Source organism: Brachybacterium sp. ACRRE (assembly GCF_022346485.1).
GTDB lineage: Bacteria > Actinomycetota > Actinomycetes > Actinomycetales > Dermabacteraceae > Brachybacterium > Brachybacterium halotolerans.
This window is the reverse complement of record NZ_JAKRMO010000032.1, coordinates 1-46,414: the sequence shown is the minus strand read 5'-3', so window position 1 is coordinate 46,414 and position 46,414 is coordinate 1. Positions and strand designations below refer to the sequence as shown.

Below are 46,414 nucleotides of genomic sequence, written 5' to 3'. Positions count from 1 at the left end.
GGGTGGGTGGGGAGGAACGGAGGCTGGTCATGGGCGCTCACAGAGCGATGTCCAGGACGGCGAGGCCGGGGAAGATGGCGAAGACGATCACCAGCGGCAGCACGAAGAACACCACGGGGACCATCATCAGGATCTCGCGGCGGCCGGCAAGCTCCATGAGGTCGCGCTTGGAGGCCTCCCGGGCGTCCTGCGCCTGCGCCCGCAGCACCTCCGCGAGCGGAGTGCCGCGCTCGATGGCGATCGAGACGCCCTCCCCGAAGCGCGCGAGCGCCTCGAGGGGTGTGCGGTTGCCGAGCTGGACGAGGGCCTGGGAGACGCTCGAGCCGGCGCGGATCTCCGCCACGGTGCGCCCGAACTCCTCGGGCAGGGCGCCTCGGCTGGAGCGCGCGACCCTCTCCATCGCCGCGACGGGGCTCTCCCCGGCGGCGACGGCGAGCGCGAGCAGGTCCGCGACGGTGGGGAACTCGCGGGCCATGCGGGCTGCGCGACGGGCGACGGTGCGCTGCAGGAGGTGGTCGCGGCCCACGATCCCGATCACGCCCCCGAGCAGGACGATGAGAAGTCCCAGTAGCGGACTCGCACCGCGCGCGCCGACGGCGACGAAGGCGAGGACGAGCCCGACGACGAGCCCGGCGATGCCCCAGAGCACCTGTTCGACGCGGAACGCCTCGATGCCGCTGGTGCGGCCGGCCATGCGCAGCCTCTTCTCGAGCTGCTCGGATCCGCCCGTGAGGCGCTCGAGCAGGCCCAGCATGCGCTGTGCGACGGGGCCGAGGAGGGTGCGCACGAAGGTGCGGGCCCCGGAGGCGGAGGCACCGTGCTCGAGCAGCGCGCTGCCGCGGTCGCGGCGCAGGTAGGGATCGATGCGGGCGGCGAGGTCGCGCCGGCGCAGCCACGGGTTGCCGACCACCACGAGGGCGAGGCCGAGGCCCGCGACCAGCCCGATCCCCGCCCCGATCAGCACGGGTGCCGCCCCGCTCATCGCAGCACCCTCTCGTCCTGCGGGAGGCGCGCGATGAGCAGCATGACGCGGTAGGCGATCACGGAGACGACGCCCGCGCAGACGATGACGACGAGCCCGGCGGTCGAGTCGTAGGCCTGCGCGGCCTGCGGCCGGGTGGACATGAGCGCGAGCACGATCCAGGGGGCGGCCAGCGCGAGCCGGGAGGCGTTCACGGTCCAGGACTGGCGGGCCTCGAGCTCGGCGCGGGTGCGGGCGTCCTCCCGCAGGAAGGCGGAGAGGGTGCGCAGCAGCACGCCGAGGTCGGTGCCGCCCACGTCGCGGGTGACGCGCAGGGCCTCGACGATGCGATCGGCGACCGGATCCGCGAGGCGATCCTTGAGGCGATCGAGGCTGCTCGCGAAGTCGCCGCTGACCTGGTAGTCCCTCCCGAACTCCTCGAAGGGAGGGCGCAGCTCCTCCGGCCCTCGCCTTCCCACCTGGGCGAGCGCCTCGGGCAGGGACATGCCGGCGCGGATCGCGGAGTTCATGTGGTCCACGACCTCGGGCCAGAGCTCGCGCAGCTGGGTGCGGCGCCGGCGTGCGAGGGCGCGCAGCAGGATCGGAGGCAGCACGCTGACCACGGCGCCGATCGCCGCGGCCGGGACCGTCGCACCGGAGATCGACCAGACGAGGATCATGACGGCGAGACCGAGGCCCAGGCACATGACGGGGACGGCGCCCGCGGGCACGGAGCCGAGCCCCACTGCGATGAGGTCGTCGCGCACCCGATCCAGCCATCGCGAGACCGGTCCGTGCCGGGGCTCGTGCGCGGGGGACTCCCAGAAGGCGAGCCACACGAGCAGCAGCCCGATCCCCGCGACGAGGCCGATGAACGCGCCGTCGATCATGCGCGCTCCCTCGTCCCGAGCAGGCGCCCGAGGTCCAGGCCCGCGCGCTCGAAGCGCTCGGCGTGCGGCGGGTAGCCCTCGCCGCGCTCGAGCCGGCCGTCGCCGCTGCGATGGAAGATGTCGGCGATCTCGACGACGCCCTCCTCCGTGCGACCGGGCAGGGCGGCGATCTCGCGCACCTGCCGCTGGCCACCGGGGAGGATGTCGAGATGGACGACGAGGTCGATGCAGCTGGCGACGGTGGGCACGACGAAGCGGCTGGAGACGTTCTCGCCGGCGAGCAGCGGCAGCGTGCACAGCTTGGTGACGGCGTCGCGCGCGGAGTTCGCGTGGATGCTCGCCAGCCCCGGCAGCCCGCTGTTCAGCGCGATGAGCATGTCGAGGCTCTCCGCCTCGCGGACCTCCCCGACGACGATGCGGCTGGGCCGCATGCGCAGAGCCTCCTTCACGAGGCGGCGCAGCGTGACCTCTCCGGTGCCCTCGAGGTTCGGCTGTCGGGTCTGCATGCCGACGACGTCGCGCAGGCGCAGGTCGAGTTCGAAGACCTCCTCGATGGTGACCACGCGCTCGCGAGGACCGATCGCGGCGGCCAGACAGTTGAGCATGGTGGTCTTGCCGGCCCCTGTCGCCCCCGAGACGATCACGTTGAGCCCGGCGGCGACGGCGCCGTCGAGGAAGTCCGCGGCCTGCGAGGTCAGGGAGCCGAGCGCCACCAGGTCGCGCATGTCGTGCGCGCGGGCGACGAACTTCCGGATGTTCACCGACCAGTGCCTGCGGGAGATCGGGGGGATGAGCACGTGCAGCCGGCTGCCGTCGGGCATGAGGGCGTCCACGAACGGAGAGCTGAGGTCCAGGCGCCGGCCGGAGCTCACGAGCATGCGCTCGACGATCCCGCGGACCTCGTCGTCCGTGAGGACCACGGGCGTGAGCTCGCTGCGTCCGGAGCGCGCGCAGAAGATCTCGCTGGGCGAGTTCACCCAGATCTCCTCGACCTCGGGGTCGTCGAGGAACTCCTGGAGCGGGCCGAAGCCGCCGATCCTCGCGGCGACCTCCGCGACCACGGTCTCCGCATCGCGGACGACGGGGACGGCGCCGCCGGCCGAGCGCTGGTCGTAGTCGGTGACGACCTCACGGATAAGGGGTTCGAGCTGATCGGCGCGGGCGTCGAGACCCCGCCGCCTGATCAGCTCCCTGGCCTCGGCCTCGATGATGGCCGCCGCTTCCATCCGGTCCCCTTCATTGCTCCGTGTGCACGTGCCCCGCCGGCGCGGCACGGGTCCGTGATGCGCCTCTCAACGCTCGATACTGTACGGGGTCTGGGAATTCCCGGCGCGCCGATGTGGACAACTCCCGGGCGACGGCGCGCACGGACGGCCGCTGTGGACAGCCCCCACGACGCGCAGGCGTATGTGCGGGGAGTCGTCCTTCCCCGGTCTCGGCGGACCCTCCGCTTCTCTCGTCCGCGCCGGATGATCATCGTGATCGCGCCGGTCGCGACGGCTTCCCGTGGCACGATGGGCGCGTCCCTTCCCCCTGATTCCCGCGGAGGCAACGATGGCCGAGAACCCCAGCGGCACCGCCGACGACGAGAAGGTGCGTCTCAAGCGCCCCGCGATCATGTACATGATCAAGCGCGTCCTCAGCGAGTTCGGTCGCGATGGCGGCACCGACCAGGCCGCGAAGCTCACCTACTTCATGGTGCTCTCGATCGCACCGATGCTCCTGGCCGTGTTCTCCCTGGCCGCGCTCGTCCTCTCGAGCATCAAGGATCAGATCGCCAAGCTCGTCACCGACGCCGTGATGAACTCCGGCCTCGGACAGCAGCTCGGGGATTCGAAGACGCTCGAGGAGCTGGTGAACACCACACTCCAGAGCCTCATGGGCAAGGCATCCGGCGGCATCATCGCCCTGGTCATCGGCATCGCCGTGGCCCTCTGGTCCGCCTCGGCCTACGTCAAGGCGTTCTCCCGGGTCGCCAACCGCATCTACGAGATCCCCGAGGGCCGCAACCCCGTGCGCTTCACCCTCGGCATGCTCGCGGTCACCGCGGGCCTGGTCGTCGGTCTGCTGATCATCGGCATCTCCTTCATGCTCAACGCCACCATCGCCGAGAGCCTCCTGCGGCCGATCGCCGAGCCCCTGCACATGACCGGCTTCGTCGAGTTCCTCGTGACTTCCTTCCTGCCGATCTGGGCATGGCTCAAGTGGCCTGTCATCGTGGTCCTGATGTTCGTGCTGGTCTCGGTGCTCTACTGGGCGGCCCCGAACATCGCCAAGCCCTTCCGCCTGATCTCCCCCGGCGGCGTCTTCGCGATCATCGGCATCGCGGTGGCAGCGGTGGTCCTCTCGATCTACATGAGCACCTTCGCGAGCTACTCGAGCTACGGCGCGATCGGCGGCGTGATGGCGATCCTGTTCGCCCTGTGGGTGATGAACATCGTGATCATCCTGGGCGCCGAGGTCGACGCCGAGTACGAGCGCGCGAAGGAGCTGCAGGCGGGCCTGCCCGCGGAGAACGGCTTCGAGGTGCCGATGCGCGGGGAGAAGGGCGCGGAGAAGAAGGAGGCGAAGTACGAGAAGGTCGTCGACCAGGGGCGCGACCTGCGCCTGCAGAACCTCCACCGCGACCAGGACTCCTACACCGGCGAGAATGCCCGCATCGTCCCGCGGAACCCCACGGGCGCGATCCCTGCCCAGGGCGACGAGGACGCCGAGGATGCCGAGGACCCGACCGCCGCGGGAGACGGCGGCGAGGACCGAGAGGAACTCTCCGGCTCCTCCGATGCGGCCGACGGCGCGGACCGCTGACCCCGTCCCCGCTCCGCCCGCGGGCGGATCCTCTGCGGCGGGCTTCCGCCCGCGGTCGGACGCCCCGTCGGCCCCGGGAACCTAGGCTCTGGCCATGACCATCTCCCCGCCTCCCGAGGGCCGGACCGCCCCCGAGCCGGTGGACCCGCCGCCGAGCCGTCTCGACGCGCCCTTCCACTGGCTCGCGACGCACCCCCAGATCGTCGACGGCGTGCTCTTCGGCGGCATCGCCCTGCTGCTCGTGCTGGGATCGCTGCCGCTGGTGCCGTCGATGTCCGTGGACGGCTGGCTGATCTGGTCGATCCCGATGTTCATCGCCGGGGCGTTCCTGCGCACCCGCACGGGCTGGGCGACCCTGGCGATCGCCCTCCTCGCCATCGTGCACTTCCTGCTCGGGATGATCCTCGTCCTGGGCGACGTGATGATCTTCTACGCCCTGTACTGCGCGACCGTGCACGGGCGCGGGCGGGTGCCGACGCTCGCCCTCATCGGCGGCTTCATCGGCGCACTCCTGCAGTCCGTGGCGCTCGCGTTCGTGCTCGGGAACGGGGAGGTCTGGTACCTGCAGGTCATCGCGAGCATCGTCGTGTTCATGTTCGGATGCGCGCTCGTGCTCGCCACCTGGGCCACCGGCCGCTACCAGAGGGTGCGCGTGGACCAGCTGCGCATGGCCCGCGAGGCCGCCGCGCAGGCCGTGCGCGAGCGCGAGCAGCGCACCCGCCTCGCCGTGGCCGACGAGCGCGCCCGCATCGCCCGCGAGATGCACGACGTGGTCGCCCACTCGCTCTCGGTCATCATCGCCCAGGCCGACGGCGGCCGCTTCGTCGCCTCCCAGGACCCCACCAAGGCGACCGACGTGCTCGAGACGATCGGCAGCACCGGTCGGCGCGCCCTGGCCGACATGCGCAGCCTGCTCGGCGTGCTCCGCAGCGACGAGGCCCAGGACCTCGGCCCCCAGCCCGGCCTCGCCTCGCTCGACGAGCTCGTGGCGCAGGTGCGCGCCGCGGGCCTGCCGGTCGAGCTCGCCCAGGAGGGCGACATCACCGACCTGCCGGGCCCGATGGGGCTCACCCTGTACCGGGTGGCGCAGGAGGCCCTCACCAACGTCATGAAGCACGCGGGCTCCGGGGCCTCCGCCCGGGTCTCCCTGCGTCGCGACGACTCCCTGCTCGCCCTGGACGTCGAGGATGACGGGCAGGGTGTGGACCCGCAGTCCGACGGCCTCGGGCACGGCCACACCGGCATGCGCGAGCGTGTCAACATGTTCCGCGGCACCCTGCACACCGGTCCCCTGCCTGCGGGCGGGTACCGGGTCAGCGTGCGCATCCCCCTGAACGGAAGGACCCGATGATGTCACCGGAGCACACCCCCGAGCAGTCGCCGGACCCGGCCGTCGAGCCGTCGGCCGATCGCCCCCTGCGCATCGCCCTGGTGGACGACCAGCCGCTCGTGCGCGCCGGCTTCGCGATGGTCATCGACTCCCAGCCCGACCTCGAGATCGCCCTGCAGAGCGCCGACGGCGCCGAGGCGGTCGAGCAGCTGCGGTCGCACCGGGTGGACGTCGTGCTCATGGACGTGCGCATGCCCCGGCTGGACGGCATCGAGGCGACCCGGCAGATCCTCGAGGAGGCCCCCGAGGGCAGGGCGCCGAAGATCGTGGTGCTCACGACCTTCGACATCGACGACTACGTGATGGCGGCGATCCGGGCGGGCGCGAGCGGCTTCCTGCTCAAGGACGCCCAGCCCGAGGAGCTGCTGGCCGCGATCCGCACCGTGCACCGCGGGGACGCCGTGATCGCGCCGTCCGCCACGCGCCGGCTGATGGCGCAGATGGTGAGCACCCCTCCGCCCGAGGAGCGCGACGACTCGGTCCTCGAGGCCCTCACCGAGCGCGAGCGGGAGGTGCTCGCCCTGATGGCGCGCGGCTTCTCCAACCAGGAGATCGGCGCCGAGCTCTTCGTCGCCGAGGCCACCGTGAAGACCCACGTGGGCCGCGTGCTCGCCAAGCTCCGCGCCCGCGACCGCGTGCAGGCCGTCATCATCGCCTTCGAGAGCGGGCTGGTCACGCCCGGCTCCTGATCCAGGGACGCCCTCCGGCCCCGCGTCATACCCAGGGCGGAGAGTCCCGCCCGACCCCGGTGGGGCGGCGTGCGGGACAGGGACGACCGGACGCTGACGACACACCGTCCCCTGCACGGAGAGCATCGTGGTGTCCCGTCGCAGCCGGGATGCCGCCGCGAGGGAACCGCCCTCGCCCCGATCCACGGAGGACCTCCATGCACTCCCCCGCTCCCCACCACCGGGCCGCCGACACGGACCCCGCCTCGGCCGTCCCCTCGCCCGCTCCTGCCGCGCACGCAGCGACCGCGACCGAGCCCGAGCCGTCGACGCCCGACGCCGTCCTGCGTGCGCGCGGTCTGCGCAAGTCCTACGGGAAGGGCGAGAGCGTCGTGCGGGCGCTGGACGGCGTCGACGTGGACATCGCCCGCGGCGGGTTCACCGCGATCATGGGCCCTTCCGGCTCCGGGAAGTCGACGCTCCTCCACGTGCTCGCGGGCCTCGACGCCGTCGACGCGGGCTCGATCGAGATCGACGGCACCGAGATCACCGGCCTCGGCGACGACGCCCTGACCCGTCTGCGCCGCGACCGCATCGGCTTCGTCTTCCAGTCCTTCAACCTGCTGCCCATGCTCACGGCGGAGCAGAACATCCTGCTTCCCCTGGACCTCGCGGGCCGCCGCGCGGACCGCGCCTGGCTCGACACCATCACCGGCGCCTTCGGCATCGGCGACCGCCTGGACCACCTGCCCTCCCAGCTCTCGGGCGGGCAGATCCAGCGCGTGGCGATCGCACGGGCGCTGGTCACCTCCCCCGCCGTCGTCTTCGCCGACGAGCCCACGGGCAACCTCGACTCGACGACCACCGAGGAGGTGCTGGACTTCCTGCGCGTGAGCGTCGACGAGTTCGGGCAGAGCGTCGTCATGGTCACCCACGAGCGCGACGCCGCCGAGCGCGCCGACCGCATCATCACCCTGGCCGACGGCCGGATCAGCGCCGACGAGGTGCTGCGATGAGCCGCCGCATCCGCCTCACTCCGCCCCGCAGGCACCTCGCGGCGCTCATCACCGTCGCCCTCGCCAGCGGCTTCGTCGCGATCATGCTCATCGCGGCGAACCTCATGACCACCTCCCTCTCCGCAGGGGTCGAGCAGCGCTACGAGGGGGCCGACGTCGTCATCGGCGACGAGGACCAGGACGCGGCTCCCGCCGACGGCTCCTCGTCGGATGCCGACTCCGCGACGACGGCTCCCGAGGTCCCGCACGCCCGCGCCGTCTGGCCCCTGTCCGAGGGGTACATGCAGCTGGACGCCGGCTCGGGACGCACGGCCTTCCTGCAGCAGCAGAGCGATCCCCCGCACGAGGTCGAGCCGCTCGAGCTGACCGCCGGCCACGACGCGAACTCCGCGCACGAGGTGGTCCTCGACCAGGCGGCCGCCGAGCAGCTCGGCGTCGGCGTCGGCCAGAAGGTCGAGATCCCCGCGGAATCGCGCGCGGACGGCAAGCCGGGCGACCTCGAGCTGACCGTCTCCGGCATCAGCGCGAGCGGCACCGCCACGGCGCTCGGCGCCACCCCCGTCGTCCACGTGAACTCCCACAACCAGGACACGCTCATCGCTCCGGGCACCACCAGCACGTGGCTCGCGGCGCTGGAGCCGGGCACCGATCCCGATCAGGTCGTCTCCGCCCTGGAGGACGACTCCCTCTCCGCGCTCACCGCCCAGCAGGCGATCGACGACGGCGTCTCGGACGTCATGCAGGGCTTCGACGCCCTGGCGATGGTCTTCGTCGTGTTCGTCGTGATCGCCCTGGTCACGAGCGCGGTCGTGGTGGCGAACACCTTCGCCGTGACGCTCGCCCAGCGCACCCGCGCCCTCGCGCTCCTGCGCACCCTCGGCGCGACCCGTCGCCAGGTCGCCCGCACCGTGCTGCGCGAGAGCGCCCTGGTGGGCCTGGTGGGTGCGGTGATCGGCGCGCTCGGCGCGCACGTGCTGGCCCAGGCGCTGCTGGCGGCCGCCGCCGGGCTGGGCCTGCTCGACGGACTGCTGCTCGTCCCGATCTCGGCGCTGTCGCTGATCGTGCCCGTCGTCGTCGGGGTCGCCCTCACGGTGCTCGCGGGCTTCGGGCCGGTGCGCGCGGCCGTGCGCGTCGCGCCGTTGCAGGCGCTGCGTCCTGCTCCCCCGGCCCTGCACCGGCGCCTCGGGGCCCGCGGTGTCCTAAGCCTCGCGGCGGTCGCCCTGGGGCTGCTGGCACTGGTCGGCGCGGTCGCGGTGTCCTTCACGGGCAGCGTGGGCCTCGGCGTCGCGGTCGGGCTCCTCGGCGGGGTCGTGAGCTTCGCCGGACTGCTCGTGGGCCTCGTGGTGCTCACGCGGCCGCTGACCCGGTTCGCCGGCGCGCTCGCGGCGAGGATCGGCGGGCTTCCGGCGCGGATCGCGGGTGCGAACACCTCGCGCAACCCACGGCGCAGCGCGGCCACGGTCGCGGCCCTGCTCATCGGCACCACGCTGATGACGATGATGGCCGTGGGCGCCCGCACCACCGAGTCCACGCTCACCACGGAGCTCGACAGCCGCAAGCCCATCGACTCCGTCGTCACCGCCGAGAAGCTCCCCAAGGACGCCCTCACCGAGGTGTCCGAGGTGCCCGGCGTGGCCCACGCCTCCGCGACCGAGCACGGGGACGTCGAGGTCGGGGCCGACGAGCCGATGACCCTGTACGCGGCGACCCCCGCGCAGATGCGCGAGGACTCCCACCGCCCCGACCTCGCCGACTCCCTCGAGGACGGCACCGTGCTGCTGGGCGAGGAGCGCGCGGAGCGCTTCGGCGTCCACGACGGCCAGGTGCTGCAGGTCGACGGGGCCGACGGCGCCTCGCACGAGCTGCGCGTGAAGGTGGACTCCAACCTGCAGATGTCGATCGTCACCCCGAGCACCCTCACGGCGCTCGTCGGGAAGGACGCCCAGCCCGCCCTGTTCGCGGCCTTCGCCGAGAAGGGATCCGCCGCGCGCGAGGGCCAGGACGCCATGGGCATCGTCACCGGCATCCAGGACACCCTCGCGCAGCACGGCGCCCCGGACGCGCAGGTCGACGCCGCCGGCGTCGAGCGCGAGAGCTACGGGCAGATCCTCACGGTGCTGCTGGGCATCACCGTCGCGCTGCTCGCCGTCGCCGTGCTCGTCGCCCTCGTCGGCGTCGCGAACACGCTGAGCCTCGGGGTGATCGAGCGCACCGGGGAGAACGCCCTCCTGCGGGCCCTGGGCACCACGCGCGGCCAGATGCGCGCGATGCTCGCCTGGGAGGGACTGCTGCTGGCCCTCGTGGGAGCGGCGGTCGGGATCGTGCTCGGCTCGGTCTACGGGGTCCTGGGGATCGCGACGATCCTGGGCGGGCAGTTCCCGCTGCAGGTCACGATCCCGTGGGGGCAGATCGCACTGGTCCTCTGCCTCGCGCTCGCGGCGGGGCTGCTGGCCTCGGTGCTGCCGGGCCGTCGGGCGGCGCGCACGGCCCCGGCGCAGGCCCTCGCCTCGGCCGACGAGTAGTCGGGACCGTCCCGGTGGACTCCGGCCCTCGCGGCGTCAGCCGCGGGGGCCGCGTCCGTTCTTCGCATCCTCGTCGTCGAACGGGAGCGGGGTCGCGCGCACGAGCATCAGCAGCACCACGAAGGTCGCGATCGCCAGCAGCATGCCGATCCCGCCCACGACCACGATGGCGGCACGCAGCATGCTCGCCGCGACGAGCGCCTGGAACAGCTGCCAGGTGACGCCGAAGCCGAGCCCGAAGCGGCCACGGCGCGAGAGCGAGAGCGCGGCGAGGCCGACCGCGATCGCGAAGAGCAGGATGAACACGGCCAGGCCGATCGCGAGGGACGCGCCGACGTCCTGCGAGCCGACCCGCGTGATCATGAAGCCGCCGAGGAGGAGCAGGCACAGCGCCTCGGCGCCCAGCAGCACGGTCCCCAGGCGCCGCGCGCCCGGTCGGTCCTCCGTCGTGGCGGGACGCGGAGCATTCCCGCGGGGCGAGGGGGACGAGGATCCGGAGGAGGCCATGTGCTGCACCCTACCGACGCGCGCCGCACCGGGAGCGCCCCGTAGCAGTCCCCGGGCGCTCACGGCGCTGTGGGAAGTGCCACCCAGGTCGTGCCCGTGCGCTCTTGTCCCCCACCGCGAGGCCTCCGACAATGGAGGGAACCCAGGATCGGCCGCTTCGGCATCGGTCCGCCCGTAGATCCGTATCGCCTTGCCGAAGGCGACCACCTGCCGCGCCGTGGCTCCCGAGCCGCTGCGGGGTGACCGGAAAGTGAGTAGCAGATGGATTGGCGCCACCGCGCGGAATGCCTGACCCAGGACCCCGAGCTGTTCTTCCCGATCGGGAACACGGGTCCCGCGATCACCCAGATCCAGGAGGCCAAGGCGGTGTGCCAGCGCTGCGACGTGATGACCTCCTGCCTGAAGTTCGCCCTCGAGTCCGGCCAGGACTCGGGCGTGTGGGGAGGCCTCTCCGAGGACGAGCGCCGATCCCTCAAGCGCCGCAACGCGCGCGCTCGCCGCGCCGGCTGACCCGGCCACCGCAGCTTCCACGACGGGCGATCCCTCCGGGGGTCGCCCGTCGTCGCATGTCAGGACTCCGCGAGGACCGTCGGACGCGGGCGGCCGACGGACACCGCCTCAGGCGTTCGCGGCATCCACGCTGACGGGGTCGAGGTAGACGTCGATCGTCGCCCGGGTGCCGCCCTCGGGACGGTTCTCCCAGTCCAGCGTCCCCCCGAGCTCGCCCTGCACGAGGGTCTGGGCGATGTTCGTGCCGAGCCCGGTGGGCTGGGCGGACTTCATGCCCGCGCCGTCGTCCTCGATGTGGATCACGAGGTGGCTGCCGGTGCGCTCCGCGCGGATGGTGAGCGTGCCGCCGGTCTCCGAGAGCCCGTGCTCCACGGCGTTGGTCGCGAGCTCGGTGACCACGAGCGCGAGCGGGGTCGCCTCCTCCGGCCGCACGGAGCCGACCTTGCCGACGCGCTGGGTGCGCACCTCGACCTGGTGCGGGTCCGTGACGTCGGCCCCCTCGCGGTGCACGGTCGCGCTCGCGGCGTCGACGGCGAGGCGCAGGCAGCGCTCGATGACCTCGTCGAAGAAGACGGCCTCCTCGCTGCCCTGCAGCATCGACTCGTGGACGAGCGCGATGGTGGCGACCCGGCGCTGCGCCTCGGCGAGCGCGTCGCGGGCCTCGTCGCTCTTCATCCGCCGCGACTGCAGGCGCAGCAGGGCGGCCACGGTCTGGAGGTTGTTCTTCACCCGGTGGTGCACCTCCCGGATGGTCGCCTCCTTGGTGATCAGCTCGCGCTCGCGGCGGCGCAGCTCGCTGACGTCGCGCACCAGGATGATCGCGCCGTCGCGCTTGCCGCCTGCGGTCAGCGGGATCGCTCGCAGCGAGAGCGTCCCGCCGCGGGCCTGCATGTCCGAGCGCCAGGCCGCGCGCCCCATGAGCACGAGCGGCAGCGACTCGTCGACGGGCGCGCGCGTCTGCAGCAGCTCCGTGGTGAGCTCGGCGAGCGTGCTGCCGGTCATGTCACCGGCGACGCCGAAGCGATGGAAGGCCGACAGCGCGTTCGGCGACCCCCAGATCATCACGCCCTGCGCATCGAGCTCGACGATGCCGTCGCCCACGCGCGGCGCACCGCGGCGCGGGGGGATCGGGGCTCCGGCGATCGGGTAGGCGCCCTCCCCCATCATCCGCAGCAGCCGCTCGCCCAGCTCGTGCTGGCGGGTCTCGTTGCGGCTGGGCTCGCCGGCGGGCACAGGGGCCTCGATGGTGAGCACGCCGATGGTCTGCCCCTCGTGGCGGACGGGGGCGAGCTGGCGCAGCGCCTCCTGGCCCTCCCGCATCACCACAGCGGGCTCGAAGTACGGCTCCTCGCCGTCCAGGACCGCGCGCACCAGCGGCTTCTCCTCGGGGTCGGCCTCGATCCCCACGGGGTCCTCGTAGTAGACGGTGGCGCCGGTCGACGGCCGGCAGTGCGCGACCGCGAGCGCGCCGGCCGGCGTGCGGACCCACAGAACGAGGTCCGCGCGCAGCAGGTCCGACAGCAGGGCCCAGTCCCCCACCAGGAGCTGCAGCCACTCGGAGGTCTTCTCATCCATGTCCGGCACGTCGGAGAGGTACTTGGCGAGACTCGGCATACGGCCAGGATAGGTCCTGTGCAGGGGTGCTCCGCGCGGGTGCCCGGCTCCGGACTCCCGCACGGGCCGCCCCGGCGGGGACGAGGCGGGGAAGAGACGTGGACGAGGCGGGGACGAGGCGGTCAGCGGGCCGGCCCAGCTGGCATAGTGGGAGCATGCGCCTGAGCGAGAACCTGAACCTGCCGATGCCGCCCGAGGCGGCCGCGGCGATGTACGCCGATCCCGCCTACACCCGGATCCGCGGCCGCACCCTGCACGCGGAGTCCGCGACCTCGGAGGTGGAGGGGGATCCTGCCGGCGCCTTCACCGTCACCACGCATCTCGAGCTGGCCACCGAGGGCATCCCGGACATCGCCCGCTCGCTCGTGGGCAGGAGCGTGAAGATCCTCGAGGTGCAGTCCTGGCAGGCCCCTGCCGAGGGCGGTGCGCGCCTGGGCACCATCGAGCTGACCGTGCAGGGCGCCCCCGCCTCGATGCACGGGAATCTCAAGCTGCGGCCCGCCGGGGAGAACTCCGCCGTGAGCATCGACGGGGACTTCACGGCGAAGGTCCCGCTGCTGGGCGGCCGGCTCGAGAAGGCCGCGCTGCCGTACGTGACGAAGGTGCTGCGGGCCGAGGAGCGCTCGGCCGAGGACTACCGCAGCGGCGCCTCCGCGTAGTCGAGCGCAGCGGGCAGCTCGCTCGCATCGAACCAGAGCAGCGCGGGGTCGGTGTCGTCGACCTCGGCCGCCGCGGCGTCGAGCTCAGTGGCGTGAGCGCTCGCGATCACGAGGGCGCCCTCGCGGGCGAGGCGCAGCCCGAACGCTCCGCCGACCTCGCTCGCGTCGGCCAGGGAGGCGTCCGGCACGTCGCCGGCGAGGACCAGCGCCCGCATCCGCGGGTCGACCTGTCCCAGCGCGCTGAACACGGCGTCCTGGAGCGCGTCGTACTCGAGCTCCTCGACGTCCTCCTCCGCGCGCTCGGCGCGGGCGGCATCGGAGACGCCCCAGACGAGGCGCCCCGTCTCGAGCGCGATCCGCGCGGCGCCGGAGCGCAGGGCGTCATGATCGGCGGGTCCGACGGGCGCGAAGATCCTCATGGCTCTCATCCTGCCACGCCGGCGCCCGCGCGCTCCGGGTCCGCGCCGCCCGCGTCGGCGGCCTCCGCGACGGCTCCGCTCCCCTCTCGCTCGTCGGCGGCATGCTCCGCGCGCACCCGGGCGGCGAGGTCGCGCAGTCCCCTGCGCAGGGGACTGCGCGGCGCCGCCTCCGCGAGCAGCGCGCCGTCCCAGGCGGCGCGGCGGCAGGTGGTCGCCTCCTCCGGCAGGATCGTCACGGAGGCCACGTCCATGCGCGAGCGCAGCAGCTCCTCGACCCTCTCCCCGCGTGCGGGCGGCCCCGCGCGGTTGATGACCACGTGCAGCGGCCCGGCGCCGATCTCGTCGAGCCGCTCGCGCTCCCTCACCAGGCGCGTGATCGAGACCGGGTCGGAGGAGACCACGGCGAGCAGCACGTCGGCGCGGCGCACGGCGCTGAGCGACGCCGCGCAGCGCTGCGGGGCCGCGGTGTCGTAGCTGAGGTCCTCGTCCTCCTCGAGAGGGGCCCCGACGTCCACGACCACGGCGCCGCCGCGGTCCGCGAGTGCCTCCCAGACGTCCTCGAGGGAGCTGCGGTGGACCTCCGCCCAGCGGGCGGGCACGCCGATTCCGCTGAGCAGGTGGAGACGCCCGCGCACCGCGGGGACGAGCGCATCGAGGGTCTCGTCGTCGAGCGTGCCCCGGGCGGCGGCGCGGCAGGCCGCCACGAGACCCGGGGACTCGTCGAGGACGCCGAGCATCTGGCTGAGGGAAGGTCCGTGAGTGTCGGCGTCCACGAGCACGGTCGGCTCGCCGGCGTCGGCGAGCTCGGCCGCGAGGTTCACGGCGACGGTCGAGCGGCCCGGCGCGCCTCCCGGCCCCCAGGTCACGATCAGCGGCGCCCGCTGCGGCGGCAGGTCCTCGAGACCATCGGCGGTGTCCTGCACCCACGCGTCGCCGGCGGACTCCTCCTCCGACTCGGGCCGCAGGGCGCGCTCGCATGCCTCGAGCAGCTCCTCGACGTCGGCCGAGGCGTCCACGACGATCCGCAGGCCGAGCGAGGTGCGGGCCGCCGCACCCTCCTCGCTGCGCAGGCCGACGACGCCCGCCCCGCCCCGCAGCATCTCGGCGGCGGCCTCGCGGTCCAGACCCCGCACGGCGAGATCTATGACGACGACGTCGCCGATGCCGGCGGCCACGACGGCCGCCGTCTCGGCGAGATCGGCGCAGCGCCGCACGATCCGCGCCCTCCCGGAGGACCCCCGGGCCACGTCGTGGACGATCCTCACCTCATCGCGCCCGGAGGCGCACAGCACGATGTCGATCATGAGCCGGCCTGCTGGTCGCCGGGCACGCCGATGACGTCCATCCTGTCGCCGGATCCCAGGGCCTCGAGCACCTCGGGGAGATCGTCGGCCGGGACGAGCACCTCGACGCTCATGGACCGCATGCCCAGGGTGCTGCCCTCGAACACGCGACGCACGGTGGCGCCGTCCACGAGCTTCTCCGCGAGGGCATCGCTGTCCTGCTCGTCGGCCGCTGTGCGCCAGAGCTCGACGGGACGGCCCGGGCTCACGGAGTCCGCGACCGCGCTGTCGACGGGGATGACGACGGGGCGCAGGTCGCCCCCGCCTCCCTGGCCGATCGCGGAGACGGGCAGCAGCTCCCCGGAGTGCACGGACTGCAGGGCCGTGGACCCCTCGGGGATGTCCCCGGGCGAGGAAGCGTAGCGCGCGGACTGGTCGCCGAGGCGGACCTCGGCCGTGGTGAAGGCGTCGGGGCCGATCTCATCGCCGACCACCACCTCGTCGCGCGCGACGAGCACCGTCGTGGTCGCCGAGGCGCGCGAGGCGAGCAGGGCGCCCAGCAGCACGCTGAGGACGACCAGCAGGATGCCGACGAGGAGGCGCGGATCCTTCCAGCGAGGTCGGCGCAGGCGCATGAGAGAAGGGGCAGGGGGCACGAGAGCTACCTCCGGGGAGCGGGCGGGGCCGGCGGACTCAGGGGATCCGGCCCTCGAGCGAGAGGCTACGGCACTGCTCGTCCACGCGCCGCCCGCCGATCGATCCTGTGGACGACGAGGCACCGAGCGGAGCACTGTCCGGCGTCCGCGACCACTCGTCCACAATGCTCAGGATCCGAGAGCGCACGGGTGCGACAATGAGGCCCTTCCCCTTCCGAGGAGACCCATGACCACGCGTTTCATCCCGCTCTCCGACGTCGCCGAGCAGCTCTCGATCTCCGCGTCCCAGGCCTATGCCCTGGTGCGCTCCGGCGAGCTGCGCGCGATCAAGGTGGGCGGTCGCGGGCAGTGGCGCGTCGAGCTCTCGGAGCTCGAGGCGTACATCGAGCGCTCCTATGCCGCCACGGAGACCTTCCTCGAGCAGGAGCGCACGGAAGCGCCGCAGACCTCGTCGGCCCCGCACCGCAGCGAGCGCTGACCTGATCAGTCCGGCCGCTGCGCGGTGAGCGAGAGGATCCCCGAGAGCAGGATCGTCACCCCGCGCGCCCCGGAGGCCGGGCGCTGCTCGCCCGAGGGCAGCAGACGGAGATCCAGGGCGTCCTGACCCACGCCCGAGATCCGGCCCTGCATCTCCCCCGCCGCCGTGCGCACGTGCACGAGCGCACGGTCCCGTGCGAGTGCCCGCAGCGCCGTGCCGAGCCCCGGGGGGCGAAGTCGCGTGCTGCCTGGTTCGCGCACACGATCAGGCAGGTCCTCGAGCAGCACGATCGCGCCGAGCACCGCCCACGTGGAGCGCGCGTCGGCCCGGGACCGCAGCCGCACCCAGTCGGCGCCGACCTCGACGATCTCTCCCCCGACGACCGCACCGTCGCGCAGGTGCGCCCGGATGTCATGCCCCACCGCGCCGCGCAGGCGATCGAGGACGAGCACCTGCGCGCGCTCGGCGCGCGTGAGCTCCTCGGTGACCGCGCGCCGCTCCTCGCTCTCGAGGTGGTCCATGCGCGATTCGAGGTCCTCGAACATCCGCTCCAGGCTCATCCGCCCACTCTAAGCGCTGCCACGAGCACGTTTGCGCTTCACATCACATCGCGATAGATTCCCGCACATCGCTTCATACGACAGCAAACTGCATCAAATGACATGGATGAACGCGTACTCACGACATCGGCGGTCTGCCGGTGCGCATGGCGAGGGGACAAGATGAGCACGACGGACCGACCGAGCACGCACGTGACGCCCAGGGCGACCGGTCGGCGCGCCGCGCTGGCCTTGCCGCTGATCGCCATCGCCTCGCTCGCCGCCGGCGCGGTCCTCCTGAGGGCGGCCGCCGCCCTGCAGGTCGAGGCGCGCTCGAGCTACGGCACCGACGCGCTCATGGCGCTCGTGCTGCTCGCGGTCGCGGCCCTCGGCGTCCTGCTGTGCGCGTACCTCGCCCTCGTGCACGCCCTCGCTGCCGTGGTGGTGCTGCGAGGGGCCGATGCCGCGGGCTCGAGAGCGCTGCTGCGGGCGCTGCGCGTGCTCGCGCCGAGCCTCGCCTCCCGCGCGCTGGCGACGCTCGCCGTGACCACGGCGGCCGCCGGTCTCCTGGCGGGGCCCGCGCAGGCCCAGGGCACGCCGGTCGGGGTCACGAGCGCGGCGGGGTCGACGGCCTCTCTCACCTCGGCGCCCGCCGAGGCTCCGCTGATGCGCCTTCCCGGCTCGCAGGATCCACCGCCCGAGCACACGGATCACACCCCCTCCGCCCAGCTGCCCGCCGAGCCCGACGCACCGTCGCCCGAGGAGCCCACGGATCAGCCGGACGCCGGCGGCGAGGAGCTCCCGGGCCTCGGCTGGGGCGATCAGGAGGCCCCCGCGGACGGCCAGGACACCCCCGCCGGGTCCGGCGCCACCGGTGCCGATGACAGCAACGCCGATGACAGCAGCTCCGATGACAGCGGGCGGCCGGACACCCTCACGGTGGTCGTGAAGGACGGCGATTCGCTCTGGTCGATCAGCGATGACCTCATGGGCGTCGGCCCGGACTCCCCCGAGGAGATCTCAGCGGCCTGGCCCGAGCTCTTCGCCGCGAACGCCGACGTCATCGGCCCCGACCCCGACCACATCGAGCCCGGACAGGTGCTCACCGTCCCCGATGCCCTCCCCACCTCCCAGGAGAACTCATGACCACGACGGACGGCCTCGTGCCCACCGATCAGCAGCTCGTCGCGGGCGTGGATCCGCGCGACCCCGAGGACGGCCTCCGGCTCGTGGAGAGCGTGGCCCGCTGCGCGGTCGAGATCGTGCGCGACTCCCGGCCGGTGAGCACGCTCTCCCGGCTGGTCACCCCGGAGGTCTCGGCCTATCTGGCGCGGCGCGCGGCGCTCACCCGCAGGATCCGCGGCCTCACCGGCCGCACTCCGCGCGTGCGCCTGGCGATCTCCGGGACCCGCACCTGCGTGGTCACCTCCGGGGTCGTCGAGGCGAGCACCGTGGTGCGCGACGCCGACCGCGCACGATTCCTCGCCATGCGCTGGGAGCTGCGGCACACCGGGTGGAGGGTCACCGTTCTGGAGGTCGGCTGACCCTCCCCCGGGGCGTCAGGAGCGCTTGGCGCGCCGCCCGCGCGAGGGACCGCTGGTGTTCCCGCCGGACGCCGTGGGCGAATCGGAGCCGCGCGCGCTCGAGGAGCCCTGCGCGCTCTTCGAGTCCTGCTTGCGCTGCTGACGCTCGCGACGTCGGCGCTCGGCCCTCGAGAGCGAGGAGACGTCCTGGGCGCCGGAGCCCTCGGCCGAGGAGTAGCGCAGCTCGCGTGCGCTCGGCCCCTCGTCCAGTCCCTTCGCCCGCAGCGTCACGGAAGGGGCCGCGTCCGCCGCGTCGTCCGCCGGCTCGCCGTCTGCCGTCCCGTCCTCGGCCGTCCCGTCCTCGCCCGAAGCGTCCTCGGACGCCTCCGACGCGGGGGTCCCGGCGAGGGCGCCGACCGCGCCGGCGGCCTTGGTCACCAGGTCGGAGACGGACTGCGGCACGACGGGAGCGGGCTGGACCTGCACCTCGAGGTTGAAGATGTACCCGACCGCGTCCTCCTTGATGCCCGCGATCATGTCGCTGAACATCAGGTGGCCCTCGCGCTCGTACTCGATGAGCGGGTCGCGCTGGGCCATGGCGCGCAGGCCGATGCCCTCCTTGAGGTAGTCCATCTCGTAGAGGTGCTCGCGCCAGCGACGGTCCATGACCGACATCAGCACGCGGCGCTGCAGCTGGTCCATCGCGTCCTCGCCGAGCTCGGCCCGACGGTTCTCGTAGGCCAGGTGCGCGTCGGAGAGGATCTCCTCGCGCAGGGTCGCGGCGTCGAGGTTCTCCTTGCCGCCGTGCTCCTCGACGAGCTCCTCCGCGGAGATCGAGACGGGGTAGGTGGGTCGCAGGGTGCCCCAGAGCTCCTCGAGGTCGACGTCCTCGGGGGTGACGCCGCGCGTGGCCGCGTCGACCGCACCGCCGATGACCTCGTCGATGTAGCGCCCGACGTGCTCCCCGAGGTCCTCGCCCTCGAGGATGCGGGTGCGCTCCTCGTAGATCTTCTTGCGCTGCTTGGTGAGGACGTCGTCGTACTTCAGGACGTTCTTGCGGATCTCCGCGTTGCGCGACTCGATGGACTGCTGGGCGCGCTGGATCGCGGAGGAGACCATGCGGCCGGTCAGCGGGACCGACTCGTCGACGCCGCCGCGGGCCAGCAGGGTCTCGGCCGCGCCCGCGTTGAACAGGCGCATGAGGTCGTCCTGCAGCGAGAGGTAGAAGCGGGACTCGCCCGGATCGCCCTGGCGGCCGGAGCGGCCGCGCAGCTGGTTGTCGATGCGCCGGGACTCGTGGCGCTCGGTGCCCAGCACGTAGAGGCCGCCGGCCTCGACGACCTCGTCGTGCTGCGCGGAGACCTGGGACTCGGCCTCCGCGATCGCGTCGTCCCACGCCTCCTCGTAGGCCTCGGAGTCCTCCTCCGGGTCCAGGCCGCGCTCCTTGAGCGCGCGGTGGGCCATGAACTCCACGTTGCCGCCGAGCATGATGTCGGTGCCGCGGCCGGCCATGTTGGTGGCGACCGTGACGGCGCCCTTCGCGCCGGCCATGGCGACGATCGCGGCCTCCTGCGCGTGGTTCTTCGCGTTGAGGACCTCGTGGTCCACGCCCTGGGCCTTGAGCAGCTTCGCGAGGTACTCGGACTTCTCGACGCTCGTGGTGCCCACGAGCACGGGCTGACCCTGGTGGTGGCGGGAGACGATGTCCTCGACGACCGCGTCGAACTTGGCCTTCTCGGTGCGGAACACCTTGTCGACCTGATCCTTGCGGATCATGTCCTTGTGGGTCGGGATCGGCACCACGCCCAGCTTGTAGGTGTTCATGAACTCGGCGGCCTCGGTCTCGGCCGTGCCGGTCATGCCCGACAGCTTCTCGTAGAGCTTGAAGTAGTTCTGCAGGGTGATCGTGGCGAGCGTCTGGTTCTCGGCCTTGATCGCCACGCCCTCCTTGGCCTCGATGGCCTGGTGCATGCCCTCGTTGTAGCGGCGACCGGCGAGGATGCGGCCGGTGTGCTCGTCGACGATGAGCACCTCGCCGTTGAGGACCACGTAGTCCTTGTCCTTCTTGAACAGCTCCTTGGCCTTGATGGCGTTGTTCAGGAAGCCGATCAGGGGGGTGTTCAGGGACTCGTAGAGGTTGTCGATCCCCAGGTGGTCCTCGACCTTGTCGATGCCGGTCTCGAGCACGCCCACGGTGCGCTTCTTCTCGTCGACCTCGTAGTCGCGGTCGCGGCGCAGCAGCTGGACGACCTTCGCGAACTCCGCGTACCACTTGTTGGCGTCGCCGGAGGCGGGGCCCGAGATGATGAGCGGCGTGCGGGCCTCGTCGATGAGGATCGAGTCGACCTCGTCGACGATCGCGAAGAAGTGGCCGCGCTGGACGCGCTCGTCGGCGCTCAGCGCCATGTTGTCGCGCAGGTAGTCGAAGCCGAACTCGTTGTTCGTGCCGTAGGTGATGTCCGCGGCGTACTGCTCGCGGCGCTCCTCGGGCTTCTGCCCGGAGACGATGCAGCCCGTGCTCAGCCCCAGGGCGCGGAACACGCGTCCCATGATGTCGCTCTGGTAGGAGGCGAGGTAGTCGTTGACCGTGACCACGTGCACGCCCTTGCCCGCGAGGGCGTTGAGGTAGGCGGGGAGGGTCGCGACAAGGGTCTTGCCCTCACCGGTCTTCATCTCGGCGATGCGACCGCGGTGCAGCGCCGCGCCGCCCATCACCTGCACCTCGTAGGGGCGCTGGCCCAGGGTGCGGCTCGCGGCCTCGCGCACGGCGGCGAAGGCCTCGACCTGGATGTCGTCGAGGGTCTCGCCGTCCTCGAGGCGCTCGCGGAAGCGCACGGACTCCTCGCGCAGCTCCTCGTCGCTGTAGTCCTCGTAGATCGCGGCCGCGTCGTCGACGCGACGGGAGATGGTGGTGAGCCTGCGCAGCTCGCGGCCTTCGCCGGCGCGCAGGATCGTGTCGAAGAGGTTGACCACTCGTGCTCCTCGGGGTGGACCGTGACCGGCCCGGTTCGTCTCGTCCGCCCGGGAGGGCGGATGGTGTTCCGGCCCGCGGGGCGGGTCGGCAGTGCGCGGACGCCGACGGCCCCGGAGGGCGCGGCGCCGCCCCATCCTACGTGCCCTCTCCTGCGAGCGCCGTGCCACAGGGCACACGGCGGGGCGGGGATCCGAGGACGTCTACGACAGCATCTCCGCGAGCGCGGGGGCGAGGTCGCCGACGCCGAGCACCTCGATGCTCGTCAGGCCCTGCCAGCGCGCGGCGCGGCCCAGCTCCTCGGCGAGCGCGGGAGCGACCTCGTCGGCGCCCGGCACGCTCTCGCGGGCGCTCATCGTGGGCAGCGGCTCGAGGTGCGCCTCGCAGACCTCGAGGACCCCGCGCCGGCGGTCGCTGCGCAGGTCCACGCGGGCGACGATCCGATCGTCGAGCAGGAAAGGAAGGGCGTAGTACCCGTGGGTGCGCTGGGCGCGCGGCGTGTAGATCCCGATCCGGTACTCGACGTCGAAGAGGTCGCGCAGGCGGGGACGGTGGAAGGCGACGGGGTCGAAGGGGCTCACGAGGGCGGCCGCGGTGACGGGGGCAGGCCGCGGCGCCTCGTGGTGCAGCAGCAGCTGGAGGTCCTGGGATCCGCGGCGCACGGTGACCTCCCGCAGGGTCCCGGTCGCGACCATGTCCCGGATGTGCGGGGCGACCTCGGCGGCGCGCAGCCGGAAGTAGTCGGCGATATCGGCCGGGGAGGCGATCCCAAGCGCCTTCGCGGCGCGGCGCGTGAGCTCTCCCTGCGCCGCCGACGGGTCCGGGTCGCTGCCCGCGCCCTCCGCGCCCGTCACATCCTTCCGGCCCTCCGGGTCGGAGGACGAGGCGTGGTCCGGCAGCGGCGCGCCCGCGTCGGCCGCATAGAGCCGCTCGAACTGGGCGCTGCGCCCGACGCAGTCCACGTGACCGGCGCGGAAGAGGTACTCGACGAGCCACTGCGTGTCCGAACGGCGCCATCCCCAGCCCTCGGCGGGCTTCTCGTCGTCGCCGACGAGGCGGGCGACGGCGGCGGCGCTGATCGGCCCGTGCTCGGCGATGACGTCGAGCACGCGGCGCATCGCCCCGGCGTCCGACCCGGCGGCGCGGCGCACGGCGCCCCAGTCCCTGCGCGCGGCGCGCTCGCGGCGGAAGCCCAGCAGGGAGTGGACCTCGGCGGTCGTGAAGGCGGCCTCGTGCGCGAGGGCCTCCTGGACGAGACGCCCGCGGCCTGGCCGGCTCGCACGGTCCAGGACGTCCACGTCCCAGCAGCCGCGCCGGGTGAACACGGGCATGTGGTGGGCCCGGGCGAACACGCTCACCGAGTCGATCTGCAGCAGGTGGGTGCGTTCGAGGGTCCGCTCGAGGCTGCGCCGGCTCGCGGAGCGCGCGGGCAGGTCGTCGGCGCGGCGGCCGCCGATGCCCTGCGCGCGCAGGGCGATGCGGCGGGCGGATCTCCAGCTCAGTCGCTCGGGCATGGATCCGATCCTAGGAGCAGGGTGGGACAGAACGGCGCTGCACGCGGCTCCGCCCGCCGCGGGGAGCGCGACGGGCGGAGCATGCGGGGGTCGATGGTCGGTGGCGCACTGCGCGGCGCGCAGGGCGCTGGTCTCTCAGGCGCTGCGGGCGGCGAGCTCGTCCTCGGGGTCGATGTCGAGGGCGACCTCCTCCACGCGCTCGAGCTCGATGACGCCGTAACTCCATCCCTTGCGGCGGTAGACCACCTTGGGGTTCCCGGTCGCCTCGTCGATGAAGAGGTAGAAGTCGTGGCCCACGAGCTCCATGCGGTTCAGGGCATCGTCGATGCTCATGGGGGCGGCCTTGTGCTTCTTCTCGCGGATCACGACGGGGCTCTCGTCGGCCGCCTCGCTGGTCTCGTCCTCGTCCGCGGCCGCGGGGGCCTCGTCGGCCGACGCCGCGGCCACCGAGTCCTCGGGGAGCAGCGGGATCTCCCCGGTGTGCCCCATGGTCCGCACGCTCTCGGCGCCGTGCCCGCGGGAACGGCCGCGGCGATGGTCCTTGCGGCGGTCGCGGGCGCGCCGCAGGCGCTCGAACAGCTTGCCGTAGGCGACGTCGAGCGCGCCGTAGAGGTCATCGGCCCGGGCTTCCGAGCGGATCACGGCGCCGTCGTCATGCACGGTGATCTCCACGCGGGCTGCCTGATCGGCCTGGCGCGGGTTGCTCTCCTCGGAGAGCTCCACGTCCACCCGCATGACCGCGGGTGCGAGCTGGGTGACCTTCTCGAGCTTCTCCGACAGATGGCGGTGGAAGCGCTCCGGGACGTCCATGTGGCGTCCGACGACGTTGATCTCCATGAGGTCCTCCTCATTCGAACGAACGCGGCCGATGATCAGCCCGGCCGCATTGGCTGGTCCGACTGCCACCTCCTCGTGCGAGGGATCCACTCGTCCGCTGCGAGCGTGACGTACAGCATGGCACGGAATCCTGGGTGACGTCAGGGGAACGTCCGAGTGGCGGGCAGACGCGCAGAGGCCACCACGACCGCCCCGACGACCCCGATGCCCAGCCGCCCGAGCGCCTCGGCGCTCGCCCGCAGAGTCGCGCCCGTGGTCACCACGTCGTCCACGAGGATCACCGGTGCGCCCTCGCGCCGCGTGCGCGACAGCGCCCCGCCGCGCACGGCGAGGTGGCGCCGACGGCGCTGACGCGCCGTGCGTCCCTCCTGCCCCTCGCCGAGCCTGCCGCGCAGCGCCTCCCACGGCAGGCCCGTGCGGCGCGAGATCGCGGAGGCCAGCTGGGCGGTGTGGTCCTCCCCGCGCCGCACGCGGGATCCGAGCCTGCTGGGCACCGGCACGAGCACGGGCGCGGCAACGGGATCGGGATCGGGACTATGGCCGAACTCCCCCGCCGCCGCCTCCGCGAGCGCCCGGGCCGCCGGGGCGAGGCCCCGTGCGAGGAGCGGGACCAGGTGGGCCCTGCCGCCGTTCTTCCACGCCAGCACCAGGTCCTGGAGGGGCCCCGCGTACTCTCCGAGCGCCATCACCGGCAGCAGCGCGCGATGGTCCACGCCCGCGGGGGCGCCGTCCTCCCCCGCGCGGACCCGGACGTCCTGCACGATCTGCAGCGCATCGCAGACCGCCTCCACCCGGCGGGCCTCGGCGGCGAGCAGCGCGGCGCAGTCCTCGCACAGCAGGCGCCCCTCGCTGCCGCAGGGGCACTCGAGCGGCACGAGCAGGCCGCAGGTCTCGCGCACGATCGCGCCGAGCAGCGCCGCGGCGCGGGTGGGGTCCGTCATCCGTCCAGCACAGCACCCGTGTCGTCGCCCTGCCGGAACCGGGCTCAGACTGTGGACGAAAGGCCTCTGGGGAGGACCGGCAACCGGCACCCGGCAGCGCGCCCGCCGCCCGACGTCAGGAGAAGCGTCAGTAGAAGGAGGGGTCGCGCGCGTCCATGTCGACGTCGCCCCAGGAGGATCCCTCGACGCGCAGCAGCCGGCCGTCGCTCGTGGTCGCCCACACGGCGACGGTCACCCCGGTGCCCGCCACCCAGTCGACCGTGGCCGGCGGCGCGGGCAGGCGATCTCCGTCCTCCTGCAGGCCCATGATCTGGGCCCGTGGCGCCGCGCTCTCCGTGTCCTCGCCCAGCAGCAGCACGGTGGACTCGTCGTACCAGGTGGCCATGCGCAGGGAGGAGAGGGCGGTGGGCAGCTGCACGGGCTCGGCGAGGGCGCGGGGGACGCCGTGCTCGTCGCGCACCACGGCGCTCAGGTCCAGGCGCGGGGTGCCGTCGTCGCTCGAGAGCACGAGCACGCGGGTGGCGTCGGCCGCGATGTCGAAGGAGAGCAGCCGGCGGCCGTCCAGCCAGCTCGCGTCGACCTTCGCGTCCTCCTGCGTGCTGCGGCTGGACAGGGCGAGCAGCGCGCCCGAGGCCGTGCGCGTCGGCGACCACACGAAGCCCGCGTCGTCGATCCGCGGGGGCAGCAGGTCCGCGCCGACGGCCACCTCCCGACGGGGGATGCTGCCGTCGCTCGAGCACAGGACCACCGCGGAGCGGTCCTTGCGCAGGGCGGCCGCGAGCGGGGAGGCCTGGGACATCGCCGGGGCGTGCACGGTCTCCTTCGCCAGGGCGGGGATCATCTGCTCCGCCTTCGCCCCGGCGCCGACGTCCGCGAGGGAGACGACGCCCTGCGCTCCGGCGGCGATCGGCCGGTGTCCGGGCAGCGCCCGCGAGGGCCCGTCGGCGGGAGGCTCGAGGTCCTTCCCCTCGCGCAGCAGCTTCACGTCCGAGAGCGCAGGCACCGAGCGCAGCGTCGCCTGGATCTGGGCGATCGCGAGATCGCGCGCGTCCGCGCCGAGAGAGGTGATGGTCCCGGGCAGCTCGAGCTGGAGGACGCCGTCGCCGCCCGCGCTCACGGGCGCCGAGCCCAGGTGCGCGCTCTCGGGGATCGCGGTGCGCACGGCCTTGGTGAAGGGCGCGGTGGGACCGGACTCGAGCGCGCTGAGGGCCGAGGCGGTGACGTCGCGCGCGAAGAACCAGCGCGGATCGGGCACCAGGTGGATCTGCCGGGGGTCGAGGAAGTAGAGGCGCACGGCGCGGAACAGCAGGGAGAACGCGGAGTCGGAGAGGAAGATGCCGGCGGGCGGATCGCTGATCCGCCACTGCCCGTCCTCCTTCACCACGCCGAGCTCGACCTCGCGCGCGCTCGCGCCGCCGTAGAGGGTGCGCACGCCCGCGCGGTCGACGTGCCCCACGGCCTGCACGCTCAGCCGCACGCTCGAGCGGTCCACGACGGTGATCGCGAGCTCGGTGCCCGCCGAGTACAGGGTGACCCCCGCCGCGGGGTCCCAGCTCGCGCGGGCCGCGGAGGTGAGGTACTGGCGGGCGACGCCGAAGTCGTCCTCGGGGCCGACGCCCGCGAGCACGAAGCCCGAGACGATCTGCTCGGGGCTCGCGCCATCGGCCGGTGGCTGCGGCTGCACGTAGGGGACGTCGGAGGCCGCGGCCCCGGAGAGGCTCTCGCGGTGCACGTCGCCCGAGGTGGGGATGCGCGCGCACGCGCCGAGCGCGAGCGCCGTCCCCAGCAGTCCCGCGCCGCGCAGCAGTCCGCGTCGACCGATCTCACGCATCGTCGTCCGCCTCCGTGTCCTCACCGAGGGACGGCAGCGCGTCGGCCCGCACGGGGATCTCTCCGGTGACCGTGCCGACGCTCGCCTGGCCGCGGTCGAGCCCGGTGAACGAGCGCTCGAGGGCGAGCGGCGAGCGCGCGATCTGGGTGCCCGGCCGGCGCGGGAGGGTCAGGCGGAACACGGCGCCCTGGCCCTTGCGTCCCCAGGCCTGCAGCCAGCCTCCGTGGAGGTGGGCGTCCTCGAGGGAGATCGCCAGGCCCAGCCCGGTCCCGCCCAGGGTGCGGGCGCGCGAGGGGTCGGCGCGCCAGAAGCGCGCGAAGACCCGCTCGGCCTCCTCGGGGGTGAGACCGACGCCGAAGTCCTGGACGATGACGGCGACCGCCTGGTCGTCGGCCCCCGTGCGCACGACGACGGGCCGGCCGGCCCCGTGCTCGATGGCGTTGGTGAGCAGGTTGCGCAGCACGCGGTCGATGCGCCGGGAGTCGACGACCGCCTCGGTCGACAGCGAGGTCAGCTGGACGTCCAGCAGGGAGCCGCGCGAGCCCGCGAGGGGGCGCGCGTCCTCGGCGGCGCGCATGACGAGATTCCCGAGATCGTGGCGCCGAGCGTCGAGCACGGCGGCTCCGGCGTCGAATCGGGAGATCTCCAGGAGGTCCGCGAGCAGCGTGTCGAAGCGCCGCACCTGTGCGGAGAGCAGCTCGGTGGTGCGGGCGACCTCGGGCGTGAAGTCCTCGCGGTGCTCGTCGAGCACCGAGGTCGCCATGCGGATCGTCGTCAGCGGGGTGCGCAGCTCGTGGGAGACGTCGGAGACGAAGCGCTGCTGGACGCGGGAGAGCTCGGTGAGGTCTTCGATCTTCTGCTCGAGGTTGCTGGCCATGGCGTTGAAGGAGCGCCCCACCTTCGCGATCTCGTCGGACCCCGTGGCCTCGACGCGGCTGCCCAGGTCGCCGGCGGCGATCTTCTCCGCGGCGCTCGCGGCGCGCTGCAGGGGCGCGGTGACCAGGCGCGCGACGACGATCGCGATGCCCATGACCAGGGCGAGCATGACGGCGCCGCCGCCCATCAGGGCCCGCTGCACGAACTGCAGGGTCTGCTGCTCCTGGCCCAGTGAGTACAGCAGGAACAGGTCGTAGGTGCCGCTGCCGGGCACCACGACGCGGGTGCCCACGAGCAGCTGCGGCTCGGTCGCACCGGAGTCGTCGGGGCGCCCGACGCTGCGCCACACCAGCGCGTCCGAGCTCTCGGCGACCGATGTGCGCATGTCCGCGTCGACGAGGTCGAGCATCGCCCGGTCCGAGGCGATCGTGGAGGTCGCGCTCGTCGTGTCGACGGGCACCAGGGCCGCATCGCGTCGGGCCCCGCTGTCGGTGCTGCGCAGACCCTGGATGAAGCTCGCGGCCGCGTCCTGCGACTGGGTCGAGGTGGCGCCCGCGGTGCCGTTCAGGGTGTCCAGCAGGTCCTGGCGGATCGCCGTGGACTCCTCGAGCACCTGCACGCGGCGCTGCTCGTAGAGCCCGTCGGAGATCACGGAGGAGAGGTACGTGCCGACGCTCATCACCGAGATCGCCGCAAGCAGGATCGTCAGCGCCACCACGCGCACCGCGAGGCTCCAGCGCCGCGGATCCAGCCACAGGCGCGGGTGGGCGTAGCGGCTCAGCAGGAGGCGCAGCCGCTGCCACCCGGAAGGCTCCGTCGGCCCGCGCTCCTCGCCGCGCCCGCCCGCTCCGGTCCGATCCGCGGCGTCCATGGCCGTGATGCGCGCGCCCCGGGCGTCCAGGACGCTCAGGACGCGCCGCCCGCGCGGTAGCCCACGCCGCGCACGGTGACGACGATGCGCGGATGCTCGGGATCGATCTCGATCTTCGAGCGCAGGCGCTGCACGTGCACGTTGACCAGGCGGGTGTCGGCGCTGTGGCGGTACCCCCAGACCTCCTTGAGCAGGGTCTCCCGCGTGAAGACCTGCCAGGGCCGGCGGGCGAGCTGCACGAGGAGCTCGAACTCGAGCGGGGTCAGCGGGATCTTCTCGCCGTCGCGGCGCACCTCGTGCCCGTCGACGTCGATGGCCAGGTCGCCGACGCTCAGCTGCTCGGTGCTGGGCGCCTCGCTGCGCCGCACCCGCGCCTTGATGCGGGCGACGAGCTCATCGGGCTCGAAGGGCTTGGTGAGGTAGTCGTCGGCGCCCGCCTCGAGGCCCTCCACCACGTCGGCCGTGTCCGAGCGGGCGGTGAGCATGAGGATGGGGACCCCGGAGTGGCGGCGCAGGCGACGGCACACCTCGATGCCGTCCATGCCCGGGAGCATCAGGTCCAACAGGACGAGGTCGGGGTGGAGGCGGTCGAAGGCGTCCAGCGCGGAGGCGCCGTCGGCCGTGGTGACCACGTCGAAGCCCTTGCCCCGCAGCACGATGCCCACCATCTCCGCGATCGCATGATCGTCATCGACCACCAGGATGCGTGAGGACGTCGTCATGGGCTCATTGTGCCATTCGTCCCGTCGTCCGACGTGGACCGACGTCGTCGCAGGTCTCGACCATCGTCGTACCCGCCGCAGGCGCGCGGCACCGTACGGTGGGGCGGACGCCCGGCGGCCGACGCCCCGGCCGGGCAGCGCGACCACGGACCATCGAGGACGACGAGAGGTGAGCGACGTGACCGGACCGAGCGGACCCTGGAGCGCTCCCGGAGCAGGTGCTCCGACGCACCCCTCCCCCGCCTCCCCCGCGCCCGGCCCGTCGGACGCGCAGAGTCGTCCCGGCCCCGTGCAGCGCGAGCTCGTCCAGGCCGCGGGTCTGTTCCCGCTGCGTCCGCTGGGGGTCGGCGAGATCTTCTCCGCGGCCGTCGGCATCTACCGACGCCGCCCGAAGCTCGTGTTCGGCGTCAGCGCCATCGTGCTGGGCATCGCCTTCGTGCTCAACTCGGTGGCGGCGGGCATCGGCGTCGCCCCGACGGCCGTGCAGCTCCAGTCCGTCTCCCAGGACCCGACGGGGTCCTCGGGCGCGACCGAGCCGCTCGGCACCTCGCTCGCGGACATGTTCGCGACCATCGGCTCCTCCATGGTCTCGGGCGTGATCACCCTGATCGCCATGCAGCTGGTGCTCGTGGTCCTCACCCGGGTCACCCTCGCGGAGGCCGTCGGCTCCCGCGCGGACGACGCCTCCCTGCGCAGCTCGCTGCGCACGCACGGGCCGCGGGCCGTGCTCACGGCGATCCTCGTCTCCCTCATGGGCTTCGCGGCCTTCGCGGTGGTCTCCCTGATCGGCGGCCTGCCGCTGCTCCTCGTCCGCGAGGCGCACTGGTGGACGATCCTGCCGCTGCCGCTGTTCCTCGTCCTGGGGCTGCTGGCCTCGCTGTGGGTGTGGGCGCGCACGATGTTCTCGACCCCCGCGCTGGTCCTCGAGGACACGAGCGTGCTGGGCGCCGTGCGCCGCTCCTTCGCGCTCACCCGGGGCCGGCGACTGTGGCGCGCGCTCGGCATCGGCGTGCTGCTGACGGGCTCGTACACCCTCGTGCAGCAGGTGATCGGCGGAGTCTTCGGGACCGTCGGGATGATCATCTACGGGATCATCCTGCTGTCCACCCAGATGGCCGCGATCGTGCCGGGCATGATCATCCTGATGGTGATCTCGATGCTCGGCACGTACGCGGCCTCCGTGGTCGCCGTGCCGTTCTGGGCCTCGGGCCTCACCGCCCTGTACGCCGACCTGCGGATGCGCCACGAGTCCTGGGACATCGCGCTGCGGCGTGCGCAGCAGGACGCGGACGGCAGGTGAGCGAGCGTGGATCCCGATGAGGCGCGCCGCAAGGTCCTCGAGGAGCTCGCGCGCGGCGAGTACCACCGCGACCAGGGCTTCCTCCCCCGGCTCCTGGGGATGCTCGAGGACTGGCTGGACTCCCTGACCGGCGGCGCGGGCGGCGCCTCCACGGTGCTCATCGTCGTGCTCGCGGTCCTCGTCCTGCTCGTGGCGCTCTCGCTCCTCGCGGTGCTGCGCCGCAGCGGGCGCATGCGGCGCGACACCGCCCTCAGCGTCTCCTCGCGCCTGGACGCGGATCCCGTGCTCAGCGGGCAGGAGCTGCGCCGACGGGCCCGCGCCGCGGCCGACGAGCACCGCCCCGGCGATGCGGCGGTCCTGGGCATGCGCGCGCTCGTGCGCGACCTCCAGGAGCGCACCCTTCTCGACCTCGCCGAGGGCATGACCGCGCACGAGGCGGCCGACGAGGCCTCCCGGGCCTTCCCCGACGTGCGCACGCGCCTGCTGCGCGCCGCCCAGGTCTTCGACACCGCCGCCTACTCCCGTCATCAGGTCGACGCCAAGAGCGCCGAGGACGTGGTGCGCCTGGCCGAGTACCTCGCCGAGGCCGCCCCGCAGCTGCGGGAGACGGAGCCCGCATGACGGCCCCGACCACCTCCGCCGCCGCACCGGCCGCACCCGCCGCTCCCGAGCGGACCGGGCCGCGCGCCTCGACGCGCGTGCTCACGGTCGCGCTCGCCCTCGTGGTGCTCGCGGCGGTGCTCGCCGTCGCCCTGCGCGGCACCTTCCGCGACGGCCCCCTCGAACCCGCCGCGCCCACGCCCCAGGGCTCGAAGGCCGTGGCCCGCGTCCTCGAGCGCGAGGGCACGGACCTCGAGGTCCGCCGGTACACGACCGACGCCGCGCAGGCCCTCGCCGAGGGCCGCACGGTGCTGGTCACCGACCCCTCGGCGCTCGACGCCGCCCAGCTCGACCGCCTGGCCGAGGCGCGCGCGAGCGGCCACGGGCACCTGGTGCTCGTGCGCCCGAGCTTCTTCGTCCTCGCGCACCTGGCCCCGGACATCCGTCCCGCCGGGTCGCTGAAGGAGACCACGAGCCTGGGGGCCGACGACTCCTGCGCGGCGGCGTCCCTGCACGCCCGCGAGATCCGCGTGGGTCCCGCGGAGGACGTCGCGAAGAGCGCGACCCTCTACCGCGCGGGGGACGGCTTCGATGCGTGCTTCCGCCATGGCGACGGCGCGGCCGTGGTCACCGGGGAGGGCGTCACGGTGCTGGGCTCGGCGACGCTGCTGACCAACGCGGGAGTGGGGGACCTCGACAACGCGGCGGTCGCCCTGAACGCCCTCGGCGGGGACGACGGCGCCTCCGCCCTCACCTGGTACGTCCCCTCGCCCACGGACCCCCTCGCCGAGGAGCACCCCTCGCTCCTGGACCGGCTGCCGGACTTCGCGCTGCCGCTGGCGCTGTGGGCGTGCGCGATCATCCTCGCCGTCCTCCTCGCCCTCTCGCGACGGCTGGGCCCGGTGGTCGTCGAGCCCCTGCCCGTGAGCGTGCGCGCCCGCGAGCTGACCGTGGGCCGGGCCCACCTGCTGCATCGGGCCGATGCGCGCGACGCCGCGGCCCGCTCGCTGCAGGCGCGGACCGCCGTGCGTCTGGCCTCCCGGCTCGGCGTGCGCCGCGAGGGCCGCCTGGACGCGCTGATCGCGGCCCTCGCGCCCCACACCTCCCTCGCGCCCGAGCAGCTGCGGACGCTGCTGGGCCCCACCCCCGTGCGCAGCGACCAGGAGCTGCTGCGCCTGAGCGAAGACCTCGACGCCCTCGAGAAGGAGATCGACCGATGAGCGCAGTCCCCGATCAGCCGACGCCGCCCCCGCCCGAGAGCCCGCGCGAGCGTCTGCGCGCCCTGAGCGACGAGATCCACAAGGCGGTGGTGGGCCAGGACGCGGCCGTCACCAGCCTGGTGGTCGCGCTGCTGTGCCGCGGCCACGTGCTCCTCGAGGGCGTGCCGGGCGTCGCCAAGACCCTGCTGGTGCGCTCCCTCGCCGAGGCGCTCGACGTGGACATGCGCCGCGTCCAGTTCACGCCGGACATGATGCCGGGCGACGTCACCGGCTCCCTGGTCTACGACAACTCGACCTCGGACCTCGTCTTCCGCGAGGGCCCCGTGTTCACGAACCTGCTGCTGGCCGACGAGATCAACCGCACGCCCCCGAAGACCCAGTCGGCGCTGCTCGAGGCGATGGAGGAGCGGCAGGTGACGATCGACGGCCGGCCGCGCGCGCTCCCGGATCCGTTCATGGTGGTCGCCACGCAGAACCCCATCGAGTTCGACGGCACCTACGCCCTGCCCGAGGCGCAGCTGGACCGCTTCCTCCTCAAGGCCGTGCTGCCGCTGCCCGAGCGCGAGCAGGAGGTGGACGTGCTGCGCCGCCACGCGGAGGGCTTCGACACCCGGGACCTCGCCGCGGCGGGGCTGCGCACCGTCGCCGATCCCGCCTCCCTGCGCGCCGCCCAGGAGGAGGTGCGTCAGGTGCGCGCCGAGCAGAGCGTGCTCGAGTACGTGGTGGACGTGTGCCGCGCGACCCGGCGCTCCCCGAGCCTGTCCCTCGGCGTCTCCCCGCGCGGGGCGATCGCGCTGCTGCGCACGGCGAGCGCCTGGGCGTACCTCACCGGCCGCGACTTCGTGACGCCCGACGACGTGAAGACCATGGCCCCTGCGACCCTCTCCCACCGGGTGCGCCTGACCACCGAGGCCGAGCTCGAGGGCTCGCAGGTGCAGGCGGTGCTCGCCGCGACGCTGGCCGGCGTGCCGGTCCCCCGCTGAGGAGCCGGACGTGAGGGACCTGCCCGCCCTGAGGATGCGCGGCGCCCTGCTGGGCGTCGTCGGCGCGCTGCCGATCGTGCTCGTCCCGCACTGGGCGACCGTGCTCGTGTGCGCCCTCGTGTGGGTCGCGCTGCTGGTGCTCGACCTCCTGCTCACGCCCTCGCCCGGAACGCTGCCGGTGCGTCGCCGCTCCCCCGGGCAGGTGCGTCTCGGGGAGGAGGGCACGGGCCGCCTGCTGGTGACGAACCCCGGCGACCGCGGCGTCGACGTCCGCCTGCGCGACGCCTGGAACCCGACGGCCGGACTCGCCGACCAGCGCGCCGCGCTCACGATCCCCGCGCGGGAGCGCCGGGCCGTGGACCAGGTGTTCCGCCCGACCCGGCGCGGCCGGCACACGAGCCGCGCGCTCGTGCTCGCCGTGCGCGGCAGGCTGGGTCTGATCGAGCGCCGCGGGATGCGGCAGGTGCCCGGGGAGCTGCTGGCCCTGCACGCCTTCGGCTCGCGCCGCCACCTGCCCTCGCGCACGCGCCGCCTGCGGGAGATCGAGGGCCTCGCGGCCGTCCACCAGCGTGGCCAGGGCACGGAGTTCGACTCCCTGCGGGACTTCGTGGACGGCGACGACGTGCGCTCGATCGACTGGCGGGCGACCGCCCGCCGCCGCAGCGTCGTGGTGCGCACCTGGCGGCCCGAGCGCGACCGTCAGGTGCTGATCGTCGTGGACACCTCGCGGACGTCCGCGGGCCGGGTGGGCGACGCCCCGCGGCTGGACTCCGCGCTCGATGCCACGCTGCTGCTCACGGCGCTCGCCGCGCAGGCCGGGGACCGGGTGGACGTGCTGTGCGCCGACCGCGTCCCGCACGTGCAGGTGCACGGCGGCAACGCCCGCACGGTGCTGCACGACGTGGTCGCGGCGACCGCCCCGGTCGAGCCGGCCCTCGTCGAGACCGACTGGGAGATGGTGGCCTCGGAGATCCGCCGACGGGCCCGCCGCGGAGCCCTCGTCGTCCTGCTCACGCCGATCGAGCCGGGAGCGGCGGGCCAGGGGCTGCTCCCCGTCGCCTCCCGCATCGCCGCCGATCATCCGCTGATCGTCGGCTCCGCGGCGGACCCGGCGCTCACGAGCATGGCGCGCGAGCGCGGGAGCATCGGCGCGGTCTACCGGGCCGCGTCGGCCGAGCAGGAGACCATCGAGCGCGAGGGCACGGCACGTGCGCTCGAGCGCTGCGGGGCGCATGTCGTGGACGTCGTCCCCGACGACCTCCCCCAGGCGATCGCCGATCAGTACCTCGCCCTCAAGGCCGCCGGCCGGCTCTGAGCCGTTCGCCGTTCGCCGTTCGCCCGTCGCCGGTCGCCAGCGCCGCTCAGGCGGCGACGGCCACCTGATCCCCCACGACCTCCTCGGGGAGGTCGCCGGTGATCCCGGCGCGGGCGACCCGGCGCCCGCGGACGATCATCACCGCGAGGAACGCGGCCCAGGCGAGCACGCCGATGCCGATGCGCACGGCGGCGGGGAGGGAGCTGGGCGTCACGAAGGCCTCGATCAGCCCGGAGACCAGCAGCACGGCCACGAGCCCCACGCCCACGGTGATCATCGCGCGGGCCGCGCGGGCGAGCGCCCACGTGCGCGGCAGCGGCCCGGGGTGCACCCATGCCCAGAACAGGCGCAGACCGGCGCCGGCGCCCACGCAGATCGCCGTGAGCTCGAGCAGCCCGTGCGGCAGCAGGTACACCAGCAGCGTGCCCAGGTGGCCGTGCGCGGCGAGGACCCCGCCCGAGAGCCCGATGTTCAGCCCGTTGTTCAGCAGCATCCACGCCGGCCAGACGCCGGTCACGCCCAGCACGACCGACTGCAGGGCGATCCAGGCGTTGTTCGTCCACACGCTCGCCGCGAAGCCGCTGGCCTCGCCCTGGAAGTAGTAGCCGACGAAGTCGTGCTGGGCGAGCCGGCGCTGCTCGGCCTCGGTGAGCACGGCGGAGCGGGCCGACGGGTCCAGGCCGAACCACAGACCGGACACCAGCGCGGTCAGAAGCAGCAGCGCGGCGCATCCGGCGACCCACCAGCGGGCCTCGTGCAGGGCCGCGGGCAGGTCCTCCCAGAGCAGGTCGCGCACGCGCCGCCACAGAGGGACCCGCGCCCCGGTGATCCGCAGCCGCGCGCGCTGCAGCAGCACGGACAGGCGCGCGGTGAGCACCGGATCGGGGTTCGTCGAGCGCACCGTGGACAGGTGGGTCGCGGTGCGCCGGTACAGCGCGATCAGCTCGTCGATGCCCGCGGCGTCCAGATCGCGGGTGCGGGTGAGCACCGCGAGGCGGTCCCAGTCCTCGCGGTGCACGGCGATGAAGGCGTCGGTGTCCACCTCGCCAGCGTAGGCGAGGCGCGCGGAGCGCACGTGCGACGAAAGTCGAGGCGCCGCGGTGCGCTCGTCGACCACCGGGTGAGGCCGCTCGCGCGCGCCGATGGGAGACTGGACGCATGTCCACGGCAGCGGGTCCGACGAGCGGGAGCGCCCCGAGCGCCTCGCGCGATGCGATCGTCACCGGCGAGGCCGTCCACCTGGACCTGCGCCCCGCCTCCTTCGCGACCCGTCTGCTGTCCTATCTGATCGACGGCGCCGTCATGCTCGCCCTGAGCATCGGGTCGACGGTGGGCGTCGTCGCGCTCGCCTCCCGCACGGGGCTGGACTCCGGCTTCGTGCAGGCCGCCCTGGTCCTCGCGAGCGTGCTCGCCTTCCTCGGCTACCCGGTGCTCACCGAGCTGCTGATGGGCGGGCGCAGCCTGGGCCGTCTGGCGACGGGCACCCGCGTGGTGCGCGAGGACGGGGGCCCGGTGCATGCGCGCCAGAGCCTGCTGCGGGCCCTCATGGCGATGCTCGAGATCTGGTCGACGACGGGTGCGATCGCCCTGGTCACGGCGCTCGTCGACCGGCGCTCGCGGCGGCTCGGCGACATGCTCGCCGGCACCATGGTGATCCAGGAGCGCATGCGCGCCCCGCGTCCGGTGCGCGAGCGGATGCCCGAGGAGCTCAGCGCCTGGGCGGCGGGGGCCGACGTGGGCCGCCTGCCGCTGCCGCTGCTGCAGGACGTGCGCTCGTTCCTGCCCCGCGCGCACGCGCTGAATCCGGATTCGCGCCGCGAGATCGCCCGCGACCTGCTCCAGCGCACCGTGCCCTCGGTGACGCCCGCGCCGCCGCCCGGGACCGACCCCGAGATGTTCCTGCGGGCCGTGCTCGCCGAGCGCTCCCGACGCGACGAGGAGAAGCTGCGCGCCGCCGCGGAGCGCGAGCGCGAGCTCGCGGCCGATGTGCGTGCGGTGCCCTTCGCGCAGTAGCGTTCGCCGCGCTGCAGGGAGGGGCGCGCAGCGGTCAGTCGCGCCCGGCGATGAGCACGGGGATGCCGCCGCGGATGCGGTACTCGTGCCCCTGCTCGGTGCAGCGCAGCACGTCGGCCGTGCCGTCCTCCGCACCACGCTGCGAGACGGCGTCGGAGAGCTCCGCCCCGCACTGGGGGCAGCGCAGGACCCGGCGCAGCCACGCCGGCCCGTCGAATCCGGCCTCGCTGCTCATCGCGTCCCCGCCCCCGCTCTCGTCCTCGTGCGCCGAGTCGTCGCGCACCGTGTCGTCGCCCGTGCCCTCGTCGATCATCGCGAGCACCTCGTCGCGCACGGCGCGCATGGTCGCCTCGTCGGCCGCCTCGACGTTCAGCCGCAGCGCCTGCTGGGTGTTGGAGGAGCGCAGGGAGAACCACCACCGCTCCCCCTCCGCGCCCCAGTGCCGCACGGTCAGCCCGTCGAGCTCGTCGATCTCGACGCCCTCGCGCGGGGCGAAGGCCGCACGGACCGCCTCGCGCATCGCGGCGGCGGATGCGGGACGGCGATTGATCTCCCCGCTCGCGGCATAGGGCGTGTGCCCTGCGACCAGCGCGGACATGCTCGATCCGCTCTCCGCGAGCGCCGCGAGCACGTGCAGGGCCGCGAGCATGCCGGAGTCGGCGCGGAAGAACTCGCGGAAGTAGTAGTGGGCGGAGTGCTCGCCGCCGAACACGGCGTCCTCGCGCTCCATGATCGCCTTGATGAGCGAGTGCCCGACGGGAGTCACCAGGAAGCGCCCGCCCGCGGCCTCGACGGTCTCGGCGACGTGCCGGGAGGAGACGACGTTCGCGACCACCGTCGGGGACTCCTCGCCCCGGGTGCGCGCCCGGGCGATCTCCCGTGCGGCGATCAGCGCGGTCACGGCGGAGGGCGGCACCGGGGCGCCGGTCTCGTCGACCACGGTGCAGCGGTCCGCGTCGCCGTCGAAGGCGAGCCCCAGGTCTGCGTCCTCCTCGCGCACGCGCGCGGCCAGATCGGCGAGGTTCGCGGGATCCGTCGGATCGGCGGGATGGTGCGGGAACGAGCCGTCGAGCTCGAGGTGCAGACCGATCATCTCGACGCCGGGCAGGTGGGCGGCCACGGCGGGCATCGTCAGCCCCGCCATCCCGTTGCCGGCGTCGACGACCACCCTGAGCGCCCGCGTCCCCGGCACGGGGGCGAGCTCCAGCACGGTCGCGACGTAGTCCTCGAGGGTGTCGAGCTCCTGCAGACGGCCGCCGGGGATCTCGGGGATCTCCCCGGCGTCGAGCAGCTCCTCGGCGCGCACACGGAGGTCGTCGAGGCCGGTGTAGCGGCTGATGGGGCGCGCGCCGGGCAGGCACAGCTTGATGCCGTTGTCCTGCCCGGGGTTGTGGGAGGCGGTGATCATGGCGCCCGCCGCCCGGTAGAGGCCGGAGGCGCAGTACAGCTGGTCGGTCGCGCTCAGCCCGGCGAGGCCGACCGTGGCTCCGCGGCGCACCGCGCCCTCGGCGAAGGCGCGGGCGAGCTGCGGGGAGCTCAGCCGCATGTCGTGGCCGAGGATCAGGTCCTTGGCCTCGAGGCTGTCGGCGAACGCGGCGCCGAAGGCGCGCACGACGTCCTCGTCCAGGGTCGTCCCGGCGACGCCGCGCACGTCGTTGGCCAGGACGATCGGGCGCAGATCGTGATCAGTCATCGCTCGACCTCACCACGTGCAGGTGGCGCTCGGCGGGACGCGGCTCGGGGCGGCCGTTCGCGCGGGCGGCGTCGCGGTCGACGGGCGGGGCGCCGGCGGCGTCCTCCGTCTCGTGCGCGTCGAGCGCGGCGGCGAGTGCGACGAGGTCGTCGACGGCGTCGGCGCTGCCCGCGACCCGCAGCATGGTCCAGCCGCGCGGCGGCGTCATCCGCGACGCGTGCTCCTCGCAGAGGTCGTAGGCGTGGGGGTCGGCGGTGCGGGCGAGCGGTCCCACCACGAGCGTCGAGTCCTCGTACACGAAGGTCAGGGAGCTGACGGCGGGGCGGGTGCAGCCGGTCTTCGAGCAGTCGCGATGAGGCACGCCCTCGAGTGTACGCAGTGGGCGAGCCGGGCCGCGGCCCGCGACACGAGCGCGTTAGAGTGCGATGCATGACGGGTCAGCGAGTTCTCGGCGGCGCCTCGGGCCCGGTGGGCCGCTCGCGCGGACGGCGCCGTGACCGGCACGGACGCGGACTGCGCGGGGATCTGCTGCCGCCCCACCTGCCCGGTCATCTCTCCCGCCGCGAGCTCTTCGAGGACACCGTGCTCGACGCGGCCCGCGCGCTCGTGGAGCGATACCCGCGGCGCCTCGAGCATCTCGAGGTCGCGGTCGAGGAGGTCCCGCTGACGGATCCCGCGCCGTGGGAGGAGAGCGCCGTCGCGCTCGGCCGGGCGTTCCCCGCGGACCGCGACCACCCGCCGCGCGTGGTGCTGTTCCGTCGGCCGATCCAGACCCGCTGCTCCCTGCCCGGCGATCTCGAGCTGCTGGTCCGGCAGGTCCTGGCCGACCAGATCGCCTCCCTGCTGCACCTGGACCCCGAGGACGTGGACCCCGAGGCCTGGGGCGAGGACTGAAGCCCCTCAGTCCAGTCGCACCGTCGTCCCCGAGCCGCCGGTCGCGGCGGGGATGACGGGGACCGAGGTCAGCAGGGGCCCGGCCTTCGCGTTCGCCTCGGTCTGGATCCAGGCGGCGTGGACCGCATCGGGATCGTCGGGGACCACGACGAGCCCCGCGATGCCGCCCTTCGTGCCCGTGAGGTCTCCCGCGGGGACGTCGGTCGCGCTGTCGCCGGCGAGGTCGAGCTCGACGCTCTTCCCCGCGCCGCCGTCGGCCCCGACGGGGATGACGGTGACGTGGGTGTCGTCGGTCGCGGCCAGGGAGAGGGCGCCGTGGGCGCCGTCGGTCGGGAGGGCGACCACCCCGGAGTCGCGCAGCGCGGGTGCGGGCTGGGCGACGGCGAGGTCCGAGGGCTTCCCGATCGTCTTGCCGAGCTTCTTCTCGGACTGGACGTGCGAGCGGACCACGGCGCTCACCTTCTGGTCGGAGTCAGCGGTGATCGCGAGGTCCCCGTCGACGCCCTCGACGGGCACCGTGGTGACCGATCCCGCGGGCACGGTGACCTCGTCGCCCAGCCCGGGCACGTCCGCCGCGCCCTTGGCGTCCTGGGCGGCGAGCTGCACGTGCGCGTCCGCGCCGGACTCGTTCATCAGCACCACCTGGGCCTTCGTGCCCTTGCCGATGCGCACGCCGGGGATCACGGAGCTGCGGGAGGCCTCCGGGAGGTCGGAGAGGATCTCGCCTCCCAGCGGGGTGAGCCCGTCGCGCTCGGTGTCCTGGAGGGACATCGCCAGCGGCGCGCCGACGGTGCTCACGCTCACACCGATCACGTCCTGGTCGGGGACGATCGACTCGAGCAGCACGCGCTCCTCCTTGCCCGGGGCCACCACGACCTGGGAGCGGCCGCCCATGTCGGCGGGGCCGTCGGCCGTCCAGACCTGGATGGAGGCGGTCGCGGGCCGGTCGGTGGTGCTGCGCAGCAGCAGGGAGGCGCTCGCGCCGCTCGCGGTGGAGGCGCCGAGGAAGCTCGCCTGGGTGGAGGCGCCGGTGCAGCGGGTCGCGCTGAGGGAGCGGAAGTCGCCCGCGTCGGTCGTCGTGGTCTGCACGGCGTCCGCGACGACCTGCTGATCCTGCGATCCGCGCACCGTGACCTGCGGCCCGTTCGAGATCGAGGAGATGGTCTGGGCGCTCGCGCCCACGTCGCCCGTCGCGGTGTCGATGCCGAGGTCCTCGCCCGCGGCGTCGGCGGCGGTGATCGACGGCGCGAGCGGGTTGCCGTCCGCGTCCTGCCTCGTGCTGGAGGCGGCGACGCGGCCGAAGAGCAGCGAGGAGTCCGCATCCAGGCCCAGGCTGCGCACGCCCACGCGACCGTTCGGCCCGCTCGAGGAGAGCTTCTTGTCCCCCGTGCTCCCCTGCAGCTCCTTCGGGACCTGGACGGGCCCGGGGCAGACGAGCGCGGCGGCGCTCGGCGAGGCCGTGGTCTCGGCGCGCTCGACCGAGCGGTCCGGGGACCCGCCGGCCAGGGGGCCGACGAGCGCTCCGGCGCCGAGCACCAGGATCGGCACCACACTCGCGAGGGCCAGCGCGGGCCGCATCGATCGGGTCACAGGGCACCACTCTCCTGGCTCTCCTGCCAGGGCTCCTCGCCCCGACGGCGGCCGGGGCCGGCCCGCCAGGGCACGGCGACCACGGCGGTGATCAGCACGGTCAGCGCCAGCACGATCGCGAGCACCGGGCGCCAGGGGTCCTGGCGGTGGATCTCGAGGTGCCCCGAGGCGCCGGCGGGGACGGTGAAGCCCTGGGCCCAGCCGTCGACGGTGACGGGCGCGAGCGCCTCGCCGTCGAGCGTGGCCTCCCAGCCGCTCTCGCGGCGCTCCGAGAGCACCACGGTGCGCTCGCCCTGGGCTGCGGCCACCTCGCCCTCGGCGTCGATCACGCCGCTCGCGAGGGTGGTCTCGTCGTCGGCCGACGGGTTCTCCCCCGCCGGGCGGATCACGACGCGGGCTCCCGCATCGACGACGCGCCACATGCCGCCGCTGCTGCCCTCGGTGACCTTCTCGAGCTGCGGGGAGGAGTCGAGGGCATCCGTGAGGGCCGGCGCGTCCTGCGAGGACCCGGGCACGACGACGTAGCCGACGCCGAGGGTGCGCAGGCGCACGGGATCGCTCGCGGCGTCGGCCGTGAGCAGCTCGCCGGTGGCCTCGCGCAGCGCGGTCGAGGCGGGATCCTGGTCGACGGCGGCGCCCGAGCCCGCCGCGGCGAGGGTGCGCGCGGCGATGGTGCCGGAGCCCTGCTGGGCGGTGGGCCCGCCGTCCACGACGAGGTGGGCGTCGACCGATTCGTCGTCGCCCTGGGAGAGCACGAGGACGCGTCCGCGCGCCTCGGAGGTCCCGAGGTCGCTCGCGGCCTGCGGCACCTCGTCGCTCTGCGTGCGGTGCACCTGCAGCGCGTCGGGCAGGCTGAGGGTCCATCCGATCGTGGCGACGAGGCAGCAGGCGGCGACGAGACCGGCGATCGCGACGGTCGCCGCGCGGCGCGCGCCGGATTCGCGGCCGCTGCGGCGCGCCAGGGCGTCGCAGGTCGCCGCGCAGCCCACGAGGAGGGCGAGCAGGGCGAGGCTGAGCACGCCGCCGATCGGTGCGCTCAGCAGCTTCTCGTCACCGACCTCGGTGGGCACGGCGCGGGCCAGCAGGGCCGTCGCCATGGCGAGAGCGGCGAGCACGATCGCGAGCCGCCCCGCGCGGCCCGCGTCGGCCCGCTGGAAGGGGGCGAGCAGCGCGCCCAGCAGCACCGGAGCCATCAGCAGCACGGGCAGCGCGCCTGCCGCGGGCGCGCCGAGAAGCCCCTCGAGCGCCGTCCAGGAGGGTGCGGGCGCGGGCCACAGGGCGAGCAGCTCGAGCCCCGAGGGGGCCTCGGCGGAGGCGGGGACGCCGGCGACGTGCAGCAGCGCGGACGGGTGGGCGATGAAGACGCCGAGGTAGGGCAGCTGCAGGGCGAGCGAGGGCACCAGCACCCAGATGAGGCGCCGCCGCCTGCCCGGCACGAAGGGCGCGAGCAGGGCGAGGGCGAGGCCGACGAGGATCACGAGCACGGGCTGCACGGCGCCGATCACGAGCAGCACGAGCCCCGCGGCGGCGGCCGCGGAGACGCTGGCCTGGGAGACCTTGTGGACCAGCCCGATGGCGCGGCCCACCGCGAGGGCGAGCAGGGGCAGCAGCAGGTGGACGAGCACGAGCGGCCAGGCGCCGGATCCCAGGGAGGCGAGGAGGGGCGGGCCGACGGCCCAGGCCACGGCCAGGGCGAGGCGGGCGCCGACGGCGCGGGTGAGGGCGCCGGCGGCCCACCAGGCGCCCATCGCGGCCAGCGGCACCGCGAGGACGAGCAGCACGCCGAGCGCGCTCTCGGGCAGAGGGAGCGGGGCGATCAGGCGCAGGAGGGCGTCGCCCGGGCCGCGCGCGCCCAGTCCCCCGTCGCCGCCCGGGACCCAGCTCGACCAGGCGATCTGCGTGCGCTCCCGCCAGTCGTCCGCGAGGGTCTGCAGCTGCGGGCCCGCGAGGTGGCCGCGCGCGAGCAGCGGACGCGCGCCCACGATCCCGGCGACCAGCGCGAGCGCCGCGAGGATGATCGTCCACACGCCGTGCCGGCCGAAGTCCGCGTCGTCGGAGCCGTGGGTGGTGCCGGCGATCCCCCACGTGGTGCGGCGGATGCGGCGGGCGCGCTCGTCGTCCGCGAACAGGCGCGTCCAGATCGCCTCGAGGCGGCGGCGCAGCGCCTCGGTGCGCGGGAGGTACAGGGGCGCGAGCCGCCGCCGGGGCACGAGCGCCCTGCGGGAGGCCCGCGCACCGCGGGCGATGACGCCGGGAGCGCGCCGGTAGGCGGCAAGGGTCCCGCGGAGCTCGGCGAGGGCGAAGCGGGGCGACTGGGCGGCGACCTGCCCGAGCATCCGCGCCAGGGTCCCGAGCGGCATGCTCAGCAGAAGGGTGAGGACGACGCCCAGCAGCGGGCGGTGCTTGAGCAGCAGGAGCATCTGCCCGCGACGGTGCTCGCGCAGCAGGGCGGGGGCGGGAGCCTCGCGATGCGGGGTCAGCACGCGCGCGTCGGGAGCGACCTCGACGCGCTCCCCGCCGCGCCAGACCCTCTGGCCGAGGTCGATCTCGGCGAAGGGCGAGCCGAGCGCGGGGTCGGTGCCGCCGAGCCGGGCGAGGGTGCTCTCGCGCACGAGCAGGCCGGGAAGGGCGACGCCGAGCACGTCGTGGCGCCAGTCGGACTGCCCCTGGTCGATCTCGCCGGGCTCGACGCCGGTGACGATCCGGCCGCTGTGGGTGAGCGTGAGGCCCACGTCCACGAGCACGTCGGCGTCGTCGGCCGTCGGGCGAGAGGTGCTCTCGCCCGGGGTCTCGTCCGTGGCGTCGTCGTCCTCGCCGGACGCCGCGGGGCGCAGGCGCTTGGAGCCGATGAGGGCGGCCGTGGGCGAGGCCTCGGCGGCGTCCACGAGGGCGCGCAGGGAGGCGCGACCGGGCAGCGCGTCCTCGGTGAGCAGCCAGAACCAGCTCTCGGAGTCGGCGGAGGCGCGGCGCCTGCCCGCCGAGGGAGCGGCGATCGCCGCGCCGCCCTCGCGCAGGCGGGTCGGGATCTGCGCGGTCTCCTCGGCCTTGCGCACGAGTCCGCGCTCGTGCGCATCGCGGTCGATGGGGCGCATGTGACCGCCCGCGCGCGGGGCGGCCTCGGAGACGTCCCGCTGCTGGACGTTGGTGAGCACGCCGCTGGACAGGGACGTCATGATCTCCCGGACCGCGCTCGCGAGTCCCGCGCCGGCGGGGATCCGCAGCACCTCGTCGATCGCTCCCTCGTCGGCGAGCGCGGCGACCTGTGCCTCGCGCTCCTCGCCGAGCTGCCCGCGGGCGATCACCGCGACGCGATCGGCCGCCCTCTCCTGGGCGGAGAGAGCGGCGAGGGCGGTCGAGAGGGATTCGGGGTCGTCGCGTCCGCCGAGCAGGAGGACGGCGGTGACGTCGCGCGAGGTCACAGGCGGCGGGCCGGGTTCGCGGGGCCGGTCAGACGGCGCGGCGCTTGAGCTTGCGGCGCTCGCGCTCGGAGAGACCGCCCCAGATGCCGAAGCGCTCGTCGTTCTCGAGGGCGTACTCGAGGCACTCGGCGCGCACCTCGCAGGAGACGCACACCTTCTTCGCCTCGCGCGTGGACCCGCCCTTCTCGGGGAAGAAGGCCTCGGGGTCCGTCTGAGCGCACAGTGCGCGCTCCTGCCACGAGACCTCGGCCTCTTCGCCGTCGGCCACCAGCTGCAGGAGGGAGAATTCCTCCGACTGCGCATCATCCTCGTCGCGCGTGCGTTCCATCGGCACAGTTCCTTCCTCAGGGGGACGCTTCACGTCGTGAGGCCGCTCCATGGCGACCGACGGGGTTCGGGACGAGGCGGGGGGAGCCGCCGGGATACAGCCTAAAATACACCCGTGTAACTCGGCCCCGTCAAGCCGGTGCACGCCCGCGACCAGGAGATGCGATGACCACGACCCCTCCCGCCGAGCCCGTGGGGCCCGCCCAGCCGTCCGCTTCGTCCGGTCTCCGGGTGCTGCCGGTGGTCGGACTCGGCGAGGTCCGTGCGGGTGACGACGTCGCCGCGCTCCTGCTCGGCGCGCTCGAGGCCTCCGGGGTCGCCCTCTCCGACGACGACGTGCTGTGCGTGTCCACCAAGATCATCTCGAAGACCAGGGGTCTTGTCATCCCCGCGGAGGGCAAGCAGGAGGCGATCACGGAGCAGACCGTGCGCCTCGTCGCCCGCCGACGCCATGTGCGCACCACCACCTCGATCGTCGAGGTCCCGGCGGGTCCGGTGATGGCCGCCGCCGGCATCGACGGCTCGAACTCCCCCGGCGGCCTCCTGCTCCTGCCCGGGGACCCGGACACCGAGGCGGAGGAGCTGCGCGCGGCGCTCGTGCGCGCCACGGGCAGGCGCCTCGGTGTGGTCCTCTCGGACACCTCCTCGCGCATCTGGCGGGTGGGCGTCGGCGACATCGCGCTCGGCGCGGCGGGGCTGCGCGCGCTCGAGGACCTGCGCGGGAGCACCGATGCCGACGGCCGTCCCCTCCACGTCACCGTGCGCGCGCTGGCCGACGAGATCTCCGCGGCGGCGGACCTCGTCAAGGGCAAGGCCAGCGGTGTGCCGGCGGTCGTCGTCCGCGGCCTCGGAGGCGTCGTCGTCGATCCGGCCGACGCCGTCCCCGCGCGCGCCCTCAGCCGCACCGGGGAGGACGACTGGTTCCGCCGCCCGAGCCTCGAGTCCGTCTGGCAGGCCCTCGGCATCGCGGCCGAGGACGAGCCGGTCGCGGCGATGGACCCGGAGTCCGACGCTCTGCGCCTGCACCGGGCGATCGAGATCGCGCGCACTCCTGCACGGACGGCTCCCGCTCCGTCCCCCTCCACGCCCACCGCGCCCTTCCCCGCGCCGATCCTCGAGGACGAGGGACCCGGGCCGATGGGCCGGCTCGCGCTGGTGGTGCGCCCGCACGACGACCGGGGAGCGTCCTGGGCGGCCGCCGGCGAGTTCGCGGAGCGCCTGCGCACCGCGATCGGGGCCGAGTCCATCGCCCGCGACCTTCCCGTCGACGTGCGCATCGAGGGCCCCCGCGCGAGGATGGAGCCATGACCTCCGCCTCGTCCCCTCTCCCGCTCCCCTCCCTCCAGGCGCTGCTCTCCTCCCTCGAGGCGCTCGGCCCGCGGCCCGCCCTGGTCTGGTACGGGGAGCAGAGTCGGATCGAGCTCTCGGGACACGTGCTGGCGAACTGGGTGATCAAGACCGTGGGCCACCTCGACGCCGAGGTCATGCTCGAGCGCGACGACCTCGTGCTGCTCGACCTCCCGCCGCACTGGAAGCGGCTCGTGCTCGCCCTCGCCGCCTGGGGTCTGGGCGCACACGTCGCGATCGGCGACGGCGCGGGCGCCGATCCGGCGCTTCCCGCCGACGACGAGGTGCGCGTCCTGGTCACGGACCGACCCGGCTCCGCGGCGCGCGCCGACGACGCCGACGAGGTCCTCGCCCTGGACGCACGCTCCCTCTCGCTGAGCTTCGACGGCGAGCTGCCGCCGCTCGTCCACGACTGGGCCCAGGAGGTCCGTGCGCACCCGGATCACCTCTCGGTGCCGCTCGGACCCTGGGCGGGACCCGAGCCCTCGCCGCCGCCGGCCTCCCTCATCGAGGCCCCGGGATCCCGTCTCCTGGTCGCGGCCGACGGCCTCGCCGACCCGTCCGCCCTGCTCGCGGCACTGCTCGACGGCCGCGGGATCGTCGGCCCGGCGGAGTCGGTCACGCCGCACCAGGCGCAGCAGGAGGACGCGCGCGAGGCGTAGTCGCCTCCGCCCCCTCCGTCGCCGTCGGGGCCCGCCGTTCCCCCC

At 74.1% G+C, this 46,414-nt stretch carries 41 protein-coding genes; 19 read left to right on the top strand and 22 right to left on the bottom strand.

Going from position 1 to position 46,414, the window contains the following annotated elements:
• Positions 1-37: 37 nt before the first annotated feature.
• The 3 genes from MHY49_RS10810 to MHY49_RS10800 are packed head-to-tail and all read right to left on the bottom strand — an operon-like array spanning position 38 to position 3,077.
• Positions 38-982, bottom strand: coding sequence for a type II secretion system F family protein (locus tag MHY49_RS10810; protein WP_239203981.1), 945 nt, complete (start codon positions 980-982; stop codon positions 38-40).
• Positions 979-1,851 (bottom strand): type II secretion system F family protein, encoded by an 873-nt coding sequence (locus tag MHY49_RS10805; protein ID WP_228357960.1) that lies wholly within the window; start codon positions 1,849-1,851, stop codon positions 979-981. Before MHY49_RS10805 ends, MHY49_RS10810 begins: the two co-directional genes overlap by 4 nt.
• Positions 1,848-3,077 carry a CpaF family protein gene (locus MHY49_RS10800; protein ID WP_239203980.1) on the bottom strand — a complete coding sequence of 410 codons (1,230 nt, stop codon included), beginning with the start codon at positions 3,075-3,077 and terminating at the stop codon, positions 1,848-1,850. The genes MHY49_RS10805 and MHY49_RS10800 overlap by 4 nt, the downstream gene beginning before the upstream one ends.
• Before the next feature lie 328 nt (positions 3,078-3,405).
• On the opposite strand from MHY49_RS10800, the gene MHY49_RS10795 reads away from it, so the two are divergent.
• The 5 genes from MHY49_RS10795 to MHY49_RS10775 all read left to right on the top strand — a co-directional run bounded on the left by MHY49_RS10795 (position 3,406) and on the right by MHY49_RS10775 (position 10,255).
• Positions 3,406-4,659 carry a YihY/virulence factor BrkB family protein gene (locus MHY49_RS10795; protein ID WP_239203979.1) on the top strand — a complete coding sequence of 418 codons (1,254 nt, stop codon included), beginning with the start codon at positions 3,406-3,408 and terminating at the stop codon, positions 4,657-4,659.
• A 94-nt stretch (positions 4,660-4,753) separates the two neighbouring features.
• Positions 4,754-6,010, top strand: a complete 1,257-nt coding sequence (locus MHY49_RS10790) for a sensor histidine kinase (protein ID WP_239203978.1) — start codon at positions 4,754-4,756, stop codon at positions 6,008-6,010.
• Entirely contained in the window at positions 6,010-6,738 is a 729-nt protein-coding gene (locus MHY49_RS10785; RefSeq protein WP_239203977.1) for a response regulator transcription factor, read from the top strand. The genes MHY49_RS10790 and MHY49_RS10785 overlap by 1 nt, the downstream gene beginning before the upstream one ends.
• Positions 6,739-6,935: 197 nt before the next feature.
• Positions 6,936-7,733, top strand: a complete 798-nt coding sequence (locus MHY49_RS10780) for an ABC transporter ATP-binding protein (RefSeq protein ID WP_239203976.1) — start codon at positions 6,936-6,938, stop codon at positions 7,731-7,733.
• A complete protein-coding gene (locus MHY49_RS10775; RefSeq protein ID WP_239203975.1) occupies positions 7,730-10,255 on the top strand; it encodes an FtsX-like permease family protein in 2,526 nt (841 codons plus the stop codon). The genes MHY49_RS10780 and MHY49_RS10775 overlap by 4 nt, the downstream gene beginning before the upstream one ends.
• Before the next feature lie 36 nt (positions 10,256-10,291).
• Here MHY49_RS10775 and MHY49_RS10770 read toward each other — a convergent pair whose 3' ends face one another.
• Complete coding sequence (locus tag MHY49_RS10770) at positions 10,292-10,762, bottom strand: hypothetical protein (RefSeq protein WP_239203974.1); 471 nt, start codon at positions 10,760-10,762, stop codon at positions 10,292-10,294.
• 261 nt (positions 10,763-11,023) lie between these two features.
• Between MHY49_RS10770 and MHY49_RS10765 the strand changes: the two genes are divergently transcribed.
• A complete protein-coding gene (locus tag MHY49_RS10765; protein ID WP_152354364.1) occupies positions 11,024-11,272 on the top strand; it encodes a WhiB family transcriptional regulator in 249 nt (82 codons plus the stop codon).
• Between the two features lie 108 nt (positions 11,273-11,380).
• Here the strand turns inward: MHY49_RS10765 and MHY49_RS10760 are convergent, their stop codons facing one another.
• The gene (locus tag MHY49_RS10760; protein ID WP_228357953.1) at positions 11,381-12,886 is read right to left on the bottom strand and encodes a sensor histidine kinase; all 1,506 of its coding nucleotides are present in this window, start codon (positions 12,884-12,886) and stop codon (positions 11,381-11,383) included.
• Between the two features lie 155 nt (positions 12,887-13,041).
• Between MHY49_RS10760 and MHY49_RS10755 the strand changes: the two genes are divergently transcribed.
• On the top strand, positions 13,042-13,545 hold the full coding sequence (locus MHY49_RS10755) for a DUF2505 domain-containing protein (protein ID WP_239203973.1): 504 nt from the start codon (positions 13,042-13,044) through the stop codon (positions 13,543-13,545).
• On the opposite strand, the gene MHY49_RS10750 is transcribed toward MHY49_RS10755, so the two are convergent.
• Genes MHY49_RS10750 through MHY49_RS10740 form a run of 3 tightly spaced genes read right to left on the bottom strand, consistent with a single transcriptional unit; the run spans position 13,521 to position 15,903 of the window.
• On the bottom strand, positions 13,521-13,964 hold the full coding sequence (locus MHY49_RS10750; RefSeq protein WP_239203972.1) for a hypothetical protein: 444 nt from the start codon (positions 13,962-13,964) through the stop codon (positions 13,521-13,523). The two genes, MHY49_RS10755 and MHY49_RS10750, sit on opposite strands and share 25 nt — an antisense overlap.
• Before the next feature lie 5 nt (positions 13,965-13,969).
• Positions 13,970-15,268 carry a P-loop NTPase gene (locus MHY49_RS10745; protein ID WP_239203971.1) on the bottom strand — a complete coding sequence of 433 codons (1,299 nt, stop codon included), beginning with the start codon at positions 15,266-15,268 and terminating at the stop codon, positions 13,970-13,972.
• Positions 15,265-15,903 carry an SAF domain-containing protein gene (locus MHY49_RS10740; protein WP_239203970.1) on the bottom strand — a complete coding sequence of 213 codons (639 nt, stop codon included), beginning with the start codon at positions 15,901-15,903 and terminating at the stop codon, positions 15,265-15,267. Before MHY49_RS10740 ends, MHY49_RS10745 begins: the two co-directional genes overlap by 4 nt.
• Before the next feature lie 226 nt (positions 15,904-16,129).
• On the opposite strand from MHY49_RS10740, the gene MHY49_RS10735 reads away from it, so the two are divergent.
• Positions 16,130-16,381 (top strand): AlpA family transcriptional regulator, encoded by a 252-nt coding sequence (locus MHY49_RS10735; protein ID WP_228357948.1) that lies wholly within the window; start codon positions 16,130-16,132, stop codon positions 16,379-16,381.
• 5 nt (positions 16,382-16,386) lie between these two features.
• On the opposite strand, the gene MHY49_RS10730 is transcribed toward MHY49_RS10735, so the two are convergent.
• Positions 16,387-16,941, bottom strand: coding sequence for a hypothetical protein (locus tag MHY49_RS10730; RefSeq protein WP_239203969.1), 555 nt, complete (start codon positions 16,939-16,941; stop codon positions 16,387-16,389).
• Between the two features lie 162 nt (positions 16,942-17,103).
• Here MHY49_RS10730 and MHY49_RS10725 point away from each other — a divergent pair, with 162 nt between their 5' ends.
• Both MHY49_RS10725 and MHY49_RS10720 read left to right on the top strand, forming a co-directional pair.
• Positions 17,104-18,066 carry a LysM peptidoglycan-binding domain-containing protein gene (locus MHY49_RS10725; protein ID WP_239203968.1) on the top strand — a complete coding sequence of 321 codons (963 nt, stop codon included), beginning with the start codon at positions 17,104-17,106 and terminating at the stop codon, positions 18,064-18,066.
• Positions 18,063-18,464, top strand: a complete 402-nt coding sequence (locus tag MHY49_RS10720; RefSeq protein ID WP_228357945.1) for an Rv3235 family protein — start codon at positions 18,063-18,065, stop codon at positions 18,462-18,464. Before MHY49_RS10725 ends, MHY49_RS10720 begins: the two co-directional genes overlap by 4 nt.
• 15 nt (positions 18,465-18,479) lie before the next feature.
• Here the strand turns inward: MHY49_RS10720 and secA are convergent, their stop codons facing one another.
• From secA to mtrA, 7 genes are all read right to left on the bottom strand, one after another.
• Complete coding sequence (secA, locus tag MHY49_RS10715) at positions 18,480-21,416, bottom strand: preprotein translocase subunit SecA (RefSeq protein ID WP_239203967.1); 2,937 nt, start codon at positions 21,414-21,416, stop codon at positions 18,480-18,482.
• 201 nt (positions 21,417-21,617) lie between these two features.
• Positions 21,618-22,928: a winged helix-turn-helix domain-containing protein gene (locus tag MHY49_RS10710; RefSeq protein WP_239203966.1), complete on the bottom strand. Its 1,311-nt coding sequence runs from the start codon at positions 22,926-22,928 to the stop codon at positions 21,618-21,620.
• A gap of 135 nt (positions 22,929-23,063) precedes the next feature.
• Positions 23,064-23,765 (bottom strand): ribosome hibernation-promoting factor, HPF/YfiA family, encoded by a 702-nt coding sequence (hpf, locus tag MHY49_RS10705; protein WP_200503091.1) that lies wholly within the window; start codon positions 23,763-23,765, stop codon positions 23,064-23,066.
• Positions 23,766-23,905: 140 nt separating this feature from the next.
• Positions 23,906-24,706 (bottom strand): ComF family protein, encoded by an 801-nt coding sequence (locus MHY49_RS10700; RefSeq protein WP_239203965.1) that lies wholly within the window; start codon positions 24,704-24,706, stop codon positions 23,906-23,908.
• Positions 24,707-24,833: 127 nt separating this feature from the next.
• A complete protein-coding gene (locus MHY49_RS10695) occupies positions 24,834-26,537 on the bottom strand; it encodes an LpqB family beta-propeller domain-containing protein (RefSeq protein WP_239203964.1) in 1,704 nt (567 codons plus the stop codon).
• The gene (mtrB, locus tag MHY49_RS10690; protein WP_239203963.1) at positions 26,530-28,284 is read right to left on the bottom strand and encodes an MtrAB system histidine kinase MtrB; all 1,755 of its coding nucleotides are present in this window, start codon (positions 28,282-28,284) and stop codon (positions 26,530-26,532) included. The genes MHY49_RS10695 and mtrB overlap by 8 nt, the downstream gene beginning before the upstream one ends.
• Positions 28,285-28,319: 35 nt before the next feature.
• On the bottom strand, positions 28,320-29,006 hold the full coding sequence (gene mtrA / locus MHY49_RS10685; RefSeq protein WP_200503088.1) for an MtrAB system response regulator MtrA: 687 nt from the start codon (positions 29,004-29,006) through the stop codon (positions 28,320-28,322).
• Between the two features lie 169 nt (positions 29,007-29,175).
• Here mtrA and MHY49_RS10680 point away from each other — a divergent pair, with 169 nt between their 5' ends.
• The 5 genes from MHY49_RS10680 to MHY49_RS10660 are packed head-to-tail and all read left to right on the top strand — an operon-like array spanning position 29,176 to position 34,424.
• Entirely contained in the window at positions 29,176-30,306 is a 1,131-nt protein-coding gene (locus tag MHY49_RS10680) for a glycerophosphodiester phosphodiesterase (protein WP_239203962.1), read from the top strand.
• A 6-nt stretch (positions 30,307-30,312) separates the two neighbouring features.
• The gene (locus MHY49_RS19360; RefSeq protein ID WP_239203961.1) at positions 30,313-30,927 is read left to right on the top strand and encodes a DUF4129 domain-containing protein; all 615 of its coding nucleotides are present in this window, start codon (positions 30,313-30,315) and stop codon (positions 30,925-30,927) included.
• Positions 30,924-32,126, top strand: a complete 1,203-nt coding sequence (locus MHY49_RS10670; protein ID WP_239203960.1) for a DUF4350 domain-containing protein — start codon at positions 30,924-30,926, stop codon at positions 32,124-32,126. Before MHY49_RS19360 ends, MHY49_RS10670 begins: the two co-directional genes overlap by 4 nt.
• A complete protein-coding gene (locus tag MHY49_RS10665; protein ID WP_239203959.1) occupies positions 32,123-33,109 on the top strand; it encodes a MoxR family ATPase in 987 nt (328 codons plus the stop codon). The genes MHY49_RS10670 and MHY49_RS10665 overlap by 4 nt, the downstream gene beginning before the upstream one ends.
• A 10-nt stretch (positions 33,110-33,119) precedes the next feature.
• Positions 33,120-34,424, top strand: a complete 1,305-nt coding sequence (locus MHY49_RS10660; RefSeq protein ID WP_370646109.1) for a DUF58 domain-containing protein — start codon at positions 33,120-33,122, stop codon at positions 34,422-34,424.
• Between the two features lie 46 nt (positions 34,425-34,470).
• Here the strand turns inward: MHY49_RS10660 and MHY49_RS10655 are convergent, their stop codons facing one another.
• A complete protein-coding gene (locus tag MHY49_RS10655; RefSeq protein WP_239203958.1) occupies positions 34,471-35,466 on the bottom strand; it encodes a stage II sporulation protein M in 996 nt (331 codons plus the stop codon).
• Positions 35,467-35,582: 116 nt separating this feature from the next.
• On the opposite strand from MHY49_RS10655, the gene MHY49_RS10650 reads away from it, so the two are divergent.
• Positions 35,583-36,437, top strand: a complete 855-nt coding sequence (locus MHY49_RS10650) for an RDD family protein (protein WP_239203957.1) — start codon at positions 35,583-35,585, stop codon at positions 36,435-36,437.
• A 34-nt stretch (positions 36,438-36,471) separates the two neighbouring features.
• Here the strand turns inward: MHY49_RS10650 and MHY49_RS10645 are convergent, their stop codons facing one another.
• Together MHY49_RS10645 and MHY49_RS10640 are read right to left on the bottom strand one after the other, a co-directional pair.
• On the bottom strand, positions 36,472-38,130 hold the full coding sequence (locus tag MHY49_RS10645; RefSeq protein ID WP_239203956.1) for a phosphomannomutase/phosphoglucomutase: 1,659 nt from the start codon (positions 38,128-38,130) through the stop codon (positions 36,472-36,474).
• On the bottom strand, positions 38,123-38,491 hold the full coding sequence (locus MHY49_RS10640) for a DUF3499 family protein (protein ID WP_228357932.1): 369 nt from the start codon (positions 38,489-38,491) through the stop codon (positions 38,123-38,125). The genes MHY49_RS10645 and MHY49_RS10640 overlap by 8 nt, the downstream gene beginning before the upstream one ends.
• Positions 38,492-38,559: 68 nt before the next feature.
• On the opposite strand from MHY49_RS10640, the gene MHY49_RS10635 reads away from it, so the two are divergent.
• Positions 38,560-39,024, top strand: coding sequence for a metallopeptidase family protein (locus tag MHY49_RS10635; RefSeq protein ID WP_228357931.1), 465 nt, complete (start codon positions 38,560-38,562; stop codon positions 39,022-39,024).
• Positions 39,025-39,030: 6 nt separating this feature from the next.
• On the opposite strand, the gene MHY49_RS10630 is transcribed toward MHY49_RS10635, so the two are convergent.
• The 3 genes from MHY49_RS10630 to MHY49_RS10620 are packed head-to-tail and all read right to left on the bottom strand — an operon-like array spanning position 39,031 to position 44,361.
• Positions 39,031-40,614 (bottom strand): DUF5719 family protein, encoded by a 1,584-nt coding sequence (locus tag MHY49_RS10630; protein ID WP_239203955.1) that lies wholly within the window; start codon positions 40,612-40,614, stop codon positions 39,031-39,033.
• On the bottom strand, positions 40,611-44,033 hold the full coding sequence (locus tag MHY49_RS10625) for a hypothetical protein (protein ID WP_239203954.1): 3,423 nt from the start codon (positions 44,031-44,033) through the stop codon (positions 40,611-40,613). The genes MHY49_RS10630 and MHY49_RS10625 overlap by 4 nt, the downstream gene beginning before the upstream one ends.
• Positions 44,034-44,061: 28 nt before the next feature.
• On the bottom strand, positions 44,062-44,361 hold the full coding sequence (locus tag MHY49_RS10620) for a WhiB family transcriptional regulator (RefSeq protein WP_152354387.1): 300 nt from the start codon (positions 44,359-44,361) through the stop codon (positions 44,062-44,064).
• Positions 44,362-44,525: 164 nt separating this feature from the next.
• Between MHY49_RS10620 and MHY49_RS10615 the strand changes: the two genes are divergently transcribed.
• The gene (locus MHY49_RS10615; protein WP_239203953.1) at positions 44,526-45,668 is read left to right on the top strand and encodes a coenzyme F420-0:L-glutamate ligase; all 1,143 of its coding nucleotides are present in this window, start codon (positions 44,526-44,528) and stop codon (positions 45,666-45,668) included.
• Positions 45,665-46,369, top strand: a complete 705-nt coding sequence (locus tag MHY49_RS10610; RefSeq protein WP_239203952.1) for a TIGR03089 family protein — start codon at positions 45,665-45,667, stop codon at positions 46,367-46,369. Before MHY49_RS10615 ends, MHY49_RS10610 begins: the two co-directional genes overlap by 4 nt.
• Positions 46,370-46,414 lie beyond the last annotated feature (45 nt).

Bases quoted from the DNA above. Each gene is read 5' to 3' on its own strand.
- MHY49_RS10710 (WP_239203966.1), bottom strand. From the start codon at position 22,928: ATGCCCGAGCGACTGAGCTGGAGATCCGCCCGCCGCATCGCCCTGCGC.
- MHY49_RS10760 (WP_228357953.1), bottom strand. From the start codon at position 12,886: ATGCCGAGTCTCGCCAAGTACCTCTCCGACGTGCCGGACATGGATGAG.
- MHY49_RS10615 (WP_239203953.1), top strand. From the start codon at position 44,526: ATGACCACGACCCCTCCCGCCGAGCCCGTGGGGCCCGCCCAGCCGTCC.
- MHY49_RS10805 (WP_228357960.1), bottom strand. From the start codon at position 1,851: ATGATCGACGGCGCGTTCATCGGCCTCGTCGCGGGGATCGGGCTGCTG.
- MHY49_RS10670 (WP_239203960.1), top strand. From the start codon at position 30,924: ATGACGGCCCCGACCACCTCCGCCGCCGCACCGGCCGCACCCGCCGCT.
- MHY49_RS10665 (WP_239203959.1), top strand. From the start codon at position 32,123: ATGAGCGCAGTCCCCGATCAGCCGACGCCGCCCCCGCCCGAGAGCCCG.
- MHY49_RS10725 (WP_239203968.1), top strand. From the start codon at position 17,104: ATGAGCACGACGGACCGACCGAGCACGCACGTGACGCCCAGGGCGACC.
- MHY49_RS10695 (WP_239203964.1), bottom strand. From the start codon at position 26,537: ATGCGTGAGATCGGTCGACGCGGACTGCTGCGCGGCGCGGGACTGCTG.
- MHY49_RS10755 (WP_239203973.1), top strand. From the start codon at position 13,042: ATGCGCCTGAGCGAGAACCTGAACCTGCCGATGCCGCCCGAGGCGGCC.
- MHY49_RS10745 (WP_239203971.1), bottom strand. From the start codon at position 15,268: ATGATCGACATCGTGCTGTGCGCCTCCGGGCGCGATGAGGTGAGGATC.
- mtrA (WP_200503088.1), bottom strand. From the start codon at position 29,006: ATGACGACGTCCTCACGCATCCTGGTGGTCGATGACGATCATGCGATC.
- MHY49_RS10790 (WP_239203978.1), top strand. From the start codon at position 4,754: ATGACCATCTCCCCGCCTCCCGAGGGCCGGACCGCCCCCGAGCCGGTG.
- MHY49_RS10765 (WP_152354364.1), top strand. From the start codon at position 11,024: ATGGATTGGCGCCACCGCGCGGAATGCCTGACCCAGGACCCCGAGCTG.
- MHY49_RS10635 (WP_228357931.1), top strand. From the start codon at position 38,560: ATGACGGGTCAGCGAGTTCTCGGCGGCGCCTCGGGCCCGGTGGGCCGC.
- MHY49_RS10785 (WP_239203977.1), top strand. From the start codon at position 6,010: ATGTCACCGGAGCACACCCCCGAGCAGTCGCCGGACCCGGCCGTCGAG.
- MHY49_RS10735 (WP_228357948.1), top strand. From the start codon at position 16,130: ATGACCACGCGTTTCATCCCGCTCTCCGACGTCGCCGAGCAGCTCTCG.
- MHY49_RS10810 (WP_239203981.1), bottom strand. From the start codon at position 982: ATGAGCGGGGCGGCACCCGTGCTGATCGGGGCGGGGATCGGGCTGGTC.
- MHY49_RS10730 (WP_239203969.1), bottom strand. From the start codon at position 16,941: ATGAGCCTGGAGCGGATGTTCGAGGACCTCGAATCGCGCATGGACCAC.
- MHY49_RS10720 (WP_228357945.1), top strand. From the start codon at position 18,063: ATGACCACGACGGACGGCCTCGTGCCCACCGATCAGCAGCTCGTCGCG.
- MHY49_RS10645 (WP_239203956.1), bottom strand. From the start codon at position 38,130: ATGACTGATCACGATCTGCGCCCGATCGTCCTGGCCAACGACGTGCGC.
- MHY49_RS10700 (WP_239203965.1), bottom strand. From the start codon at position 24,706: ATGACGGACCCCACCCGCGCCGCGGCGCTGCTCGGCGCGATCGTGCGC.
- hpf (WP_200503091.1), bottom strand. From the start codon at position 23,765: ATGGAGATCAACGTCGTCGGACGCCACATGGACGTCCCGGAGCGCTTC.
- MHY49_RS10775 (WP_239203975.1), top strand. From the start codon at position 7,730: ATGAGCCGCCGCATCCGCCTCACTCCGCCCCGCAGGCACCTCGCGGCG.
- MHY49_RS10780 (WP_239203976.1), top strand. From the start codon at position 6,936: ATGCACTCCCCCGCTCCCCACCACCGGGCCGCCGACACGGACCCCGCC.
- MHY49_RS10770 (WP_239203974.1), bottom strand. From the start codon at position 10,762: ATGGCCTCCTCCGGATCCTCGTCCCCCTCGCCCCGCGGGAATGCTCCG.
- MHY49_RS10800 (WP_239203980.1), bottom strand. From the start codon at position 3,077: ATGGAAGCGGCGGCCATCATCGAGGCCGAGGCCAGGGAGCTGATCAGG.
- mtrB (WP_239203963.1), bottom strand. From the start codon at position 28,284: ATGGACGCCGCGGATCGGACCGGAGCGGGCGGGCGCGGCGAGGAGCGC.
- MHY49_RS10650 (WP_239203957.1), top strand. From the start codon at position 35,583: ATGTCCACGGCAGCGGGTCCGACGAGCGGGAGCGCCCCGAGCGCCTCG.
- MHY49_RS10795 (WP_239203979.1), top strand. From the start codon at position 3,406: ATGGCCGAGAACCCCAGCGGCACCGCCGACGACGAGAAGGTGCGTCTC.
- MHY49_RS10610 (WP_239203952.1), top strand. From the start codon at position 45,665: ATGACCTCCGCCTCGTCCCCTCTCCCGCTCCCCTCCCTCCAGGCGCTG.
- MHY49_RS10750 (WP_239203972.1), bottom strand. From the start codon at position 13,964: ATGAGGATCTTCGCGCCCGTCGGACCCGCCGATCATGACGCCCTGCGC.
- MHY49_RS10620 (WP_152354387.1), bottom strand. From the start codon at position 44,361: ATGGAACGCACGCGCGACGAGGATGATGCGCAGTCGGAGGAATTCTCC.